Source organism: Megasphaera massiliensis, assembly GCF_036305205.1.
Classification (GTDB): Bacteria; Bacillota; Negativicutes; order Veillonellales; family Megasphaeraceae; genus Megasphaera; species Megasphaera massiliensis.
Map to the genome: position 1 here is coordinate 1 of NZ_JAXIXE010000008.1, position 56968 is coordinate 56968.

The 56968-nt window shown below is 50.8% G+C and carries 60 protein-coding genes, 6 tRNA genes and 1 other annotated feature (1 of these 67 cut by a window edge); of the genes, 12 read left to right on the forward strand and 54 right to left on the reverse strand.

Features of this window, described 5'->3' with window-relative positions; translation table 11 throughout:
* Positions 1–404 precede the first annotated feature (404 nt).
* Genes UCI88_RS00965 through UCI88_RS00975 form a run of 3 tightly spaced genes read left to right on the forward strand, consistent with a single transcriptional unit; the run spans position 405 to position 2630 of the window.
* On the forward strand, positions 405–1187 hold the full coding sequence (locus tag UCI88_RS00965) for a basic amino acid ABC transporter substrate-binding protein (protein WP_256180127.1): 783 nt from the start codon (positions 405–407) through the stop codon (positions 1185–1187).
* Between the two features lie 3 nt (positions 1188–1190).
* The gene (locus UCI88_RS00970; protein ID WP_256180128.1) at positions 1191–1835 is read left to right on the forward strand and encodes an HAD family hydrolase; all 645 of its coding nucleotides are present in this window, start codon (positions 1191–1193) and stop codon (positions 1833–1835) included.
* 18 nt (positions 1836–1853) lie between these two features.
* On the forward strand, positions 1854–2630 hold the full coding sequence (locus tag UCI88_RS00975; RefSeq protein WP_412098128.1) for a basic amino acid ABC transporter substrate-binding protein: 777 nt from the start codon (positions 1854–1856) through the stop codon (positions 2628–2630).
* 87 nt (positions 2631–2717) lie between these two features.
* Here the strand turns inward: UCI88_RS00975 and UCI88_RS00980 are convergent, their stop codons facing one another.
* The 12 genes from UCI88_RS00980 to UCI88_RS01035 form a co-directional block, all read right to left on the reverse strand.
* Complete coding sequence (locus UCI88_RS00980) at positions 2718–4019, reverse strand: hypothetical protein (RefSeq protein WP_256180129.1); 1302 nt, start codon at positions 4017–4019, stop codon at positions 2718–2720.
* Positions 4006–4941 carry a DNA-binding protein WhiA gene (gene whiA / locus UCI88_RS00985; protein ID WP_225068882.1) on the reverse strand — a complete coding sequence of 312 codons (936 nt, stop codon included), beginning with the start codon at positions 4939–4941 and terminating at the stop codon, positions 4006–4008. The genes UCI88_RS00980 and whiA overlap by 14 nt, the downstream gene beginning before the upstream one ends.
* A gap of 13 nt (positions 4942–4954) precedes the next feature.
* Entirely contained in the window at positions 4955–6301 is a 1347-nt protein-coding gene (locus tag UCI88_RS00990; protein WP_044505456.1) for a gluconeogenesis factor YvcK family protein, read from the reverse strand.
* 11 nt (positions 6302–6312) lie between these two features.
* The gene (gene rapZ, locus UCI88_RS00995; protein ID WP_044505455.1) at positions 6313–7227 is read right to left on the reverse strand and encodes an RNase adapter RapZ; all 915 of its coding nucleotides are present in this window, start codon (positions 7225–7227) and stop codon (positions 6313–6315) included.
* A gap of 12 nt (positions 7228–7239) precedes the next feature.
* Positions 7240–8040, reverse strand: coding sequence for a Cof-type HAD-IIB family hydrolase (locus tag UCI88_RS01000; RefSeq protein WP_256180130.1), 801 nt, complete (start codon positions 8038–8040; stop codon positions 7240–7242).
* Positions 8040–8432 (reverse strand): hypothetical protein, encoded by a 393-nt coding sequence (locus tag UCI88_RS01005; RefSeq protein WP_256180131.1) that lies wholly within the window; start codon positions 8430–8432, stop codon positions 8040–8042. The genes UCI88_RS01000 and UCI88_RS01005 overlap by 1 nt, the downstream gene beginning before the upstream one ends.
* Before the next feature lie 85 nt (positions 8433–8517).
* The gene (locus UCI88_RS01010) at positions 8518–9087 is read right to left on the reverse strand and encodes a DivIVA domain-containing protein (protein WP_225068879.1); all 570 of its coding nucleotides are present in this window, start codon (positions 9085–9087) and stop codon (positions 8518–8520) included.
* Positions 9088–9114: 27 nt separating this feature from the next.
* The gene (locus UCI88_RS01015; protein WP_330023893.1) at positions 9115–9900 is read right to left on the reverse strand and encodes a YlmH family RNA-binding protein; all 786 of its coding nucleotides are present in this window, start codon (positions 9898–9900) and stop codon (positions 9115–9117) included.
* Between the two features lie 16 nt (positions 9901–9916).
* A complete protein-coding gene (locus UCI88_RS01020) occupies positions 9917–10444 on the reverse strand; it encodes a cell division protein SepF (RefSeq protein WP_044505450.1) in 528 nt (175 codons plus the stop codon).
* 15 nt (positions 10445–10459) lie between these two features.
* Positions 10460–11143, reverse strand: coding sequence for a YggS family pyridoxal phosphate-dependent enzyme (locus UCI88_RS01025; RefSeq protein ID WP_065359933.1), 684 nt, complete (start codon positions 11141–11143; stop codon positions 10460–10462).
* Positions 11144–11259: 116 nt separating this feature from the next.
* A complete protein-coding gene (pgeF, locus tag UCI88_RS01030; protein WP_044505448.1) occupies positions 11260–12066 on the reverse strand; it encodes a peptidoglycan editing factor PgeF in 807 nt (268 codons plus the stop codon).
* A 1-nt stretch (position 12067) separates the two neighbouring features.
* The gene (locus UCI88_RS01035) at positions 12068–13795 is read right to left on the reverse strand and encodes a radical SAM protein (protein ID WP_256180133.1); all 1728 of its coding nucleotides are present in this window, start codon (positions 13793–13795) and stop codon (positions 12068–12070) included.
* A 253-nt stretch (positions 13796–14048) separates the two neighbouring features.
* Here UCI88_RS01035 and crcB point away from each other — a divergent pair, with 253 nt between their 5' ends.
* Positions 14049–14429, forward strand: a complete 381-nt coding sequence (crcB, locus tag UCI88_RS01040; protein WP_044505446.1) for a fluoride efflux transporter CrcB — start codon at positions 14049–14051, stop codon at positions 14427–14429.
* A 4-nt stretch (positions 14430–14433) separates the two neighbouring features.
* Here the strand turns inward: crcB and UCI88_RS01045 are convergent, their stop codons facing one another.
* The 14 genes from UCI88_RS01045 to UCI88_RS01110 all read right to left on the reverse strand — a co-directional run bounded on the left by UCI88_RS01045 (position 14434) and on the right by UCI88_RS01110 (position 27758).
* On the reverse strand, positions 14434–15870 hold the full coding sequence (locus UCI88_RS01045; protein ID WP_255304100.1) for a sodium:solute symporter family protein: 1437 nt from the start codon (positions 15868–15870) through the stop codon (positions 14434–14436).
* Between the two features lie 106 nt (positions 15871–15976).
* Positions 15977–16186 (reverse strand) — a binding site (T-box leader).
* 97 nt (positions 16187–16283) lie between these two features.
* Positions 16284–17384, reverse strand: a complete 1101-nt coding sequence (locus UCI88_RS01050; RefSeq protein ID WP_256180134.1) for a type II secretion system protein GspD — start codon at positions 17382–17384, stop codon at positions 16284–16286.
* A gap of 19 nt (positions 17385–17403) precedes the next feature.
* Positions 17404–17826: a hypothetical protein gene (locus tag UCI88_RS01055; protein ID WP_256180135.1), complete on the reverse strand. Its 423-nt coding sequence runs from the start codon at positions 17824–17826 to the stop codon at positions 17404–17406.
* A gap of 133 nt (positions 17827–17959) precedes the next feature.
* A complete protein-coding gene (gene galE / locus UCI88_RS01060) occupies positions 17960–18955 on the reverse strand; it encodes a UDP-glucose 4-epimerase GalE (protein WP_044505444.1) in 996 nt (331 codons plus the stop codon).
* Positions 18956–18958: 3 nt separating this feature from the next.
* A complete protein-coding gene (locus tag UCI88_RS01065) occupies positions 18959–20401 on the reverse strand; it encodes a hypothetical protein (protein ID WP_044505443.1) in 1443 nt (480 codons plus the stop codon).
* 155 nt (positions 20402–20556) lie between these two features.
* The gene (locus UCI88_RS01070; RefSeq protein ID WP_256180136.1) at positions 20557–21324 is read right to left on the reverse strand and encodes an amino acid ABC transporter ATP-binding protein; all 768 of its coding nucleotides are present in this window, start codon (positions 21322–21324) and stop codon (positions 20557–20559) included.
* A gap of 15 nt (positions 21325–21339) precedes the next feature.
* A complete protein-coding gene (locus tag UCI88_RS01075) occupies positions 21340–21990 on the reverse strand; it encodes an amino acid ABC transporter permease (protein WP_044505441.1) in 651 nt (216 codons plus the stop codon).
* Between the two features lie 147 nt (positions 21991–22137).
* A complete protein-coding gene (locus tag UCI88_RS01080; protein WP_044505440.1) occupies positions 22138–22941 on the reverse strand; it encodes an amino acid ABC transporter substrate-binding protein in 804 nt (267 codons plus the stop codon).
* Positions 22942–23189: 248 nt separating this feature from the next.
* Entirely contained in the window at positions 23190–23690 is a 501-nt protein-coding gene (locus tag UCI88_RS01085) for a hypothetical protein (RefSeq protein WP_065359940.1), read from the reverse strand.
* A 35-nt stretch (positions 23691–23725) separates the two neighbouring features.
* Positions 23726–24061, reverse strand: coding sequence for a hypothetical protein (locus UCI88_RS01090; RefSeq protein ID WP_256180137.1), 336 nt, complete (start codon positions 24059–24061; stop codon positions 23726–23728).
* A gap of 10 nt (positions 24062–24071) precedes the next feature.
* On the reverse strand, positions 24072–24974 hold the full coding sequence (locus UCI88_RS01095) for a hypothetical protein (protein ID WP_044505438.1): 903 nt from the start codon (positions 24972–24974) through the stop codon (positions 24072–24074).
* Positions 24975–24985: 11 nt separating this feature from the next.
* Positions 24986–25930 (reverse strand): phosphodiester glycosidase family protein, encoded by a 945-nt coding sequence (locus tag UCI88_RS01100; RefSeq protein WP_044505437.1) that lies wholly within the window; start codon positions 25928–25930, stop codon positions 24986–24988.
* 22 nt (positions 25931–25952) lie between these two features.
* Positions 25953–26762 carry a polysaccharide deacetylase family protein gene (locus tag UCI88_RS01105; protein ID WP_330023904.1) on the reverse strand — a complete coding sequence of 270 codons (810 nt, stop codon included), beginning with the start codon at positions 26760–26762 and terminating at the stop codon, positions 25953–25955.
* Positions 26763–26786: 24 nt separating this feature from the next.
* Positions 26787–27758 (reverse strand): C-terminal binding protein, encoded by a 972-nt coding sequence (locus UCI88_RS01110; protein ID WP_044505435.1) that lies wholly within the window; start codon positions 27756–27758, stop codon positions 26787–26789.
* Positions 27759–27897: 139 nt separating this feature from the next.
* Between UCI88_RS01110 and UCI88_RS01115 the strand changes: the two genes are divergently transcribed.
* A tRNA-Ser gene (locus UCI88_RS01115) sits at positions 27898–27986 on the forward strand.
* An 86-nt stretch (positions 27987–28072) separates the two neighbouring features.
* Here the strand turns inward: UCI88_RS01115 and hydE are convergent.
* The 16 genes from hydE to UCI88_RS01195 form a co-directional block, all read right to left on the reverse strand.
* Entirely contained in the window at positions 28073–29152 is a 1080-nt protein-coding gene (gene hydE / locus UCI88_RS01120; protein ID WP_256180158.1) for a [FeFe] hydrogenase H-cluster radical SAM maturase HydE, read from the reverse strand.
* 61 nt (positions 29153–29213) lie between these two features.
* Entirely contained in the window at positions 29214–30482 is a 1269-nt protein-coding gene (uraA, locus tag UCI88_RS01125) for a uracil permease (protein WP_044505433.1), read from the reverse strand.
* A 63-nt stretch (positions 30483–30545) separates the two neighbouring features.
* Positions 30546–31820, reverse strand: coding sequence for an FtsW/RodA/SpoVE family cell cycle protein (locus UCI88_RS01130; protein ID WP_049917377.1), 1275 nt, complete (start codon positions 31818–31820; stop codon positions 30546–30548).
* Positions 31774–32478 (reverse strand): tRNA (guanosine(46)-N7)-methyltransferase TrmB, encoded by a 705-nt coding sequence (gene trmB / locus UCI88_RS01135; RefSeq protein ID WP_256180139.1) that lies wholly within the window; start codon positions 32476–32478, stop codon positions 31774–31776. The genes UCI88_RS01130 and trmB overlap by 47 nt, the downstream gene beginning before the upstream one ends.
* A 154-nt stretch (positions 32479–32632) precedes the next feature.
* Complete coding sequence (locus UCI88_RS01140; RefSeq protein WP_256180140.1) at positions 32633–33721, reverse strand: dipeptide epimerase; 1089 nt, start codon at positions 33719–33721, stop codon at positions 32633–32635.
* Between the two features lie 9 nt (positions 33722–33730).
* Positions 33731–34849, reverse strand: a complete 1119-nt coding sequence (locus UCI88_RS01145) for an HAD family hydrolase (protein WP_256180141.1) — start codon at positions 34847–34849, stop codon at positions 33731–33733.
* A 14-nt stretch (positions 34850–34863) separates the two neighbouring features.
* Positions 34864–35562 (reverse strand): bifunctional phosphoribosyl-AMP cyclohydrolase/phosphoribosyl-ATP diphosphatase HisIE, encoded by a 699-nt coding sequence (gene hisIE / locus UCI88_RS01150; RefSeq protein ID WP_287770059.1) that lies wholly within the window; start codon positions 35560–35562, stop codon positions 34864–34866.
* Between the two features lie 15 nt (positions 35563–35577).
* The gene (gene hisF / locus UCI88_RS01155) at positions 35578–36342 is read right to left on the reverse strand and encodes an imidazole glycerol phosphate synthase subunit HisF (RefSeq protein ID WP_044505429.1); all 765 of its coding nucleotides are present in this window, start codon (positions 36340–36342) and stop codon (positions 35578–35580) included.
* A 1-nt stretch (position 36343) separates the two neighbouring features.
* Positions 36344–37060, reverse strand: coding sequence for a 1-(5-phosphoribosyl)-5-[(5-phosphoribosylamino)methylideneamino]imidazole-4-carboxamide isomerase (gene hisA / locus UCI88_RS01160; RefSeq protein WP_044505428.1), 717 nt, complete (start codon positions 37058–37060; stop codon positions 36344–36346).
* A gap of 4 nt (positions 37061–37064) precedes the next feature.
* A complete protein-coding gene (hisH, locus tag UCI88_RS01165) occupies positions 37065–37682 on the reverse strand; it encodes an imidazole glycerol phosphate synthase subunit HisH (RefSeq protein ID WP_044505427.1) in 618 nt (205 codons plus the stop codon).
* On the reverse strand, positions 37679–38266 hold the full coding sequence (hisB, locus tag UCI88_RS01170) for an imidazoleglycerol-phosphate dehydratase HisB (protein WP_044505426.1): 588 nt from the start codon (positions 38264–38266) through the stop codon (positions 37679–37681). Before hisB ends, hisH begins: the two co-directional genes overlap by 4 nt.
* Positions 38259–39335, reverse strand: coding sequence for a histidinol-phosphate transaminase (gene hisC / locus UCI88_RS01175; RefSeq protein WP_256180142.1), 1077 nt, complete (start codon positions 39333–39335; stop codon positions 38259–38261). The genes hisB and hisC overlap by 8 nt, the downstream gene beginning before the upstream one ends.
* Positions 39325–40617: a histidinol dehydrogenase gene (gene hisD, locus UCI88_RS01180; RefSeq protein WP_256180143.1), complete on the reverse strand. Its 1293-nt coding sequence runs from the start codon at positions 40615–40617 to the stop codon at positions 39325–39327. Before hisD ends, hisC begins: the two co-directional genes overlap by 11 nt.
* Positions 40618–40631: 14 nt before the next feature.
* Positions 40632–41267 (reverse strand): ATP phosphoribosyltransferase, encoded by a 636-nt coding sequence (hisG, locus tag UCI88_RS01185; protein ID WP_256180144.1) that lies wholly within the window; start codon positions 41265–41267, stop codon positions 40632–40634.
* Between the two features lies 1 nt (position 41268).
* Entirely contained in the window at positions 41269–42486 is a 1218-nt protein-coding gene (locus UCI88_RS01190) for an ATP phosphoribosyltransferase regulatory subunit (protein WP_256180145.1), read from the reverse strand.
* Positions 42487–42595: 109 nt separating this feature from the next.
* Positions 42596–42811 carry a DUF951 domain-containing protein gene (locus UCI88_RS01195; RefSeq protein WP_044505421.1) on the reverse strand — a complete coding sequence of 72 codons (216 nt, stop codon included), beginning with the start codon at positions 42809–42811 and terminating at the stop codon, positions 42596–42598.
* A gap of 163 nt (positions 42812–42974) precedes the next feature.
* Between UCI88_RS01195 and UCI88_RS01200 the strand changes: the two genes are divergently transcribed.
* The 4 genes from UCI88_RS01200 (at position 42975) to rbr (ending at position 45157) form a co-directional block, all read left to right on the forward strand.
* Positions 42975–43283: a hypothetical protein gene (locus UCI88_RS01200; protein WP_044505420.1), complete on the forward strand. Its 309-nt coding sequence runs from the start codon at positions 42975–42977 to the stop codon at positions 43281–43283.
* On the forward strand, positions 43270–43977 hold the full coding sequence (locus UCI88_RS01205; RefSeq protein ID WP_044505419.1) for a DUF1700 domain-containing protein: 708 nt from the start codon (positions 43270–43272) through the stop codon (positions 43975–43977). The genes UCI88_RS01200 and UCI88_RS01205 overlap by 14 nt, the downstream gene beginning before the upstream one ends.
* Positions 43978–43979: 2 nt before the next feature.
* On the forward strand, positions 43980–44474 hold the full coding sequence (locus UCI88_RS01210) for a hypothetical protein (RefSeq protein WP_044505418.1): 495 nt from the start codon (positions 43980–43982) through the stop codon (positions 44472–44474).
* Positions 44475–44617: 143 nt separating this feature from the next.
* Complete coding sequence (rbr, locus tag UCI88_RS01215; protein ID WP_044505417.1) at positions 44618–45157, forward strand: rubrerythrin; 540 nt, start codon at positions 44618–44620, stop codon at positions 45155–45157.
* Positions 45158–45222: 65 nt separating this feature from the next.
* Here rbr and UCI88_RS01220 read toward each other — a convergent pair whose 3' ends face one another.
* The 10 genes from UCI88_RS01220 to UCI88_RS01265 form a co-directional block, all read right to left on the reverse strand.
* A complete protein-coding gene (locus tag UCI88_RS01220; RefSeq protein ID WP_044505416.1) occupies positions 45223–45930 on the reverse strand; it encodes a response regulator transcription factor in 708 nt (235 codons plus the stop codon).
* A 32-nt stretch (positions 45931–45962) separates the two neighbouring features.
* Positions 45963–46805: a D-alanyl-D-alanine carboxypeptidase family protein gene (locus UCI88_RS01225; protein ID WP_256180146.1), complete on the reverse strand. Its 843-nt coding sequence runs from the start codon at positions 46803–46805 to the stop codon at positions 45963–45965.
* 180 nt (positions 46806–46985) lie between these two features.
* A complete protein-coding gene (locus UCI88_RS01230; protein WP_256180147.1) occupies positions 46986–47786 on the reverse strand; it encodes a CpXC domain-containing protein in 801 nt (266 codons plus the stop codon).
* Between the two features lie 3 nt (positions 47787–47789).
* A complete protein-coding gene (locus UCI88_RS01235) occupies positions 47790–48536 on the reverse strand; it encodes a macro domain-containing protein (protein WP_256180148.1) in 747 nt (248 codons plus the stop codon).
* Between the two features lie 41 nt (positions 48537–48577).
* Complete coding sequence (locus tag UCI88_RS01240; protein ID WP_044505412.1) at positions 48578–49495, reverse strand: metal-sensing transcriptional repressor; 918 nt, start codon at positions 49493–49495, stop codon at positions 48578–48580.
* 75 nt (positions 49496–49570) lie between these two features.
* Positions 49571–49656 (reverse strand) — tRNA-Leu (locus UCI88_RS01245).
* A 22-nt stretch (positions 49657–49678) separates the two neighbouring features.
* Positions 49679–49755 (reverse strand) — tRNA-Asp (locus tag UCI88_RS01250).
* Between the two features lie 32 nt (positions 49756–49787).
* Positions 49788–49873 (reverse strand) — tRNA-Leu (locus UCI88_RS01255).
* Between the two features lie 15 nt (positions 49874–49888).
* A tRNA-Phe gene (locus UCI88_RS01260) sits at positions 49889–49964 on the reverse strand.
* Positions 49965–49972: 8 nt separating this feature from the next.
* Positions 49973–50049: transfer RNA gene (locus UCI88_RS01265), tRNA-Asp, on the reverse strand.
* A 328-nt stretch (positions 50050–50377) separates the two neighbouring features.
* On the opposite strand from UCI88_RS01265, the gene UCI88_RS01270 reads away from it, so the two are divergent.
* A complete protein-coding gene (locus UCI88_RS01270; protein WP_256180149.1) occupies positions 50378–51376 on the forward strand; it encodes a LysR family transcriptional regulator in 999 nt (332 codons plus the stop codon).
* A gap of 61 nt (positions 51377–51437) precedes the next feature.
* Here the strand turns inward: UCI88_RS01270 and UCI88_RS01275 are convergent, their stop codons facing one another.
* Entirely contained in the window at positions 51438–52892 is a 1455-nt protein-coding gene (locus UCI88_RS01275; RefSeq protein ID WP_256180150.1) for a Na+/H+ antiporter NhaC family protein, read from the reverse strand.
* A 365-nt stretch (positions 52893–53257) separates the two neighbouring features.
* Complete coding sequence (gene megL, locus UCI88_RS01280; RefSeq protein WP_065359959.1) at positions 53258–54457, reverse strand: methionine gamma-lyase; 1200 nt, start codon at positions 54455–54457, stop codon at positions 53258–53260.
* A gap of 357 nt (positions 54458–54814) precedes the next feature.
* On the opposite strand from megL, the gene UCI88_RS01285 reads away from it, so the two are divergent.
* Positions 54815–56623 carry a sulfatase-like hydrolase/transferase gene (locus UCI88_RS01285; protein ID WP_288159973.1) on the forward strand — a complete coding sequence of 603 codons (1809 nt, stop codon included), beginning with the start codon at positions 54815–54817 and terminating at the stop codon, positions 56621–56623.
* Between the two features lie 129 nt (positions 56624–56752).
* Positions 56753–56968, forward strand: partial view of an AmmeMemoRadiSam system protein A gene (gene amrA, locus UCI88_RS01290; protein ID WP_256180151.1) — the 5' end (the start) only. 1146 nt of this gene lie beyond the right edge of the window; 216 of the gene's 1362 nt are visible here — the first part of the coding sequence; it begins with the start codon at positions 56753–56755; its stop codon lies off the right edge, out of view.

Here is a 56968-nt window from a genome sequence, read left to right on the forward strand (position 1 = left end):
ATACGTAACAACTCCTGTTCCTTTTTTGTAAACGGAAATAATAAAATACAACTTCCACATAATTATACTATTTACTGGCGTTCATTCAATCATTGTTCAGTTTTCAAAGGTCATCGTGTCGCCGTAGCGACGACTTGTTTATTTTACCAAACTCGAAGGAGCTTGTCAAGCACATTTTTGAAAGTTCTTTCAAGTTGTGCTCTCGCGGCTGTTGTCTCAGCCGGGCCGTCTGAGGCTCTCGCCCTGACAGCTTGTTAAGTATACTACGCCAAGAATTCCTTGTCAAGCAAAAAGTTGACGATTCCTAAAGTTTCCCTTCAAAGGCGTCCCCTTTTATAGTATAATTATGTGGAAGTTGTATTTTATTATTTCCGTTTACAAAAAAGGAACAGGAGTTGTTACGTATGAACAAAAAGTATTTAGTTATGGCGGCAACTGTAGCTGCAGCTGCTACCTTACTCGCCGGATGTGGTTCTTCAGCAGACAAACAGGGCGGTGCTGCCGATGAGCAGAAAACCCTCGTCGTCGGGATGGAACCGACTTTCCCGCCTTTTGAATTCACGGACAACGGCAAGTATGTAGGCTTTGATATTGATTTAGCCAATGCCATCGGTGAAAAGACGGGCATGCAGGTTGAAGTCAAAAGCCTCGGCTTCGACGCCCTCATTCCGGCACTGCGCAGCGGCCAGATCGACATGATTGCTTCCGGCATGGACGCTACTCCGGAACGACAGAAACAAGTTTCCTTTACAGAACCGTACTTCCAGGACGGCTATTCCGTCGTCGTCCGCAAGGATAACGACACCATTCACGGCTTTGATGACCTCAAAGGCCGGACGGTCGGCACTCAGGTCGGCACCAAGGGCGTAGACCTCGGAACGGAAGCCGGCGCAACGGTCAAGCAGTACGATGCCAACAGCCAGGGCTGGATGGAACTTCAGAGCAATACCTGCGATGCCGTCATCATCAACACGTCGGTAGCCCTCTACTATCTGAAAGAAGGCGGCGACAAGGACCTCAAAATCGTCGGTGATTCCAAGAAAACCGATGCCGGTATTGCCATGGCTGTCGGAAAAGATAAAACAGACCTCCTCGAAAAAGTCAATAAGGCCTTGGCTGACCTCAAAGCAGACGGAACGTATGCGAAACTCTACAAAAAATGGTTCGGCGTCGACCCGCAGATGTAATCCATGTATAAGACATATATCTTCGACTTCGACTACACTTTGGCCAACTCGGAAAAGGGTATCGTCATGTGCTTCCAGCTCCTCTTTGAAGCCGAAGGCTATGAAGGCATTCCCGAAGACGCCATTCGCCGTACGATCGGCATGACCATGTACGATGCCATGAAAAGCCTTACCGGCGAAACGGACCCGGACCGGATCTATGAACTGATTAAGGAATATAAAGTCCGCTTCTCCGACAAGTATATGACGGCCAATACCCATCTCTATCCAGAGACCCTGCCGGTTTTAAAGGCCCTGAAGGAAAGGGGAAGCCGCTGCTGTATCGTATCGACCAAGACCCGTTCGCGCATTAACGAAACGCTCCGTAAATACGCCATGGAGTCCCTCATCGACCTCGTCGTCGGCATGGAAGACGTGGACAATGCAAAACCTGCACCGGATGGAATCAATCGGGTCTGCGACCATTTCGGGCTGGATAAAAAAGACGTCCTTTACATCGGCGACAATACCATCGATGCCAAGGCTGCACAAAATGCAGGCGTCGCCTTTGCTGCCGTAACGACAGGAACGACATCGGAGCCGGATTTCCTTCCCCTGCCCCATGTGGCAATCATGAAAGACCTCAGCGATATCCTTGATATTCCCTAATTGGAGGAACCTACTATGATGAAGAAAAAAGTGATGACCTTGGCAGCGGCTTCGATAGCTGCCTTGACCTTACTCGCGGGCTGCGGCGGCAGCACAGAACAGTCCGCCGGTGCGAAGGGAGACAAGACACTCATCGTCGGGACGGAACCGACCTTCCCGCCTTTTGAATTTACGGAAAATGATAAGGACGTCGGCTTCGATATCGATTTAGCCCAGGCAATCTGCGATAAGTTAGGCTACAAGATGGAAGTCAAGAACCTCGGCTTCGACGCCTTGATTCCGGCCTTGAAGAGCGGCCAGATTGACATCATCGCCGCCGGCATGGATGCGACGGAAGAACGGAAGAAACAGATCAACTTCACGGACGTCTACTATCAGGGCGGCTACACCATCGTCGTTCCCGTAGGCAATACGGATATTACCGGTTATGATTCCATCGCCGGAAAGACCGTCGGCGCCCAGGTCGGCTCAAAAGCGGCCGACTATGCCCGTGAACACGGTGCCAATGTCAAGGAGTTCGACACCAATACACAAGGCTGGATGGAACTCGAAGCCGGCACATGTGACGCCGTCTCTATCGACCAGGCCGTCGCCCAGTACTATCTTCAGCAGGGCGGCAAAGACAAGCTCAAACTCGTCGGTGCTCCGATCACCTCTCGCGGTGTAGCCATGGGGATCAGTAAAGACAAACAGGAACTGACTGACCAGGTCAACCAGGCCTTAAAAGAACTCAAGGCAGACGGAACGTACGACAAAATCTATCAGAAATGGTTTGGCACAGCACCGAATAAATAAAGCGTAAAGTCTCTATTCATTCGAACGGTGTCGACCGTCAACAGCATAAGAAAACAGCCATCCATCGGGATGGCTGTTTTCTTATGCTTACTTTTTCTGTGGCTGCTGCAGCTTTGCCATGCGGTCCTTCAGAGACGTAAAGGGCGTCTGATTGTCAGACTGGAGTTCTTCAGGCTGAATCGTCGTATCACGACGAGCAGCTTTCCGTCTGGATTCGGCTTCGGCAACCCGCCGTTCTTCTGCTTCACGCGAGCTCTGTACGGCTTCGCGAATAGGCTGAAGCTTACTATCCGGTACGACCAGGAAGCGAACCGGCAAGTTGGCCGCGCCTGGCGGCATGATGTGAATGGTCATATCCGTCCCGGCCGGGAAGGTATCCACGTATTCCATGGCATAAGGGTCATTGAGTCCCATAGAATGACGATGACGAGGCAATTCCACGATTTTTTTATCTTCTCCGCGCTGAGGATCGCTGTAGATAAGCTCTGTAACACCGGCATATTCACCGCCTTGGGGATTAAAATAGAGGTGAATGTCTCCGGTCCCTTGGGTACGCAGATGAATGGTGTAATCGAGGCCATAGTTTCCCGTATCTTGCGACGAGCGATTATCCATGACGTCCCGTCCTTGCAGAAAGCGGTCCATGACACCGTCCGCCAAGAGGATATAGCCGATGCCGCTGTCCGTAGAGTAAGGCGTAAGGGTGCTCATGAAGCGGTCTTTGCCGTGAAAAGTTCCCCGCAGTTTGACGGAGTCACTGGGCAGGTACTGAAGCTTACGGACAAAGGCTGTCGGATCTTCTTTAACCGGCAAAATCATGGACGACAGAATCATCGGTTCCGGAAGGCTGACGTTGATGATGCCTGAAAAGAGCTGATCCGGATGGACGACGACTTCATTGAGCCGTTGTCCGACTAAGGCATAATCATGAGGCTGTACCGTAACCTTATTGACCGTCATATTCCCTTCATAATACAGGGTCGACAGTTCCTTGCCGACCTGATAATAATCGGTACTGGGACGCGTATATTGATAGCCTTGAAGGAAGGCGTCAATCGGATAGTCATGGGGATTATACAGCATGGCTACGATTTTGCGGTCTGTCGGCTGCTGATTGACATGATAAAAGTAAAGGCGTACATCACCGCTGACCATGTCCCCATAGAGAATGCCGTCGTTTTCGGCATATTCCGGACTGTCAGATAAGAGCAGCGTCCCCGTATCAATAGGCGGCGTCATCGAAATGGACTTCATCGGTTGAACGACAACCCGGCTCATGACCTCTGAATCGTCGATTCCCGGAAATCCGGCCGCCAATGGGGTCCCCATAGGGATAAAGGCCGTCAAAAGACCGGCAATATAGGTACATAGTTTCTTAATGTTCATCATGTTGTTGACCTTCTATCTGTTTTGCTATATCGGCAATTTTTTTGAATCGATGAGTTAATCCGGACTTTGTCAATCCTGACTGAGCCGCCAATTCGCTCATCGAAGCCTCCGGATTGGCCATGCGCAGTTCTGCCGCTTCGCGAAGCTTAGCCGACATACGCTGATAAAGTCCCGATTCCTGAATACGGGTAATAGCCTGGCGCTGGCGAACAGCGGCATCGACCGTTTTCTGAAGATTCGCCGTTTCGCAGTTGACGACACGATTGACGTTGTTTCGCATCTCCTTTACGACACGAACTTCTTCAAAGGTAAGATAGGCTTGGGCAGCCCCGATATACTGCAGGAAATGGGACACGCCGTTCCCTTCTTTTATATAGACCAAATAATCGCCCTTGCGGTCGGTAATCTTGGCCGGCAAACGGAAGCGGCGCATGATTTTGAGCAGCTTTTCTGCAAAGGCCGCATTGCCCGTTACCAATTCCAAATGGTAGTCCCGCTGTGGTTGATTGACAGATCCGCCACCCATAAAGGCGCCTCGCAAAAAGGCACGCTGACACTCAACCTTACGCAGGTCGATGGCAGAAAATTCCGTATCCGTCGGAAAGAGGGACAAGTCGCGCAAAATCCTCGTACTCTCCGGAGACGGTGAGACACGCAGGATATAATAATTTTTTTTTCGCAAGCGCAGCCCCTGGCGGACCCGCACTTCCGGACGGACGGGAAAAGCCTTCATCCACATCTTCAGTACCTTTCGGGCAACGGCATTGTTAGACGTACTGAATTCGATACCAATCATCCCGTGAGAGCCGAGAATCAGGGATCCGCCCATGCAAAGGAGGGCTGCCAGTTCGGCAAAGCGGCAAGCGGCGTTCTCCGGTTTATAATGGGCAATCTCATTTTTCACTTCTTCCGCAAAAGACAATGGCTGCCGCCTCCTAACGGTGGGTAAGGGTATAACGCTTGAGATAATAGTGAAGTAATTCCGGCGATAAATCGGTCCGCAGAGCATTGATCAAATCAAAGAGAACGTTCGCCAGCTTTTTCGTATCGTGAGTCGCACTGTTTTCTTTATTGATGAGATCCGACAGGATCAGCGTAGCGCCGGTTTCGCCAATTTCTTTTTTATCAATGATGACCGGATGAGAACCGTGGGCCACATAACGCTGCAGCACAGCCGGATCGACGTCACCATTATTGGCAATGACAAAATCGATGATCTTGTCGCCGGCCTGCTTATTGATGGCCTTGACATGATCGGAGACGGTATAGTCATCCGTTTCCCCCTTCTGGGTCATGACGTTGCAAATATAAATTTTAGGCGCTTTACTGTCTCGGATAGCTTCGATGATATCAGGGACGCACAGATTGGGCATGATGCTCGTATAGAGGCTCCCCGGCCCTAAGACGATGGCATCGGCACCTTTGATAGCGTCGACAGCCGACCGGATAGCCTTGGGATGTTCCGGCGTCGTAAAGACGCTCTTGATCCGGCCATGGGCATGAGGAATCTGCGACTCACCTTCGATGATGCGCCCATCGGTCATCTTGGCATTGAGCCTGATTTTTTCTGCCGATGACGGAATGACTTTGCCGCGGACACGCAGAATTTTACTGGTCGCATCCATCGCTTCTTCGACGTCGCCAAGGACCTCGATGAGTGCAGCAATAAAGAGGTTGCCAAAACTGTGACCGGTTAAGTCACCGGAGCCGCCAAAGCGATGGGCAAAAAGCTGTTCCATGAGACCTTCTTTATCGGCCATGGCAACCAGACAGTTTCGTAAATCACCGGGTGCAATAATATCCAGGTCTTCGCGGATCCGCCCGGTCGAACCGCCATCATCGGCAACGGTGACGACAGCCGTCAGATTATACGTCTTCGACTTGAGCCCGCGCAGCATGACGGACAGACCCGTACCACCGCCGATGACGACGACTTTCGGCCCTTTCGAAAGCTGAAATTTAGAAAAAATCAAATCGCTGAAATTTCCCGATTCACCGGGCATGACGACACCGATCATGGTCCGTATGAGCCGCCGCGTCGCCCAGCCCATAATGGCCATGCCGACGATAATGACAAAGATACCCAAACTAGCCAAAATCGTATAATTATAGTGCCCCGTCATTTCATAGAGCAACCGGAAAGCCCACTCTTCCACTTCCCCCAACCACTGATAGTTAAAAGTCAGGATAATGCCGAAGCTGGAAAACATCATGCCCAGCCCGAAAAGGAAGAGCCAGCGCTTAATATGCAGTCCCGGATGCAACCATTTCATAAAACGCATGACAGTACCTCCTAGGCTTCGCCTTCGTACCCCGGCGCATCTTCTTCAACGTCGTTTTTCTGAATATCGCGGTGTTCGATGGATACATCGACGCCGTTGTCCCGCAAGTGTTTGTACATGGCTTCTGCCATGCAGACACTGCGGTGCATCCCGCCGGTACAGCCGACGGCAATGACTAATTGACTCTTGCCTTCTCGTTCGTAATTAGGCAGGAGAAAATCAATCATATCGAACCATTTTTCCTTATATACTTGGGTAATAGGAAAACTTTCAACGTACTCCCGCACGCAGGGAACGCGGCCCGACTTATGGCGGAAATCGTCAATATAATAAGGGTTCGGCAGGAAGCGAACGTCTTCAACGATATCGGCATCAATGGGCATCCCATGCTTGAAGCCGAAAGAGACGACGGTGACAGTCATACTCTTTTTGCTGTCTGTAATAGCATAGCGCTTCACCAGGATTTCCTTCAGCTGTTTCGGCTGCAAATTAGACGTATCGATAATAAAATCGGCCTTTCTCCGCAAAGAAGCCAGGCGTTTTCGTTCTTCGGCAATCCCCTGACTGATGCGGCCGTGAGGGGCCAACGGGTGAACGCGGCGAGTTTCTTTATAGCGGCGGACCAAAGCCTGATCAGAAGCTTCAATAAAGACGATTTCATAAGAAATTCCTTCTTCTTTCAAATCCTTCAGATCCTTCAGGCACTGACTCATGGCATCAAAAAATTCACCGCCGCGAATATCGGCAATGAGGGCAACATGGCGCACCCTTTCACCGCCTTTGATGCATAACTCGGCAAACTTAGGGATCAATACCGGCGGAATGTTGTCGATGCAAAAATAGCCGATATCCTCTAAGACTTGAACGGCATGGGTTTTGCCGGCGCCGGACATGCCGGTGACGATAATTAAGTGAAAATGGTCCATAAGAACCTCCTATTACAATACAAATTTCTCGACGACAGCGGCTACGCCGTCTTCATCATTCGACAAGGTGACGTAGTCAGCTGCATCCTTGACTTCCTGTCCCGCATTAGCCATGGCCACGGAAAAACCGGCCGCTTTCAGCATGTCCAAATCGTTTTGCGAATCGCCGATGGCCATGATGTTTTTCGGCTCAATCTGATAGATCTCACCAAGGCGGCGGATACCACGGCCCTTATCGACGCCAAGGGGCATGATTTCCAAAAAAGTCAAATCGGAAAACAGGATATTAAATCGGCCGGGAAAAGTCTTTTCAATAAGAGCCTTGCGGCCTAAGAGCTCTTCATGTACACCGCGGCTGAGGAGTTTATTGCAGTCACCCTGGACCCGATAAAATTCATCCCCGCAGATGACGGCCTTGACTTTGGTAATTCGTTCATAGTCACGAACCCACGGTTCATCGAGTTCAACCCGCAGTACGTCGTCAATATAGGTCTGCATCTGCCAGGACTGTTCCCGTGCCAAGTTGACCAGCGCCTGGGCATCTTGCTGAGAAATAGTCTGCTGAAAGAGGATTTTCTTTGATTCCAAGGTTTCAATCAGACCGCCGGCAAAGAGCAGCATCGGGCTGTCGCCTAAAGCCAGCCGTTCGCCATAAGCCTTTGCCGTCTGGTACATACGGCCCGTAGCAATGGCGACGATGACGCCCTTCTGACGGGCTTTTTGCAGCGTTTTTACGGTGTAGTCCGAAACGGAACCGTCACTGCGAAGGAGTGTCCCGTCGAGGTCGATTGTAATCATCTTAATGGGTTCCATTATTTATTAGCTCCCTTCCAGTCAAAAGCGACACCTTTCGGCGCATCGTCCGCTTTTTGGGGTGTATCCGTAAGATACTGCAAATCATCGGCATAGCTTTTAGCCAGTCTGTCTATAGATTTCTGTTGAGCTTCTGTAGCCCTACTGCGGTTCTTCATAGCCACGGCGATCATAGACGTCACTTCATAACGCGTCAAGTTATAAGAACGGTCGAACCGTTCCATCGGCGCCCCGGTCAACCCGGCTTCAGACAAAGCGTAGACGGCCTTGTATTCCCAAGAACTCCGGTCGACGCTGTCAAATTGATTCGGCGCATAAGGGTTATAGGCACCGGCCGGACTTACAACGCCCAAAAGAAGGCAGGCTGCCAGTAACAAAAAAAGCTTCTTCATCGTCGTTCCTCCTATAAATAAATATACTCCCCGCCGGGTCTAACATATGTCATACCTGAAAGAGAGCATATTCATGAAACACGTATTATTTGGATTTAGGGGCATCTTTTTTGCCGCTATCCTGACGTCCCTGGTCGGGGCGGACCGGCTGAGCCGATTTTTCGCTGACAGAAACAGACGAAGCCATATTATCGTTTTCTTTGCCTTCACCGTCAGCCGCCATATCATCGAGCAGCCGCAGCTGGCTGGTCAATATAGCCCGACATTTTGCGCGGTATGCTCCCGTTTGAGCCTTGAGCTTTTCCCATTCCTGCTGGGAATTCTGCAGGCTCATCATCGTTTCATCCAGCATCTTCTGCTTTTTACTTTCGGCTTCCTGTAAAATCAAATCCGCTTCCTTACGGGCCGAAACCTTAACATTTTCAGCCGTCTGCTGAGCCAACATAAGCGTACTGTTCATGGTTGCTTCCATTTTTTCATACTGTGTCAGCTTATCCTGCAGGCTGTCACACCGTTCTTTCAGTTCACAATACTCCCGGTACACTTTTTCATAGTCGCTGGCAATATTATTCATGAAAGCATCGACATCTTCCTCGCTGTAGCCACGAAAGCCGCGTTTAAACTCTTTATTATGAATATCCATAGGTGTAAGCATGGTGGTATCTCCTCCGTACAAAGGGAACTACATATAGCGCTTTAACAGCACGCCGGTTCGACCTTTTCGCGACGTTCCGGTAATTTCGGCCAGCTCCATCCGCCCTTTGCCGCGGAGAGAAATGACATCGCCTTGACGAACTTCCTGACTGGGCCCTTTGGCGGGCTGCCAATTGACCTGTACCCGTTCGCCCTTAATCGCATCGGCCGCTTTCGTGCGGGAAATGCCAAACCCCGATGAAACGATGGCATCCAGGCGAAGCGAGGCCACCGTCGTTTTGATTTCTTTCACTTTTTCCTGACGCGGCGCAATATCGCTCAGGGATATTTCTTCAATCGCAACGGATACCATCGCGATTTTCGTAAAGTTCTGCTGTAAATAAGGGACCAACGGAGTTTCCGCCAACAGTACCGCTCCGGCATCCTGCATGATGATGTCGCCGAAACGTCCCCGGTCGATGCCGAGGCTCATGAGCGAGCCCAGGACATCGCGATGCCCTAAGAGGCGATAGCGGTCATCCCAACTCAGCTTGCAGGCCGTAATTCCAAAATCGACGGGACCGTCATAGTCGACACTGACAAAAGCCAATCTGACTCGTTCAGCCCCTTCGTAACCACCGGAAGTGCGAAGTACCAAAGACGGCACATGAGCCTGAATGGTCTCTCCGATTTGGACGGTACCGGGTGATACAAACTCACTGACGGCATAAGGACGTCCCTTGGCTGTACTGTCTGCCAGGTCAATAAGACGGGCAGCCAATTCACCGTTATCCGTCCCTTGATAATAACGGATAATTCTATCTCTATTCTTCAAAACAATCCCTCAATCATTAACGAAGCGGTGTATTTCCGCCGTTGTTGTCATTATTCGTGCCGCCGGCATTCCACGTAAGAGGCGGGGCATTAAAATCGCTGTAGTCATCGCGTTTCCCATGATCTACAGTAACATTGCTGGGTACGCAGAGGAAGATTTCCTTGCCGACCTTCTGAATATTGCCGTCGATGGCATAGGTAGCGCCGCTGACGAAGTCGACGACGCGCTTAGCTACGTCTTCCGGCGTCGCTTCAAAGTTGATGACAACCGGTTTACGGTCGCGGATGTAATCAGCAATGCTCTGAGAATCATCGAAGGTTTCCGGTTCGACGATGACCATGCGCAGCGGTTTGGCCGGAGTCGGCGTATAGTTGACGCTGGTACGAGTCGGTGCTACGGCAGGAGTACGGCGCGGTACGCGTTCTTCTTCATATTCCAATTCGTCTTCATATTCGTCCGTTTCAAATTCGTCGTCTTCATTGACACCACCGACGCCGCTCACGACATTTACGAATCTATTCCACATATTCTTTGACTTCTTCATAGTAAATACTCCTCCTTAGTAATTACGTGCCCCAAAGATTGCCGTGCCGACGCGGACGACATTGGCGCCTTCTTCAATTGCTATTTCAAAGTCATGGGTCATCCCCATGGACAGATACTGGATCTGGCCTTCCGGAAATTTCGGCTTCATATCTTCATATAAAGCGCGGGCAATGCGGAATATGGGCCGTACGTCCTCAACGTTTTCATAATTGGGCGCCATACACATCAGCCCCCGAACACAGACGTGATCCAACCCCTTTGCCAGTTCACAAATCGCCGGAAAATCTTCGACTTCCATTCCAAATTTACTTTCTTCGCGGGCTACATTGACCTGTAAAAGGATATCCTGCACCTTCCCGATCTTGCCGGCTTCCTTATTTACCGCTTTCAGCAAGTGCTCCGAATCAATGGAATGAATCAGATGGAAGTGTTCTACGGCATGTTTCGCCTTATTGGTCTGTAAATGTCCGATTAAATGCCAGGTCAATCCATTATCCGGAAAAGCCTCTAATTTTTGCATCGCTTCCTGGACACGGTTTTCACCGACATCGGTCACACCGCACCGGGCGGCCTCTTCCATCATCTCTACGGGATGATTCTTCGTCACTGCAACAAGCGTAATTTTGTCAGTTCTGCCGACACGGGCAGCTGCATCAGCAATTTTCTTGTGTACTGCCTCAAGATTTTCCTTAATCAAGCCTATCCCTCCGTCGTGCATGCAATTACATGTATTTATAAAACATTACACTTCTTTTATTATATATAGTTAGTCCTATAAAAGCTAGTCATATTTAAAAATTTATTCATCTGCTTTTACAAAATCGCAAAGGCGCCCATGCGGCCTGTATGACCGCCGTCACGGCGATACGAAAAGAACCGGTCGTCGCGGTCAAAGACACAGCTTTCCGTCGTCTCGATATGCTCCGGAATTAAGCCGGCATCGGTCAAGAGAAGATGATTGGCCTTCCATAAATCGACTCGCCAGGTTCCTTCATGCTGAACTGCACACTCGCCATAAGCCGGCCCCAGATGCCGAAAAGTCATAGCGGTATCTTCACTGACTTCAAAATGCGCTTTTGAAATAGACGGTCCGATATAGGCCAATATATCTTTCGGTTTGGAACCATAGGCCAGCTGCATGGCCAGCACGGTTTTAGCCGCCAGCCTCTGCGCCGTCCCTCGCCAACCATCATGAACGACGGCACAGACTCTTTTTACCGGATCAAACAATATAACCGGCACGCAGTCGGCAATACACATCATGAGCGGCACGCCGGGAATATTCGTCATGAGGGAGTCCGTATGGGGAAAGGCATCGCCATAGCTTCCGGCACCGCGGCCGATTTCAGTCGGGCCGACAGCGACGATATGATCCTCATGGGTCTGCCGGGCCGTCGTCAGCTGCTGCAGGTCACAGCCCAAAAGGGCACAGAGACGCCGCCTGTTTTCGAGGACATCCTGCGTCCGGTCCTCGACGTGAAGGCCTAAATTGAGGGATAGAAAGGGGCCTTCACTGACGCCGCCGCTGCGGCCGGTCACACCGTGACGCAGCCCGGCATCAGCCAATAACGTGCTTTCTTCCCAACCAATTCCGTTTTCATGTTCTACCCACTTAGTCATCTTAGCCTCCACAAATATGACAGCGGCGGCAGCCGTCAAAACACGGCAAGGTATAGTCGCCGGCTTCAGCCTTCTTTAATTCATCGGTCAGATACGTCGGTACCAACCCGGGATCAAGGGTATCCCAAGGAAGGACCGCATCGAGGGGCCGCTGGTCATATAAAAATCCGTCAATATTAAAATGAAGCTCTTTCGCTGCTCTTTTCCAGCCCTTGACGCCGCCGTATTCACAAGCTTTAGCCAGAACCTGACCGACGCGCCGATCGCCGCGGGACAGGACGCCTTGGATATAAGCGGACCGCAGGGGCTCGATGAGCAGCTCAATCTGTTTATCTTTTAAGGACTTCTTTAAAAAGGCCAGCCTTTTTTCGACGACTTTCTTGTCGGCCATGGCCATCCACTGAAACGGCGTCAGCGGTTTGGGGATAAAGGGATTGATGCTTAAGGTAATACGGCTCGTATTGCCGATGGCCTTCATATGCTCTTGGACCCGGCGGGTCATGTCGACGATGCCTTCAATATCGGCATCGGTTTCCATCGGCAGGCCGACCATGATGTACATGCGCACGTGACGGATTCCGGCTTCCGTTGCAAGGTCGATGGATTTCAGCAGATGTTCTTCCGTGATGCCCTTATTGATGATATCCCGCATCCGTTTACTGCCCGCTTCCGGTGCCAGGGTAATCGTCTTTTGGCCGCTCTCGGCCAGTCCTTTTACAATGGTCGGTGTAATCGAATCGGCCCGCAAAGAGGCACAGGAAAAGCCCATACCTTGGTTACGGATAAAGGTGACTAATTCGTCAATATAAGGATAATCTGAAATAGCGGCCCCCATGAGGCCGATTTTCTTTCCCAATTCTTTGCCGCGGAGAACGGCTGATTTGACGTATTCCAAGGGACGAACACGAGGTCTGCGGTAGCAGTACCCGGCCATACAGAAGCGGCAGTGACGGCCGCAGCCCCTGGCGATTTCAATGAGATACATGGCACCGAATTCCGTATTCGGCGTGGCAATGACCGTTTCTGCCGGCTGGGTCAGTTCCCGCCATTGCCGTTCCACCTTCGCCGGAATCCCTTCTTCCGGGACGATTCGCAGGAGATGGCCGTCTTCGTCGTATTCGTGTCGGTATAAGGACGGTACATAGACGCCCGGCACGTGCTGAGCCAAGTAGCGCAAGAGGTCATGACGCCCTAAATGCTGCTCCTTTGCTTTTCCATAGGCATCGAGGAAGGCATGAATAAAGCCTTCCCCTTCACCGACCAGGACGACATCGATAAAGGGTGATAAGGGTTCGGGATTAAAAAAGGCCACCGGGCCGCCCATGACGACCAGCGTATCGTCATCTCCGCGATCAGATGCTAAAACAGGGATACGCCCCATCTCCAAAATAGAAGGCACGTTGAAATAGTCCATTTCAAAACTGACGGAAAAACCCAGAATTTCAAAATCGGAGAGGGGCCGTCTGTTTTCTAAAGACACCAGGGGTTCCCCCGTTTTTTCAAAGACTTTCATCAAGTCTTTATCGGGCAGGAAGGCTCTCTCACAGAGCCAGTCTTCGCGGCCGTTTACTTCGCGGTAAATAATCTGCATCCCCAAATTACTCATGGCTACGTCATACGTATTGGGATAGCAAATGGCCATAGCCCGCCGCGTCCCAAAGGGATAGACGACGGCACCGGTTTCCTGACTCACCAGTTCATCCAGTGCCTTCTCTATTTGCCAGCTCATCGACATTCCCCCTTTATACGGCAAAAGCTCCCCGGCTAAGGGAGCTTTCCGTGCAACTCCTTCGAGATTCACCAAGTCGCCTGCAGGAGACGGCTCTCATCTTAGGTATCCTATATTGTATCACAGATTGTGTCAATGAGCCAACAGCCAATCGAATCGTCAATCCCAAACATTGCTCTAAAGGGAACATCGTGCTATCTTATAAAAGACATAGATTAGTGTATTTTATAAAATGGATAATAAGGAGAATCTCATGGAAAAAATTATCTTCATCGCCCTCGGCGGCGGCATCGGTTCCGCCCTGCGCTACGGCATCACCCAACTGGCAACTCGTTACGGAGCCGTCAGCCTTCCCTACGGAACGATTCTGGCCAACACCATCGGGTCTTTTTGCATCGGCCTCCTCTTCGTATTCTTTACGCAGACGTCCGATCTCCCGCCGACGGTCAAGCTCTTTTTCGTAACCGGCATCCTCGGTGGTTTTACGACCTTTTCGACGTACAACATGGAACTATTGATCCTCGTCCGCACCGGCGACCTAATGTCGGCAGCGGCCTATTTTTCACTCAACGTCATCGGCGGCTTCCTCTGCTGCTGGCTCGGATTTGCCGTCGGCAACGCCTTCTGGCAGTAGCCCTTTAATGCTGGGCCGGAGCGCTGACCTTTTCAGCCAGCCCTTCCGTTGAAATGGCTTTCTTCGAGACCAGGCTGATACCGCAGAAGGTCACACTGCAAACGATCCATTCAGCATAAATGACATGGGGCAGAATCCGAACCGCGGGAATGACCATCCATGCGATGAGGACGATGATTGAAGCCATGATCGTATAGAAGGCCGCCTGGCGCGAGCAGTAAGCCGGCGCATACATCGTCATGAGGACGATGACGGCAAAAGCGGTCATGAGTGACAAGCCTGCCATGAGCGTCGAAATGATGCCGCTGATGGTAAGGGCAAAGCCCAGCGTAAGGATTCCTAACAGGAGTACCGAAATACGGGTGACGGCCATGTACTTCTTATCCGACATCTGCGGATCAATGAACTGCTTATGAATATCGTGAGAATACAGCGTCGCTGCCGATAAGAGCAAATTGCAGGCCGTGCTGACGTCAGCGGCCCACAAAGAAGCCAAGGTAATCCCGGCAATCCAAGGATTAAGCGACATGATGAGCTGCGGCAAGGCCGTTGTCGGTGAAATAGAAGGATACATTTCTGATGCAATGACGCCGAGCAAGGCCGCTACGAAACCGACGGGCAGCATGACCAGGCCGCCGATGACAAAGCCTTTGCGGGCCGTCTGCACATCTTTGGCACCCAGCGAAATCTGGATGATGGCCTGAAGGGAAATATTGACCGTAATCAAGACGACGATCCAGGTGACAATCGTCATCGGTCCCACGCCGCTGAAGAAATCCATGGACGTCATGGACGGTGCTTGGATGGCTACGACATCGATGCCGCCGGCCATCGCCACGATGAGGAAGGCCGCAACAGTAATGCCGACGTACTGCAAAGTTACATTGAGGATATTAGACTGACTGGCCGACCACATGCCGCCGATAAGGGTAATCCCGATGAATACGACGGCACTGGTGAACATCCCCGTAACCGGCGTGAAAATATCCGGCATGAGGGCTGCCAGGACGGCGCCGCCGGCTACGTACTGAAGACTCATGACGACGAGCTGTACCAAAACCTGGCAGGCAATGCCGGCCACCATGCTGCGGCGGTCATAATACCGTTCAAGGAGTTCCGGAACGGTCGTAATATTGAGACGGCGATACTTCTTGGCGACCGTCAATCCCATGACAATGGCACCGATCCCCCAGGCTGCCGTATACCATCCGGCGGACAAGCCGACTTTATAAGCCTGTTCGGCAACGCCGATCGTCGAGGCACCGCCGACGGCAAGGCCGACGATGGATACCATAATAAGAGGCGTCGTAAGTTTGCGGCCGGCCAATACATAGGCTTCGGCAGAATCCGCAGCCCGCCGCTTCACATACCAGCTGATACCGAAAAGTACGCCGATATAAGCTAAAATAATAACGATTTGAATTCCTGTTGTTCCCATCATAAAAACTCCTCTCTTCCTAATTTCCCGAAAAAAAAATCGCCCCTAAAAAGGGACGACGACGTCGCGGTACCACCCAATTTATCGATAGAACAAAAAAAGGGTGGCACCCAGGGACGGAAAAATCCGCGGTACCACCCTATTTATCTTGAATCGATCAACTCATGGCCGTATAACGGCAGCCGCCCCGGTACAGCCTACTACAGTTCAGCCGTACAGTTCAGGAATGAACTTCAGACTTCATCGCCTGTACCCTCACACCACCCGGATACTCTCTGAAAAGTTTAAAGGCCTTACTTTTTTCCGTCACAACTGTTATCAGGAAATTAATTGTTGATAATGATTATACCGGAAAATAAATGAAAGTCAAGAGAATATTTTCATAAAAACCGACGAAAACCACGTAAAACGTCGTACTAATCCGGTAATACCTGCGATTTCAAGATTAAAACGATTTCTGTATTCTTATGCGACTTATAATGATAGCGGAATAATTTCCCGATTAAAGGCAGGTCTGCCAAAATCGGGACTTTTCGAAAATGCTCAAGGTCTTCACGGCGAATGAGGCCGCCGATAACGAGAGGCTGGCCTTCCTGCAGGCGCACCGTCGTCCGAGCCTGACGGGTCGCAATACGGTAAGCCTTCAGTTCGGGGACAAAAACCGGCGTGCTGACTTCGGCAAATAAATCCGCCGTCACCGAATTATCCGGATGAACTTGAGGGGTATAAGTCAATTTAATGCCTGCATCTTCATAGGTCGTACTAATAGCCGTCTCCTGTCCGGACCGATGCTCGGTCTGAACGGGAATCTTATCGCCAATGAGGATATGAGCTTCTCTGCCATTGCTGGCTACAATATGGGGCCGGGCTAAGATTTTCGCCTTACCGCGTTCTTCTAAGGCATGAATCGTCCCAGACAGAGAAAAAATACTGTGAGCGGCGCCGCCTTCCACGGTCGACCAATTGTACTCGATACCGGTCTGCTTCAACAGGCTGTCATCGATGGAAGCGATTTCAACAGACACATCGACTTGCCGCGGCGGCACATCGAGTCGCTTGACCAAGGCCTGTACAGCCGCCTGAGTCTGTGCGGTTCCGCCGACGACCACCGTATTCGTATCGCCGTGCCAGCGTACGTCGGCTTCAGGGACGGCTGCCTCAACAGCTTCCTTTACCGCTTCCGGATCGGCATAGCGGAGCCGCCATGTATGAAACGTTTTTACACGCTTTCCGGTATGAGGACCGGTAATCGTCCGTATCGGCCCGGAGGCATCGTAATAGAGACCTTTACTGTCCGCAATCGCCTGCAGGGCCTCTTCGACGGTAATATCCCGCAGGGTCATCGTGAGTGTGCCTTCTACACTGTCATCGACGATAAGATTCATCTGTCCCGACCGTGCCAGTCCTTCGAGAACGGTCCGAACAGGGACATCCCTCACCTGAATATCGATGGCAGCCGCCTGGATGGGCAGGAAACAACAGACAGCTGCCGCCCAGGCTTTGGTATAAAACTTCATGACACTTCCTTTCTCCCCCTCACAAGCGAATCTCCCAAAGTTTTCCGTCACGCATAAGCCCTACAGCTTGGCGGTTGATATAAGCAATATACCAGCCCTGCCAGGATTCTCCGGCAGCGCAGGCAGCCGACTGGCCCTGCCACTGCAACAGGACCAGGTGATCCTTCCCTTGATGAATCGACCCGCCAACGGTGGGCAAGGTCCATTGCGGCTGAACGGATTCCGTTGTCTTTACCGATTTCGCAGTCGGTGACATATCGGGTCCCCCACTTTGTTCCGCGGCGACAGCTTTCTTCGGCAAACTGCCGCCAAATAAATCAGGCAGGGGCTTATACTGTATCGCCGGCCTTACGTCGTAGACGAGGCTTCCTTCAGCCTCCTTCTCCGGCGTATCAAAAACGGGATGCTTCTCAGCTTGCTGCTGAGAGGCATCCCGTTTCATGTTTACTTGTCCCTGGGGCTCTTCCCACAAAAACCAAACAGCGCCAAGGCAGACAAGTATCCCCACATAGGGAAGCCAAGTCTTGCGACGTTGAACGATACCGTTCCCCACCTTTTGCAGGACCGATAAACCCCTATTTTTTATCGCCATACCCCTGCGGATGGTGTTGATGCCAATGCCAGGCATCGGCTATAATTTGTTCTACTTTACTGTGTGTCGGCTGCCAGCCTGTGATGCGGCGGATTTTTTCCGATCCGGCAATGAGCACAGCCGGATCGCCGGCACGACGCGGTGCTTCTTCCACGTTAAAATCACGACCTGTAACCTTTTTGGCGGCTTCAATCATTTCCCGGACGCTGAAGCCGTTCTGAGAGCCCAAATTAAAGTACTGCGACTCGCCGCCTTCCGACAAGTAGCGAAGGACGCGTACGTGGGCATCCGCCAGATCCGTGACGTGGATATAATCACGAACACAAGTCCCGTCCGGCGTCGGATAGTCTGTGCCGAAAATTTTAATGCTGTCACGCTGTCCCAAAGCGGTCTGCAAAATCAAAGGAATGAGGTGCGTTTCCGGTGTATGATCTTCCCCGATGGCACCACTGCCATCAGCTCCTGCAGCATTAAAGTAGCGAAGAGCTACATAGTGCAGACCGTAAGCACGGCTGAACTGAGCCAACATCATTTCAATCATGAGCTTGGTCTGGCCATAGACATTGGTCGGCTGGTAGGGCATATCTTCCGTAATCGGCGTCTTTTCCGGTTCGCCATAAACAGCAGCCGTCGACGAAAAGACGAAGTATTTGACCTTGGCCTGACGGACAGCTTCAAGGAGGCAATATGAGCCTACGACATTATTATCGTAATAAATGGTCGGATTTTCCATCGATTCGCCAACCTGGCTATGGGCCGCAAAATGCATGACGGCATCGATGTTCATGTCTTCAAGAATCCGGCGTACGCCATCAATATCGTGGATGTCGACGACGTAAAAGGGAATCTCTTCCGGGACGGCTGCCCGATGGCCGCGGGACAGGTTGTCAATGACGACGACCTTATGGCCTTCTTGAAGCAGGGCCTTCACCGTATGGCTGCCGATATAGCCGGCACCGCCGGTAACTAATACATTCATAGCTTAACCTTCCTGCAGTTTTTTCAGGCGGCCGCCGAGGAATTTCTTGTATACTTCGACGCCGGGCTGATTGAAGGCATCGACGTTGGCAAATTCGCCTTCATAAGCAATGGACAGGCAGAGCATGAACATCAATTCGCCCAAATGATACGGAGTGATGGCCGGCATGATGTAGTTGGCACTGGGACGGCCGTCACCGGCAAGGGCTTCAGCATTAGAGCTGCGAGCAGCTTCTAAGATCTGACTGAGAGGCAAACCGCTGAAAGCGGCCAATTTCGGATATTCATCGTACAGATGAGGTACCGTAACGTCATCGGGCCAGTTTTCGACAGAGACGAACTGGACGACTTTATCCTGCGGGCCTTCCTGATGTTCCTGGGTCTGCGCATGCATGTCCGTCGTACCGACAGCCACGATCGGCGTACGGCCATAGTTGACGACATTGCCCTGTTTGTCAAGGCGCTTGCCGAGGGATTCAGCCAAGAGCTGAATATACCATTCTGACAAGGATTTCAAGCTGTCGGCATAGGGCATGAGAACTTCCAGGCTGCGGCCATGATTTTTACCGGCCAGGAATTTAAGGACACTGTTGAGAAGGGCCGGATTTTTCCAAATATCCGGATTCTGGCAAGCGTGATCCATATCACGGGCACCGTCAAGGAACTGACGGATGCTGAAACCGGTCAAGGCGCCTACGATGAGACCGACTTCAGAAAAGACACTGAATCGTCCGCCAATGCCATCGGGAACGTAGAAAATAGGCCAGCCCGATTTTTTAGCCAGACCGTGAAGCAGCGTTTCTTTATCGCCGCCGTCGTGAGGGTCCGTAACGGCTACGGTTTCCAGGGCAATGCCGGCGTCGCTCATAGCTTCTTTCAAGACCATGTAGTTCGACATCGGTTCGATTGTCGAGCCCGATTTAGAAATGACAACGGCCATTACCGTATAGTTCGGCTTCGTCTGGCTGTCATTTTTCAAGAATTGAATAAGGCCTGCCATTTTATGAGAGTCAACATTATTGCCGGCAAAGAAGGCTTTCGGGAAGCCATTGCGTTCTTCCGTGCTCTTTAAATTCCAAAATTCACCGCACTGAACGTCAAACAAAACTTTCCCGCCCAAATAGGAACCGCCAATCCCTAAGAATACGACGGCATCGACGCGGTTGCGCGTCGTCCGAGCCAATTCTTCAAGGGCAAAAATACGTTCCGGGCTGTTGATGTTGCCATCTTCAATATACGGCAGCTGCGTAAAAAGAACGGCTTCCGGTTCTCCGTCTTTGGAGAGATGTCCCGGCATGGTGCCGTTCTTGCGCATGTTCATCACCGCTTCATGAGCCTTGGTATAGACCGGTGAAAAGTCCTTTACCTCTGCTTCCGTGACGGCCTGAGGGCCATAAAGATTGGTTACGTCAAAAGTAAAGCCTGAACGTAATTTTAACTGTGTCATGTTCACTTCACTACCTTTCGATAGAATAATGTCTTATTCACGTATGAAATCATTATAGCACAGAACGGGTATACTATGCCACCTGCGGGGCACTGAATGCCCCATGTAAACCAAAAGCCCCTGTACGGGGCTTTAAAGACAGCACGATGTTCTGCTTAGAACCGCAGCATCGATTGAAGGAAGCTTTGTGTCCGTTCATTTTGCGGATGTTCAAAGACGTCTTCCGGTTTACCTTGTTCTTGAATAATGCCGTCAGCCATAAAAATAACCCGGTCGGCCACTTCTTTGGCAAAAGCCATTTCATGGGTTACGATGATCATGGTCATGTTTTCATCGGCCAACTGCTGTATCGTGCGCAGAACTTCACCGGTCAATTCCGGATCAAGGGCACTGGTCGGTTCGTCAAAGAGCATGATATCCGGGTCCATCGCCAAAGAGCGGGCAATGGCCACACGCTGCTGCTGACCGCCGGAAAGGCGTGACGGATAGGTATCTCTTTTTTCCCACAAGCCGACCTTTTTAAGCAGTTCCTCGGCCTGAGGCATGATTTCTTCGGTCTTCATCTTCTTTACGACGCGAGGCGCTTCCAAGATGTTATCCAACACCGTCATATGCGGAAACAAGTTGAAGTGCTGAAAGCACATGCCCATGCGGCGACAGATAGACCGAACGTCGGCAGCCGGCGCATAGACGGCACGCTGGCTCCCGGCAGGCGTACTGGCCATGGTCTTACCGTCGACGACGATAGAGCCGCTGTTGATGGTTTCCAACTGGCAAAGGCATCTCAGAAAGGTACTCTTACCGCTTCCTGACGGGCCGATGATAGAAACGACTTCCCCCGCTTCTACATGGAGGGAGACGTCTTTTAATACTTCCAAATTCCCGAAACTCTTTCGGATATGGTCCATTTCAATAAAACTCATGACAAGACGTCCTCCTTATTCATCATAGACGGCGTAGCGTTTTTCCAGATAACCGAAAATTTTGGTCAGGATAAACGTAAAGAATAAATAGAATACAGCAGCAACTAAAAAGGCCGTCGTATCGAAATCGCGCTGAACGATGGACCGCGTAATGCGCAGGATGTCGTTCATGGCCAGGATGTAGACGAGGGACGTATCTTTGAGCAGGTTAATCGTTTCATTGGACACTGGCGGCAAAACCCGTTTTACGACCTGAGGCAGGATAATGCGGCGCATGGTCTGAATATAGGTCATCCCCAGGACTTTGGCTCCTTCATACTGGCCGCGGTCGATGGACTGGATGCCGCCGCGGAAGATTTCGGCAAAGTAAGCGGCATAGTTAAAGACGAAGGCGATGATGGCCGCCGGAAAGGCCGGCAGGGTAAAGCCGTCGATGATAAAGGGCAGTCCGTAATAGATGAACAAGATCTGCAGCATCAGCGGCGTACCACGCATGACATAAATATAGGCATACATGGTCTTTCGCAAGATGGCTATCTTAGAAATGCGGCCAACGGCCATGAGGATACCCAAGGGCAGACTCAAGACGATGGTAATAACAAAAATTTGCAGTGTAATTTTCAGGCCTGCTGCGACGGCAGGCACAATCTGAATTAAATAATCCATGCTGGCTCCTTTTTCAGGCACGGCGATTCACACAGGCAGTGTGCAACACGGAAAAACAACCTCTCCGTCCATGCCGGGGACCTCTCCACGACGGGGAGCTGTCAGCGTCATCTGACCGAAAGGTTGTTTTTCGTACATCTTTCCCGATTACCGTACTTTTATGGTAATATCTTCGTTAAACCACTTCTGGGACAACTTAGTCATTGTACCATCTTCACTCATCTGTTTCAAGACATCATTGAGTTTATCCCGCAGCAGATTGTCATCTTTACGCAGGCCGACGCCGAATTGTTCGTCACCCATTTTGTCATCAATGACTTTAAACTGACCCGGCTTCTTGGTCATATAATACCGGCCTACAACACTGTCGACGAGGACACCGTCAATGCGGCCGATTTCAAGGTCCATAAATGCATTGACGAAATCGCCGTATTTCTTAACTTCGGACAAGGATTTCTGGAAGTCCATGTTCTTTTCCAAGGCATTGATGGAGCTGCTGCCTTCCTGAGTCCCTAAGATTTTGCCGGCCAGGCCTTCACGATTGGTAATCGGCGAATCGGTCCGAACGACGAGAAGCTGCTGATTGTGCATATAAGGCTTAGAAAAGGCAATTTGCTGAGCCCGTTCGTCGGTAATGGTCAGGCCGTTCCACAAGAGGTCGACTTGCTTACTCTTAAGAGCTGCTTCCTTGCTATCCCAGTCGATCGGTTTAAATTCAACGGGGACGCCGAGGCGTTTAGACGCTTCCTGAGCCAAGTCAATATCGAAACCGACGAGGTTGCCGCTTTCATCACGGAAACCCATAGGCGGGAAGTTATCATCGAGGCCGATGACGATTTTATCCGGCAGTTTCTGCTCTGCCTGGCTGCTGTTATCCGTACCGCAGCCAACGAGTAATGCAGCCGCTGCTGCCGTTAACGCACCGGCAGCCAATATTTTTTTCCAATTCATGTAAATTCCTCCTTACAGAGTAACATAACGATTAAAGGCTGTCAGAAACTCCCTTCCCGGCCCTCCATCCGAAAGCCTGTGAGTTTCCCTTACTAATCCATCATGGGCGGTGTAATTACAAAGGACAGACCGTCTCCTGATGTATATGACATATTTTACTTTATTTCGTTAAAAAGATAAAGGGTTTTAATCATGAAAAATCAGCATGTTTCCACGCTGATCAATGCATATTCCGAATAAATTGCCCTTTACACCTCATCATCGTCCTTATCCTGCATATCCTTGATGGTGTCGATGATCTGCTGTTTGCTCTTTTTCGACAGAAACTGGAGACGGACGGGAAGTACGACGAGTCCCCCTTCTTCGGCTTGCCCCAACTGGATTTCCTGCCACGTATCGCCGATAACAAAGATATCCTTATACGGAAGGAATACCAGACTGCGATCGGTATGAAACTGGTCATCATAAAATTCGTGAAGCGACCGGAACTGCCGGCGGACAATAATGCCCTTTTCCGCCACGTAGCACATGACGTCGCTTTGCCGGTGGATGCGCCACAGACAAAAGGCAAGAACGGCCCAGTTATCGAGATGTTCGACGAGGCGTGTTTCCCCCATCATAAGCCAGAAAAAGTAAATGGCCACTAAGAGAAACAAGATTTTCATAAATCCGGAAAACCATTTTGAATTTTCATAAGCCGCCGTAATAGGGCCGCAGCGAAACTGTTTTTCCAGGTCTTTTTTTTCCATGGCCACGCCTCCTTCAACGACAAGCGGCGGCAAAGCTATTTACGCAGCTTTTTACTGGTCTTGGGAGCCGTTTTAATGACGACGTTGCGGCCATCCTTCACGACTTCCAGGGAGATATCACCGACACCGTCTTTAAAATAGGCCATCTTGATATCGAGGAGGATGGAACCTACTTTTTCCTGAAGGTCATCGGTAAAGAACTGACGGCGAAAATCGCTGGCCGTCTGTTTCTTATCTGATTTTCGGACAGGTTGACGGCGAGGGCTGGCGTCATCATCTTCCCAACCCGTCGTTTCAAAGGTATCTTCTTCCTGAACCCCTTTGAACATATCTTCAATTGAACGATTCTTAGGAATCTTATGTTTTGCCAAGGTCAATCACCTATTCCTTTTCCATTTTATCCGACTTTTCCGACGCTTCATGCATACTGTTCAGCGTGATGCTGTTGAAGTCTTCCGGTGTCCGATAGGTAGCAATTTTCTTAAAGCCTACGCCCAAACGGCCCCGATAAGCGGCAATGACTTTGTCGTCACGGTTCATTTCAGCGATGTAAATTTCCTGACCGTCGAGACCGATGAGTCTGAAATTACCGCTCGGCGAAATTTCGCGCCAGCTGCTGGTAGCCCCGTCGAGCATGTACACGACACCGGTCCGGAGGTTATCGTAGAAGAAGGTATCCGAATCGTAGAAGACGGCGATGCGGCCGATATTTTCAGCCTGGACGTGAATACGCCGCGTATCGTAGTTGGCATCGGTTCGATAAATGCGATAACGATCTTCCCCAACTTCGAGTTTCATGTAAACGACATTGGTCGCCGTCGAATAAGCGACGTCGACGATTTTGCTGTCTGCCGGTGCATCTTCAATGGGCGTATCTAACTCCCGGTCCGGATAGATTGGATTGTACTGGGCAATGTAAACACCGTATTCCCCGGTCTTATTGTCGCGGCCATAGGTCGCAAAAATAGCCAGGTTACGGTCCGGAAGCCATTCAAAGAAAGAGACGTTGCGGCCGTGCAGATTGATGCGTTGGGGATCGTTCTTTTTCCCGGCTTCATAGATGGTAACCTGATCATCGAGAATAGTCGCCATGAAGCGCTTATCATAAGAATAGAAGCTGCGGCCGTTCGTTTCTGTACCGTCTCCCATGGCCTCCTGCTGAGTCGTCCCGCCGATTTGGAAGTCCGACGTCGGCGCAAACAAGACCTGGTCTAAATAAATATAAATGCCGGCCTGGACGGCAATACCAAGCACAAAGACGCCAATAAACTTTCGAAATTTCATAGCCTGTCCTCCTACTTGACGACGAACGCCGTCGGAATCATGCGTTCACCCAAGAGGTCCGCCGGTTTGTTGATGACTTTTCCATTGTAATACAACGTCGAACTGGATCCGCCATCGAGGTTGGCTGCAATGACGGCCCCTTCTTCATACATGATATTCTGAAGGTCACGCAGGGTCGCTCCGACAGAATATCCGGGCTGACGACCGTCAATGACCAGAAGCAGTACGGTGCCGTCCTTACGCTGGCCAATCGCCGTGCGCGGCCCGACGCCCCAACCGCCATCGCCATTAGTAATCATCTTTTCCCCGTTGACGATAAGCGCCGGTCCGAAGGAGATACCTTCGACGACGTCCTTTTCTCGCAGTTCGGCTTTAGAATAGTTCCCGACGATGAGGTTGCCGCCGGAAGTAAAGCCGACAAATTCATTCGTTTCATCGTCAGAAGAGTTCTGGCCGAGGAGATATTTTCCATCGTGAATAATGAAGCCGTAAGGCTGACGGCCTGTTCCGGTCCCATTGGCATCATAGAATCCGCCGGCATTGATAGCCGCTACGGCACCGACGCGTTCGGCAATGCCGCTCGTCGTATCGCCTTTTTCATCCATATTCTCCGCCGTTGCAACCTGCAGGCGATGGGGATCGGGGACTTCCAGCAGGAAGCCCTTAAATCGGCTGGAATCGATATTTTTCAGGGTAAGTGTCGTATCCGTGCGAGCTTTGAAATTAAACAGCTCCTGCTTCGGCGTCGAGCTGATACCGCCTAAGATCTCATCAATTTCCTGCTGCGTAAAAAGCCACGTAATGTACTGCGGATGGCGGCTCTTCAAAATAGCGCCCACAACCGTCCGCTTCAAATTGTCGAAGGGTCCGAAGAGGACGACAAAAGGCGATGTCAGAGAGAAAAAAATGGCGATAAAGATAAAAAACTTACCGATTTCTTTTACGTGTTTCCTCATATGTAACCTCGAAAAAATAAAGTTAACGTTCTTCGTATTGCGGTGTTGTAACGCGCTGCTTGAAGTTTTCAATGTCGACAGCGTTGCCGATCCAAATCCGTTTGACGGCATACAGGTTATCCCCATATTTTGCCCAGCCCGGGTCCATGGTCACGGCCATTTTAACGCCGGCTGCCTTTAAGACCTCACCGGCTTCCCGGGTATAGCCGCCATAAGGGTAACAGAAGTATTCATTGGTAATACCGAGCTGTTCTTTTAACTCAGCCTGACTCTTTTTAATCTCGTCGGCAAAGGTGTTCCCCGTCATCTCCGTTGCCCGTTCATGACGATAGCTGTGCGACGCAATGGTAAGGCCTGAAGCCTGCATTTCTTTGACCTGCTGCCAATTGATGCGTGTCCCCTGGTCCGTGTCATAAGTCGGCACGAAAACCGTCCCGGCAAAACCGTATTCCTTTAAAATAGGCATGACGATACGGTACGTATCGGGATAGCCGTCATCAAAGGTAAGGACAACAGGCCGTACCGGCACCGGTTTGCCATGGGCCAAGTAGTCGTAAAGCTGATCCATGGTCAGGGGATGAAAATCGTTATCTTTCAAAAATTTCATCTGCTCCCGAAAGTGGGACTCCAACAGAACGGCGTCATTATCCGGAACGTCGCCGATCATATGGTACATCAGAACGGGAATCCCCTCTTTTGGTACAGCCATAGCAACTTCCTGCGACGGTTTCTTTTCCGCCGCAGGTGCATCGACCTTTTTATTGTCCAGTGCGCAGCCTGCCAGTATAAGGCAGCTCAACAGAGCCATACAGGCTAATTTCAAGATGCGCAAATCGTACAGCCCCTCTCATCAAGATCATTCATTGTCCCGCAAGGTTACTACGGGCAATTCATCATAGTGGCCGGCCAGGAACAGCCGGATATAACGTTCAGCATCGTCGCGGATATCACGCATCGCTTCAACGGAATGGAAGCTGACGCTCGGCGTCAATAAAAATTCCGGCCGGGCAATCATTTTGAGCAGCATCGGGCTCGGATGCTCTGTCGACAGGGCATCGAGGGCGGCACTGCGGATATGGCCGTCATCGACGGCATGGTACAGGGCCGCTTCATCAACTAAGCCGCCGCGGCAGCAGTTGACGAACATGGCACCTTTTTTCATAGCTTCGAATTGTTCATCTTGAAAAATGTAGCGTGTCGATTCGTTCAGCGGCATGTGCAGTGATACGACGTCGCTAGTCTGAAGAAGTTTATCAAAATCGACAGGGCGGACGCTGCTTTCCATCATGAATTTTTCACTGACGAAGGGATCGTAAGCCTGGATTTTGCATCCAAAGGCCTGCAATCTTGAAGCAACGGCACGGCCGACATGGCCAAACCCGACGAGACCAATAAGATTTTTACTGACCCGGTGCAGGGGCCAGGGAATAGAGCCGAATTCCCAACGGCTGTTGGTCCGGATATCACTCTGATATTCCGGCAGTTGTCGAATCAAAGCCAAGATCATAGCGCAGGCATGATCGGCAATGTCGTCGACACAATAGGAAGTATTATTGATGACCATGACGCCCTTTTCGTGCGCCGCTTTTATATCGACATTATCAGACCGAGTCGATAAGACGACAATGAGTTTCAAGTCATCCAGTTCCTCAAGAAGTGAAGCCGTAATCGGTTCGGCATGGCAGATAATAATCTCGGCATCATGCAGCCTGTCGGCTAATTCATCTTCATCTCCCGGAGGACAATATTCAACGCGCGCTACATCGCGCAGTCTCTCTCCAAAATCATCTTCATCCTGACGTCCTGTCAAAACACTTATGTGATACATTATCACAGCCCCTTTTCTATAACCAAAATCATTTAGACATAAAGATACATCTAATTATATACCATGTAATCGTCAATTATCAAGTATTCCCGCCGACCTTGACGGAGTTGTCAAAACTTTGATATAATATTTTCGTTATGGAAAGGTGTCCGAGTGGTTTAAGGAGCTAGTCTTGAAAACTAGTGATGCGGCAACGCACCGTGGGTTCGAATCCCACCCTTTCCGCCAATCACAAAAAGCAGGTTCCCAAAGGGACCTGCTTTTTTTATATACCTATATACTGTATCTGCATACTCGGCAAGGGTATTCCTGCCTTACTTGCGATGGAAAAAGTGCGGCGAGTCACCCCACTGACCGAACCCGATCGTATCGCCGACAGAAGCGACGCGGGCACTGATGCAGTTTTTGCACTGTTCCGGCACTTCATCGACACAAGGTTTATTATCATACAACAGGTACTGCGGGCGGAACTTGGGAACGGTGACAATCGGCATGAGCACGTTGGCTCCGGCCTTTAAGCCCAGTTCACGTCCCAAGGGATGGAGAGCCTGCAGAGCCGTCGTCGCCGCAATGTTGACATCGGGCAAAAAGAGCCGGGTCACGGCAATCATCTTGAGTCCCATTTCCAGCCGCCGTTTCTGTTCTTCCTTGCTGTCCATTCCACTGGCAAGGACGGCTTTCCCGATGGGCGTATTATGGTGAACGACGTAAGGCCCCATTCCGATCATATCGATATCCATATCGCGATAGAGCAGAATATCGTCTGCCAAGTCACCGATTGTTTGACCGGGAAGACCGATCATATCCCCCGTCCCGACCTGATAGCCGATGCGTCGCAGACTTTCAAGGCAAGCTTTGCGAACCTGCCATTTATGATGGCCGTCATCGGGATGAAGGGTCGCATAGAGAGCGGGATTACTGGTCTCGATGCGCAGCAAGTAGCGGTGAGCACCGGCTTCAAACCAGCTCCGATAGGTATCTTCCGTCTGTTCACCGACGCAGAGGGTCAGTCCCAACTTGCCGTCGCTCAGCTTTTTGATATCGCGAATCAAGCCTTCGACGTAATCGATAAAAGCCTCATCTTGCCGTTCACCGGACTGAATCGTCAGCGATCCGTACTTATTTTCATAAGCCCAGCGAGCCATGGCCAAAATATCTTCCCGCGGGGTGTCGAAGCGTTCGACTTCGTCATTGCTCTTGCGGATGCCGCAGTACTTACAATCTTTAATGCAGTAGTTGGAAAACTCGATGAGTCCCCGATAGTAGACGACGCGGCCGACATTGGCAGCCTTGACGGCATAAGCCGCATCATACAAGGCCTGCAATTCGTCAGGTTCAGTCAGACTCAGCAGGGCGATTAAATCATCGCGGGTTTTCGGTGGTTTAATCTTCATCATAATATCTCCTTTCAGCGCCGCCAAAGGCAGCCCTTACGGACCAACGGAAGAAAGCCTTTTATCCTTCATTGGCCCAGTGGATTTTTTCAAAGAATAAGAATACACAGCTCATGATCATAGCCACGACCGTTGCCAAGCCCATGCCTTTAAGCTGGACCGGACCCAAGACAATCGTTGCGCCGCTGAGACCGGAAATCATGGTAACCGCCGTTAAAATAAGATTCTTCGAGCGCGTATAGTCGACCTTCTTTTCAACCAGCATGCGCAGCCCCGAAGCGGCGATGAAGCCGAATAAGAGGATGCAGACCCCGCCCATGACCGGAGTCGGAATGGCATGGATGAGAGCCGCAATCTTTCCGATGAAAGAAAAGAGGATGGCAAAAATAGCCGCGCCGCCGATGACCCAGGTACTGTATACGCCGGTAATCGCCATGACGCCCATATTTTCACCGTACGTCGTATTCGGTGTCGAACCGACCAGGCCCGAGAGGACATTCGATACGCCGTCCGCAAAGAGTGAGCGGTGAAGGCCGGGGTCGGTAATGAGGTCGCGGCCGACGATATCACTGGTGACAAAGAGATGGCCCAAATGTTCAGCCAGGACGACGAACAAGGCCGGCATGATCATCATGATGGCACTGATATTAAATTCCGGCTTATAGAACGTCGGCAAGGCAAACCAAGGTACTTCCTGAACGTGGGCCAAGTCGACGACCCCCATGAAGAAGGACAGGATATAACCGGCAATGACCCCGATAAGGATAGGGATGATGCCGATGAAGCCGCGGCCGAGGACGGTCGTCAAAATGGTGACGATGAGGGTAAAGGTCGAAATGATCATAGCCGTTTCATTGGACATGCCCTGGACTTCCCCCATATAGCCCGACATGTTCATGGCCAGCGGCGCCAATTCCAAACCGATGATGGCTACGATCGATCCCATGGCAGCCGGCGGGAACAAGATATCGATCCACTTCGTCCCCACCTTGTCGACGACAGCCGCCAAGATGATAAAGGACAGGCCGAAGACGATGAACCCCCCTTGGGCGTCGCCATAGGTCATGCCCGGCGTAGCCGTAACCGCCAGAACCGGTGAAATAAAGGCAAAGCTCGAGCCGAGGTAAGCCGGCAGCCGCCATTTACAAATGGTCAAATACAGTAAGGTACCGACGCCATTCATAAACAAAGCCGTTGCCGGATCGACATGAAGCAGAAACGGAACCAGTACGGTCGAACCAAACATGGCAAATAAATGCTGTAAACTCAAGGGAATGGTCGGCAGTAAGGGCAGCCGTTCTTCTACGTGTATAACCCGATGTTGTTGCATGCAATCTCCTCCCAAAAAAAGACAGGTTTCTTATGAAAAGCAATTTTTATAAGGAGCCACCCCTTAGAACGGCTCCTGTTCAACGTCAGCCAGACCGGCTTCGGCTTCACAGAAATTATCATAACTGATACGAAGCAAAAACGTAACCGAAATGATATTTAAGATAAGCGAAGATCCGCCGTAACTGATAAACGGTAAGGGAACGCCGACGACAGGAACGATGCCCGTAACCATGGCCATGTTGATGAGGCCCTGTCCGCATAGGGAAAAGGTAATACCCAAGGCCAGGAAGGTTCCGAAACGGTCGCGGCAGCGGACAGCCGTTTTGACGCCGACCGACAGCAGGCTGCAAAACAAAAACAAGACGACGACAGCCCCGATAAGTCCCCATTCCTGGGCAATAACGGCAAAGGCAAAGTCCGTATGGGCTTCCGGCAGGTAATTGAACTTACTGATCCCGGTTCCCATCCCCTGTCCGAAGACACCGCCCGAACCGACGGCGATATAGCTTTGAACCGTCTGATAGCCGCTGCTCTGACTATAAGGCCAGGGATCCCACCAGGTGATAATACGCATCATCTGATAAGAGTGGGCAAACAGATAGACGACCAAGGCCAAAACGGCGACGATACCGAGGGCAAAGGCAACACGCTGTTTCAAAGAAAACTTGGTGTGAATAACCGTAAGTTCGCAGCAAAAAAACATCATCAGTACGGGAAAAAATATGACGATAGCCGTCCCGGCATCAGGCTGCAGCAAGACTAAAAAGGAAAAAAAGAGGGTCGGGAAAAAGGCAAAAAGGCCGTATCGATTGAGGAATAAGGCAAAGAGCCGCTTCCCGAAGGGAACCTTTCTTTCCCATTTGTCAATAGGAAAGATATTCCGGAGGTGGAGGGACATCAATTCCTTATTTCCATGTCGTTCCAAATAAAAGGCAATGGCCGCGGCCATCGTGATGATCGCCGCTAACTTGGCAAACTCCGACGGCTGAAACGAAAAGGCACCGAATCCCAGCCAGCGACGGGCACCGTTTACCGTAATACCGACGAATTTAACGGCAATGAGACAGATGATATTGATCAGGACAATCTTGCTGCACCAGCGGCGAATGAATTGATACCCCAATCGCCAAATGACCCAGGCAGCTGCAATGCCGCCGCCTAAAAAGCCCAGCTGCTTGATCAAATAACCGGACAAGGAGGCTCCTTCATCGAGGACAAAAGTCGAGCTGAGGATATTTTCCAGGCCAATGACTATCAAGAGGGATATGGACGCCAGCATCCAAAGGAGGTTACTCCTCCGGGCCTTCATTTCGGCATTCATCTTTTTCGACAACATGAGCTATCACTTCCTGTGGGCGTGTGGCAACACAATGAAAAATAGGCTGTCCCTTGGCACTGAATTTAGCCTCGTATTCGGTCATGGCTTCATTCAGTACTGAGCTGTTATGCAAATCATAGGTCACTTCCGACAAAGGCCATCCGCAGGCTTTAAATTCGTCGAGGGTAAAATCGAAGAGGCCGGCATTGTCGGACTTAAAGTAAATCTTACCGCCTTCTTTTAAGAGGCGGGCATAGCGGTCGAGAAAGCTGCGGTAGGTCAAGCGCCGTTTAGCATGGCGCTTCTTAGGCCAGGGATCGCAGAAATTGATGAAGAAGCGGTCGACTTCACCAGGTTCAAAAATATCTTCCAATCGGGCGACATCGAAGCGCAGGAGATGGACATTATCGACTTCAGCATCGGCACACTTCTTGCCGGCATAATAAAGGACTCCGGCCTGGATTTCAATGCCGATAAAGTTGACATCGCGGTGAATCTGAGCTAATTGGGAAATGAAGTTCCCCTTGCCGGTCCCAAGTTCTACCCACAGCGGCGCTTCCGGGGAGGCAAAGAGCGTATGCCACTTCCCCTTATACATTTGACAATCGTCGAGGTGGAGAAACTCACTGTACTCCTTAATGGCCTCGTCAATCCACGGTTTTCTTCGTAAACGCATGTATCCTCCTCGATTTCATAAATGGATTCATCGTACAAGAACCCTTCAGACCTGCTGCACAAGCCGGAAGGGTTCCTTAACAAACTGTATGATACTTTTTTTATTATAAAAAATGTCAGCCATCGTGTCAACAGAAAAAGCCGGACCCTTTTCGTTAAAAAGGGGTCCAGCCTTCAATGTCTTGAATCCCGAGGCCCGGAAGTTCCGAGAGGACGAGATGGTCTTTATCATAGGTAATACCGCCGTGAATGGGGTCTGCTGCCATGAGGTCGGCGGCGTCCAAATCATTCTTGGTAATAACGGCTGTCCCTGCCGATAAGGCTGCCGCTGCGGTGATACCGATTTTGCATTCCAACATGCAGCCCATCATGCACTCGACGCCGGCCGCTTCTGCCATGGCCGCGATTTTTGAAGCCGGGCCGAGGCCGCCGGCCTTCATGAGCTTGATATTGATGAGGTCGCAGGCCCGCATGGAAAGCAGGCGAAAAACATCGGTCGGACTGAAAGCCGATTCATCGGCCATGATGGGCGTATCGACATGATCCGTCACTTGTTTGAGGCCTTCAAAATCGGCTGCCCTTACAGGCTGTTCGATAAGTTCAATAGCAAGATTGGCATCTTCCATGGCGCGGATGAGGCGGATGGCTTCCTTAGGTTTCCAGCCCTGGTTGGCATCGAGGCGGATGGCAATGTCGTTACCGACAGCCTTGCGGATGGCTGCGACGCGCTCAAAGTCGACAGTACTGTCAATCCCTACTTTCAGCTTTAAATGATGGTACCCGGCCTGAACGGCTTTTACCGCATCGACAGCCATGACGTCCGGCGGATTGACGCTGATCGTAAGGTCTGAGGCAATACGTTGGCGGCGGCCGCCAAAGAAGCGATAGAGGGGCATGCCGTAGCGCTGTCCAAAGAGATCGTGGACAGCAATGTCAAGGGCTGCCTTGGCTGATGTATTGTGGACCATCGCCCTTTGAATCGTTTCTAAAATAAGGTCACGGTCATCGATATCCATGCCAGTCAGTTTAGGACCGATGACATTCTTTATGGCTCCGGCCACCGACTGATGACTATCGCCGGTGATGACGACCGTTGCCGGCGCATTGCCGTACCCGACATGGCCGTCATCGGTGTACACTTTTACGACTAAGTCTTCAGCGACATCGACGCGGCGCAAAGCCGTAATAAACGGTGTTTTTAAAGGAATGGCAATTTTCCCGATTTCGATTGCAGTAATTTTCATAAATAAGTCCTATACTAAAAAATCTAAAATAGCTTCGACGGTCGGCACGATATGCGGAACACCTTCTCGATCAAACATCGCCCTGGCGTCATCTCCATCGATGCCGGTCAAGGTCCCGATCATGACCGCCCCTAAGGCCTTGGCACACCAAACGTCGGCCAGGGAATCGCCGACGACATAATACGTTCCCTGTTTGAAATCATCCATGCGGCGTACATAGTCGCCGTAACGGGCCTTATCTTTGCCAAAGGCCCCCAGACAATAGACGAAAGGATTCGGTTTATCAAGCGATAAGTTCAACAGGCCTTCAGCTTCTTCGACGTCACTGTAGGTCGCCAGGTAATGCTCGTCGAATTCTTTCAGCCAGCCGTAGGTGCGGAAGGGAATTTCCATTTCCGCCCGCGACCGTCCGGTGGCGATGGCAATGGCGTAGCCTCGACGCTTGAGTTCTTGGAACATATGGCGGATGCCTTGGACCGTGCCCAGCGGTTCTTCTCGAGTCAAAAATCCCGATTTTCCCGGTGCATAGGCCTTTTTCCCATAGGTTTTTTCATAGAGTTCATCGCCAAAGTACCAATCCTGGAAGGTTTCAAAGGCCAGATTCCAAAGCGGCGAATGAAGAGGCGTCCACCGGCGCGTCCCCTCTCCTAAGGAAGCCGCAACGGCATCGCTCAGGTAAGTGAAGACGTCGTCCTTTCCGGCCTCATCGGGCACCGTTTCAACCAGCCGCTGATAAACGGCTTCAGCCGAAGGAACCGCACAGCCCCAGAGACGTCTGCCTAGGGATTGAATATCAGCCGGTGTCTCAAAGGCCATATTCAAGGCGTCGTGATGTGCGGTATACGATTCTAAAAGGAGCCACAGTGTGACGACGAGATGGGCGTGGACCATATCCCAGTTGCTGTTGACGCCGTGTTTTTTGAGCCACAGCAAGATGGCATCGTCCTTCCAAAAACGCCGGCGCAGACCGTCAATGGCTTCATCACTGAGGTCGGCTGTAATCGTCTCCTGACCCAAATGCAAGTATTTTTCACTGTAATACCATTCCCAAAGGACCAGAGCTGATACGTCAAAATACCGTTTTTCGCTGAGTAAGACGCCGTCGACGTCAAAAATTACCTTCTTCATGGGACTCCCTTTTCTTAAAATGTCTTATCTAAATGGCCGACAGTCTTCTTATTGCCCTTGACGTGGGACCGTTCTTCCAATACCTTCATGACGTCATTGACAGTAACGCCCGTATCTTCCCACAAGACGGCCAGATGATACAATAAGTCAGCTGACTCCTTGCAGACTTCAAGCCGCAGGTTTTCGGCCGCCTCTGACGAATCATCGGCAACAGGGTCGGCATTCTTAGCCGCGATGATTACTTCTGCCGACTCTTCGCCGATTTTCTTGCAGATTTTATCGATGCCGGTTTGAAGCAGATACGACGTATACGATTTTTCCGTCGGATGAACCCGCTTATCGCTGATTTCCCGACTGAGGTCAGACAAGATGGACAGGCTTCCGGTGTAGCTTTTTTCCCATTCTGTCATGGACCGGAAGAAGCACGATTTATGGCCCGTATGGCAGGCTGCGCCGACTTGGTCGACAGTCAGCAAAATCGTATCGGCATCGCAGTCGACGGCGATGGAGCGGACATGCTGAAAATGGCCCGACGTTTCCCCCTTATGCCACAATTCATTTCGGCTGCGGCTGTAATACCAGGCGTCGCCGCTTTCAACAGTACGCCGGAGCGCTTCTTCATTCATATAAGCTACCATCAGGATTTTTCCGCTGCATCCTTCTTGAACGACGGCTGGAACCAATCCGGCGCCGTCAAATTTTATATCTTTCATCGATACACTATCCATTTATACTTCTGCCCCTCTCATGGGAATCCCCTGTTCCTGTAAATAAACTTTCAAATCGGGAATATCGATTTGTCCAAAGTGAAACACCGAAGCTGCCAAGGCTGCATCGACACCGGTATCGAAGACGTCTTTAAAATCCTGCATCGTGCCGGCTCCGCCGGAGGCAATGATCGGCACGGGAAGTTCAGAAGCCAAACGGCGGTTCAATTCCAAATCGAACCCGGCCTTTTCTCCGTCGGCATCCATGGAATTCATGCAGATTTCACCGGCCCCTAAAGCAACGCCCTGTTTGGCCCAAGCCATGGCGTCGATGCCGGTATTCTTACGTCCCCCTTCGACGTATACCTGCCAGCTGCCATGGTTGTCGCGCTTGGCATCGATAGACAAGACGACACACTGGCTGCCAAAACGCTGGGCAGCCTCGCGAATCAGTTCCGGCCGCCGAACAGCCGCCGAGTTGACCGATACCTTATCGGCACCGGCCCGCAAGACTTGGTGAAAGTCGTCGATACTGGCAATACCGCCGCCGATCGTAAAGGGGATAGTTATCGTTTCGGCCACGGCGCGAACGACGTCCAGGAAGATATGGCGTTTTTCATGGGTCGCCGTAATATCGTAAAAGACGAGTTCGTCTGCCAGCTGGTCTGAATAGAATTTCCCTAAGCTGACCGGATCGTCAACATCCTGCAGGTGCTTAAATTGCTTGCCCTTCACGACGCGGCCGTTCCGGACGTCAAGGCAGGGCACGATTCGTTTCGCCAACATCTTACATTCCCCCTAAACTTCGGATTTCCGCCATGGTAATTTTCCCCTCGTACAAGGCTTTCCCGGTAATGGCACCGTAGATGCCCATGGCCTTCAGTTTTTTTAAATCGTCGATGCTGCTCATGCCGCCGGAAGCGATAAGGCGAATATAAGGCAGCTGCTGGAGCTGACCAAGGACGGTAAAATTCGGTCCGGTCAGCATCCCATCACGACTGATATCGGTATAAATCAAGGTATTGATGCCCAGGTCCAGCATCGATTGGGCAAAAGGCAAAACGCGTTTATCGCTGCCGTCGACCCAACCGCGGGTGGCTACGACGTCTTCCTTGGCATCGATGGATACGGCCAGCATGGAGCCGTATTTTTTAGCCATGGCAGCCATAAAGTCCGGATCTTCGACGGCCTTAGAGCCGATGATGACCCGATTGACGCCGGCCTCTAGATAGGTTTCAATCGCTTCTTCACTGCGGATACCGCCGCCGACTTCGACGGGGATATCAACGGCTTCACAAATATCGCTGATAATAGAAGCGTTAGCGAGGCTCCCGGAAAAAGCGCCGTCAAGGTCGACGACGTGGAGAAAGAGAGCCCCTTCGTCAGCCCATTTAACAGCCGCTTCGACAGGATTGTCAAAATAGGTCGTACTGTCATCTTTTACGCCTTGGCGCAAGCGGACGGCGCGGCCGTTTTGGATATCAATAGCGGGAAATACAATCATGGTCTCATCCTTCCTGTTTCACATAATCGACGACATTTTGCAGGAGCTGCTGTCCTACGCGGCCGCTCTTTTCCGGATGGAATTGGAAGCCAAGGACGTTGTTGAGGCCGCAGATAGCCGGTACCGGTTCTCCGTAGTCGGCCGTGGCAATGACGTCAGGCGTCGCAGCCGGTGCTTTATGATACGAATGAACGAAATACACGTAAGGCTCTTTGGGAAGATTCTTTTTGAGCCAGTGGTCCTGACGAAATTCCAAGGCATTCCAGCCCATGTGCGGTACTTTCAATTTCGTGTGAAAGGGTACGATATCGCCGGGCAGAAAACCTAAGCCCTTATACGTTCCGCCTTCAAAACTCTGTTCAAATAAAAGCTGCATTCCCAAGCAGACACCCATGAAGAATTTTCCGGCTTTTACTTGTTCCTGTAGGAGAGGAATGAGGTCAAATTTTTCTAAGTTCCCGATGGCATCCCGAACGGCGCCGACACCGGGGAGTTCGATTAAATCAGCGTCACGGATGACGGAGGCATCGCGGGTAATGGCCGCTTCGATGCCGAGGCGCTTCCAAGCATGATAGACATTAGCCAGGTTTCCGACTTCATAGTCAATGACAGCAATCTTCATTCCAACACCCCTTTTGTCGATAAGACACTCGTTTCATCACCGTCCATGCGGACCGCTTCCTTTAAGGCGTGGCCTAAGGCTTTAAAGATCGATTCGACGATGTGATGGGCATTTACGCCGTATAAGTTAGTCACGTGAAGGTTCATGCGTCCGTGAACGGAAAGGGCGTAAAGAAATTCCCGGAGCATTTCCGTTTCAAAGGCACCGATTCGTTCGACCTTAAGGTTCACATCGTAAACGAGGTACGGTCGGCCGCTGAGATCGATGACGACCCTCGTCAGAGCCTCATCCATGGGGCAGTAGAACATACCGTAGCGGTGGATGCCTTTCTTATCACCGAGAGCCTTGGTCAAGGCGTCGCCAAAGACGATGGCCAAATCTTCCAAGACATGGTGGGTATCGACATCCAGGTCCCCATGGACGTGAAGGGTAATATCCATACCGCTGTGGCAGGCCAAGAGATTCATCATGTGGTCAAAAAATCCGATGCCCGTCGAACCGCCAAAGGTCCCGGAACCATCGATATTGAGGGATACGGCAATCTGCGTTTCTGCCGTCTCCCGTTCGATTTGAGCGCTACGCATGTTTTTTCACCTCTTTCGTAAGGACAGCGACGACTTTTTGGACGACGTCTTCTGTCGTAATCGTAATCCGCAGGCAGTCTTTGAGATTGTCCGCCTTATACGAGCGGACGGAAATATCGGCATCGCGCAAGGCCTTGTCCATGGCCGGTCCGTCGGGAACGCGAATGAGGACGAAGTTGGTCGCACTGGGATAGGCTGTGATTTCAGGCACAGCCTCTAAAGCTTTATAGAAGACGTCGCGGGCCGCCAGCGTCGGCGGGATATTATGAGCCAAAATGTCATCGGCGTATTCTAAAGCCGCCAAGGCCGCATTCTGAGAGAGGACATTCAGGTTATAGACAAGTTTCGTCAGCCCCAAGGCCTCGATGACGGATTTTTGAGCCACGCCGTAACCGACACGGCAGCCGGCCAACCCGAAAGCTTTGGACAAGGTCCGGATAACGATGAGGTTGTCGTATTGGGAAAGCTTGGTAATGATGCTGGGCACACCGGCAAATTCCAAGTAGGCTTCATCGATGACGACGGGGTTTTCCGAAGCCTGTAGCACGGCTTCTACATACGCCATTGGCAGCAGCTCCCCCGTCGGATTGTTGGGATTGCAGAGAACGGTCACCTTGGGCTGCAGTTCCTTTACCATTTCAAGGAATCCGTCACAATCTCTACGATAGCCGTCGAGGTCGGGAACAGTGACTACCTTAGCTCCGAGAACTTCGGCATCGAGACCGTATATATCGAAGGTCGGCGTGTGCGTAAGCAGGACATCTCCGGGATTTAAGAAGGTGTTCATGACCAGGCTGATGATTTCATCCCCGCCATTTCCGACCAGGACTTCTTCCGGACCACAGCCGACGTATTGAGCCAAGGCTTCTCGCAGTTCCCCGGCAAAGGGGTCCGGGTAATGGTAGGACGGCGTCTGTTTCATGCGTGCCAGGAAGGCTTCTGCGACCTGGGGAAAATCGAAGATATTATAAGGACTTTCATTGGCGTCAATGACGATTGATTCGTTTATTTTCGGTGCCGCATAGGGCTTAAAAGATTGTATGGTCTGACGAAGCCATTTATTGTTCATCGATTCTCCTCCTTACAGCCCGGCCGTGAGCCTGTAATCCTTCGACATTGGCAAAGCGGATGACCTTATCGGCTACGGCTTCAAAAGCTTCCTTATTATAGGACAAGAGACTGCTGCGCTTAACAAAATCATAGACGCCAAGGGGAGATGAAAAAGCAGCCGTTCCCATAGTCGGCAAGGTGTGATTAGGCCCTGCAAAGTAATCGCCTAAAGGTTCTGTCGTATAGGACCCGATAAAGATGGCCCCGGCGTTGACGATTTTTTTCGCATAGTCTTCGGCATCAGGGAAGGCGATTTCCAAATGTTCCGGAGCAATGAGGTTCATGATGTCGACGGCCTGATCTTTATCCTTAACGATAAAAAACTTGGCGTATTTTTCAATCGCTTCCGAAGCAATAGCCTTACGCGGCAGGTCTTCCAACTGACGTTTGATTTCGCGTTCTACTTCACTGGCAAGGGCTGCACTCGGCGTGACCAGGAATACAGCAGCCCGCCGATCGTGTTCAGCTTGGGCCAATAGGTCGGCCGCAATCCATACGGGATTGGCTTCGTGGTCTGCCAAGACGCCGACTTCACTGGGTCCGGCAATCATGTCGATACCGACCGTACCGAAGACCAACCGTTTCGCCATGGCTACATAGGCATTGCCCGGGCCGACGATTTTAAAGACCGGTGCAATGCTTTCCGTACCGTACGCAGCAGCGGCAATCCCCTGAGCCCCGCCGACCTTGTAAATTTCCGTAGCACCGGCGACGTGAGCTGCCGCCAAAATATACGGATTGACCGATCCGTCTTTAGCCGGCGGGGTAAAGACGGCAATGGACGGGACACCGGCGACATGAGCCGGAATCGTATCCATGAGAACCGTTGACGGATAAGCAGCTGTCCCGCCGGGCACATAGACGCCGACGCGCTGAATAGGTGTGAATTTCGCACCCAGGCGGACGCCGGGACGGAAGGTATCGAACCAGGTCTTTTCCACCTGCCGTTCATGATAGGCTCGGATGTTAGCCGCCCCTTCTTCAAGGATACTCATAAAATCGGGACCGACGGCAGCAACGGCCCGGTCTATTTCTTCCGGCGTGACCAGGAAATCCTCGATGGCGACACCGTCAAATTTTTTTGTATACATACGAACAGCTTCGTCTCCGTCCTGTTCGACATTGGCTAAAATTTCTTCTACAGCCTTGCGGATATCTTCACTTTCGGCCTGATCGCGCCGAGTAATACGGCGAATATCGCGCAAGGTCAACCCCTTGGCGGGTACATCTATCCATTCCATCCTGATTCCCCCTACTATGCCTTTATGCTGTGCTGACGGATGACGTCCATGAGCAGCTGAATATCGCGGTACTTCATTTTAAACGAAACGGGGTTGCAGATCATGCGGGCACTGAAATCCATGAAATAATTCAAGACTTCCAATCCATTCGCTTTCAGCGTATTGCCCGTTTCAACAATATCGACGATGACATCAGACAAACCGACAATAGGTGCCAATTCGACAGAGCCATTGAGTTTGATAATATCTACACTGTGATGATTGGCTTCAAAATAACTGCGCGCAATCCGCGGGTACTTAGTACCAATCGTAATTCGCTTGGTCATGTCAACTTTTTTCCCGGCAATGCCGGCGACGGCCATGCGGCAGCAGCCGATGCCGAGGTCCATGACTTCATAGACATCCGCTCCCGGAGCTTCTTCAAGGAGAACGTCTTTGCCGACGATGCCGACATCGGCCGCCCCTCGTTCGACATAGACCGCCACATCGGGCGATTTGACTAAAGTCACCTTGAGCTGTCCTTTGGCATCTTCAAAAATCAGCCGGCGACTTGCTTCGGAATACGTCGGAAATTCATAGCCGCTGTCGGCCAGATATTTCATGACGGCTTTATGAATGCGGCCCTTAGCCAGGGCAATGTGAATGGCCATCTTACAACCTCCCCATCAATGTTTCCAGGTCTTCTGCCGTCAGGCACTGACCGTCTTTATAATACGAGCCGTTGCGGTATATGGCATGAATGCTGTAATCAGAACTATCGATAAATGACGAATCAGGATAGGCCGCAACGCGGAACCCTCTACTGCGCCAATTCATAAGATCCCGAATCAACGGCTGATCACTCGTCGTATAGGAAACGGCTAACTGAAAAGACGGCTCCGTATCTTCAAGAATACCGGCATCGTTCATGTATTCATACAAGAGGTTGATATTCATGCCGAAGCCGCAGGCCGGACGATCGACGCCAAAACGAGACGACAGGCGGTCATAGCGGCCGCCGTCGATGATATCGTACAAGGCTCCGTCAACATACACCTTAAAGACGGTATCCGTATAATAGCCCAAAGGACTGGCAAAGCCGAAATCGAGTTGGACTTTATCGGCATAACCGGCATAGAGGATGTAATCATAAACGGCTTCCAATCGAGACAAGGCATTCAGCATGCCGCTGTTAATCGAATAGTCTCGAGCCTTGCTGAGAGTCTGGGCATAGGAACCGAACAGAACCGGCAGGGAAATGAGGGCTTCCCGGGCTTCCGCCGAAAGGGAGAGGGACTCAATATAGGACTTACAGGCAACGAGGTTTCGTTCTGCCATGTATCGTTTCAGGGTTTCCTTCTGTTCTGCCGAAATGGGAAGACCTTCGAACAGGGCCTTCGTATAGGCAGCCGTACCGATATCGATGCGAATGTTTTCGACGCCGACAGCCTTTAATATCTCTGCTGCCGTAACGATGACTTCGCCGTCGCATTCCGGACTGGAGTCGCCCAAAATTTCAATGCCGCCTTGTAAAAAGTCCTTGCCATATGTCGACCGGCCGTAGTATTCACGAAAGACAGTGCTGACATAACCGAATTTAATGAGCTGGTTGGCACGAGGAAATTCTCGGGCCGCCGTTTCAACGACGGGCAGCGTCACATCGGGGCGCAGGACGAGGACCCGACCGTCGGTATCGATGGTCTTAACCATTTGCTGGCGAAGATGAGGAAAGAAGTGCCGGTACACATCGTAATCTTCAAAACTGGGCGTCTCAATAATCTTACAGCCGTGGTTCATGATGACGGAAATGATTTTTCCCTGGATTCGGTCATAATTGCGCATTTCATCATGGTGGAGCATCTTCACTCCATCCAAGGTATTATTGTTCATCCTATGACCACCCTTTCTTTATCGCTTTATCTTGGTAAAGTATTAAAATATTAACTGTTGATTATTGTACCACAAAGTTCCAAAAATAAAAATACCTTTTTCTAAATTTTTACGCTTTTTCCGAATCTTCGCCATGAGAATGGAGCCGTTTCTTGACAGCCTTTTCAAACTTCGGTCTGGGGATCATAACCCTGTGCCCGCAGCCGGTGCAGCGGATGACAAAATCGACGCCGATACGAAGTACTTCCCACTCATTGCAGCCGCAGGGGTGGGCCTTCTTCATTTGGACCACGTCGCCTACATAGTAACGGACAAAATCAGCCATAAAAAATTCCTCCTCTATCAGAAGCTAATGATTGCATATATATCATTATATAGTCTGAACCATGGCCCTGCAAGTCACTGCTGTCCGAAAAGGGGGTGCAATTGACCGACCTCATAGGCTGTGTTAAGATAAGGGATAATCACAGAAACGAGGAGGGATTTTTTTGACGTCATCGACGAACCAGCAAAGCCTGCGCCGATTATATCGACTCTGTTATGCTGTCGGCTCTGTCCTGACCTTGTGCATGGTCGCCCTTTTGGGCTGGATAGCTGTCTGTATCGCCTTAGAAAAAGAACCGCTGGCATCGATTGCCTTTTTACCCGATATGCCAACCTACGGTGTCTTCATCCTCATCGCCGTCACGGCGGCGGTCACCATTGCCGTCTGGCAATACGGCGCATCATTTCACCAACGTTATGAAGAATCGGTAAGAAAGGAAGGGCCTCTAAACCAAAAACATGAAAAAGAATGAATTCATGGACCTCTTGCAGTATTATTTCCGCAAGAGCGATAAAAATGACTTAAAAGGCATCATCGAAGACTGTGAAGAACAGTTCCGCCTCGGCGCCAGTCAGGGCAAAACAGAAGAAGAAATCTGCTGTAAACTCGGCCACCCGAAGAACATCTACCGTTACTATATCGGCGAACCCATCATCCCCGAAGACAATCCTCGCATGCCCGGAGATGACTATGACGACTCGTACCAAGAATACGACGATTTCGGCCCGGGGACTGCCTCTTCCCGCTATGATCTGCCGGAACAGCCGGACGACTATGGCCGGCCCCGGAAGACTCGCCGGTCCTACCAGTCCCGTCCGCCCCAACGCCGATCGTACCAAGAACCGGACCGGGAAACGGGGCGTGATTTCAATTGGAATGACGGGGCAAACAATACAGCCAAGGCCGTTGCCAGTCCTTTTTTAGACATTCTCGGCACCTTGTTCGGCATTCTAAGCGGCTTCTTATATGCCGGGCTCACCCTGGTCATTTTGGCGTCCATCGCCATCTCCTTCATTCCAACCTATGCCTATAGTGATCTTTTGCCCTTGCCTACGATTTCTATCATGACGCGTGTCCTGGTCGTACTCACCGTTCTCTTTGCCAGCTTAACGGCCAGTTATGCCGGCCAGGCCTGCCATGCGGCAGCCCGCGGAAGGAGGTCTTAAAAATGGCTCGCGTTATTATCTGTCTCTTTTTGACCCTGGCCTTTGCCTTCGGCAGCTATACGTCCTTTATGAGCAGCGACTACCCGGCCCTGAAGCGTTGGATGACTTATTATAAGGAATATAAAGAACTCCAAGGTGCTTTAGATAAGGGCAATGCCAGCAAAGAGGAAATGCTCGATAAACTGCGGACCATGTATCCTGAAAAGGCCGCCGAAATCGAACGCCAATTTGAATCGAAGTACGGCAACCTGAAAGATTCAGCCGAAGAAGCCGGCAGCGACCTCCAAAATGAATGGGATGCCCGCATTCATGACGGCAGCGACAGCGACCGCAGCCACGATGAGTCTTCCGATTCCGAAAAGTCATCTGATTCGTCGGTTCGCCGTAAAGAACCGGCAAAAGATACCCGCCGCGACGATACAAGATCCCGGTCCGAATCATCCGATCGTTCCGTCATTCACGATAATAATCGCGCGGCAGACGAAAAAGATCAGTAATTCATCCCTATTCCTTTTTATCAACAAGGAATGAATCTTCGTTGACAGTAAAATCGAAAGGTGTTACAATAATATCAACCCGGAGGGGTGCTAAAAATAACAACGTCCCGATGAATGAATTACTATTAAGGAGGAATTGAGTTATGGAATTAAAAGGTTCAAAAACAGAAAAAAACTTACAGGAAGCGTTTTCCGGCGAATCCCAGGCACGCAATAAGTACACCTATTATGCCAGCGTAGCAAAAAAAGCAGGCTACGAACAGATCAAAGCCTTCTTTGAAGAAACGGCCAACAACGAAAAAGAACATGCTAAAATCTGGTTCAAACTTCTCCATGGCGGCGAAATGCCGAACGACGTCGATGCATTGAAAGATGCGGCTGCCGGCGAACATTACGAATGGACGGAAATGTATCCGACCTTCGCAAAAGAAGCTCGTGAAGAAGGCTTCGACAAGATTGCATTCTTGTTCGAAAAAGTCGCTCAAATCGAAAAACATCACGAAGAACGTTACTTAGCGCTCCTCAACAACATCGAATCAAAACAGGTATTCAAACGTTCTGAAAAGAAAACGTGGATATGCCGCAACTGTGGTTTCATCGTAGAAGCTGATGAAGCTCCGAAGATCTGTCCGGTATGTGCTCATCCTCAGGCCTTCTTTGAAATCCAAGCTACGAACTACTAAGCAACACGAAGGGAGCCCTCTTACGAGGGCTCCCTTTTTTTATTGCCTACATAGACAACAGCGTGTTATTCTTCTACGCGAAAACGATAACCGTTTCCCCAGACTGTTTCAATCGCCGTAAACGGCGGTTCTACTTCATTCAACTTATCCCGCAGGCGATTGACATGGACCGTGACCGTCGCCAATTCGCCCAAGGCGTCGAGATGCCAAATCATTTCAAAGAGGTATTTTTTAGAAAACACCTGATTGGGGTGACGGGCCAAAAACAAAAGCAAGTTGAATTCCTTGCCCGTCAAGGAAATTTCCCGACTGCCGCGAAAGACTTGATGCCGTTTGACAAAGATACGCAGATCTCCGATTTGGATATCGGGCTTGCTGTTATCTGCCTCTGTACGCTGGCTGCCTAAGAGTCGTTCATGGATATCGAGATGGGCTTTTAAGCGGGCAATCATTTCCGACGGATTAAAAGGTTTTACAATATAATCATCAGCACCCAAGCTGAATCCTTTTACCTTATCTTCCAAGGCATCTCGTGCCGTGATGAAAAGAATGGGGACGTTGCTGACGGCCCGCAGTTTGCGGCACAGTAAAAAACCATCCGTATCGGAAAGGTCGACATCGAGGATGACCGCCTCAATATCGCCCCCGTCAAAAAGTTTCATTCCCTCTTTACCTGTCATGGCGACGGCCACATCAAAGCCGTTCGTCTCCAGAAAATCGCGTTCGATAGCCGCAATCATCCGGTCTTGATCAATAATTAACACACGCGCCATAACAATCCCCCCTCAGAAATGATTCAATCAGCTTAGTTCCCGGTCTGAAGCCGGCGGAACCCGTAGTCTAAAATGGCCGGAGCATCGGTCCATCGATTGTCATCATTATACAGGACCAATACTAAGGTATGGCCGTCTCGCGTTGCCGATGCGACCAGGCAGTCGCCGGCAGCGTTGGTAAAGCCTGTCTTAATACCATTGGCTCCTTGATAGCCGCTGGTCAGGAAATGATTCGTCGTCGTGACCCGTTTCGGTGTCCGATTATCTAAATAATGGACGTCATAGGCCTTGAGGCCGACGATATATCGAAATTCAGGGAAGTTTTTCATCCCATATGCAGCCATCTTAGCCATATCCAAGGCCGTCGTATAATGGTGGGCTGCCGTCAGTCCGTTGGGATTGACGAAATTCGTATGGGCTGCTCCCATTTTAACTGCTTCTGCATTCATCTTTTCCGCATAGCCTTCAACGGAACCGCCCAGAGTCTGTGCCACAGCGACGGCAGCATCATTGCCGGAAACGACCATCATGCCCCGCAGAGCTTCGCGAATGGTAATCGGATCTCCCGGCGCAATTCCCAAGCTGGAAGGCTCGGTATTGGCCGCTTCCCAAGAAATCTGTAAAGGCTGATCCAGTTTATCTTTATACTGATCTAATGCCGTAATCAAGGTAACGATTTTTGTTGTACTGGCCGGATGGACCCACTTCGTCGGATTGACCTGATATAATACTTTTCCCGTATCGATATCGATCATACACGCCGATTCGGCAATTGTCGGCGGCATATCGGCCTGGGCCGTCACCGTCATGGAACCAATCATAAAGCCAATTGCAATAACCGTAGTCAACATAATTCGTTTTAAAATTGAAAACATCAAATGCGCCCTTTCTTTTCTAAAAATCAATAGATAAACAGGTATCTTACAAACCTAAACTATTAATAATATTATATTTTTTATCAAATAATCTGTCAATAAATCGGGACTCCGCAAAGGGGATGTACTTGCCCCGGCCGATTCCCGATTTATTGGACAGTTATGCCGTTTTCATCCATGCTAGGCCTGCGGTTTTACCACCGTTTGGAAGATTTCCTCGCCGATTGTTTTTATCCAGAATCCAATGAGGTTACCGTAGGTATCCCGATTGGCATCGGCTTCCGCAGCCTTGATGAGATACGTCATGAACTGGCTGGCCCAGGCATACCCGAAACGTTCAAAGGTCGCCTGTTTCTCACGGGAAAGCTGATCGATGATCGGCATGAAAATGTCTCGGGTCACTTCTTTCAGCTTCTCTGTAATGGGATAAACATAGGCCATTCCCTTTTCATCTTTCTTCATGAAAACAAGGGCTAAGCGTTCCGGATCATGGCCGTCGTCAGCATAATCGAGATGATATGCCTCTAAGGGAAGCCGCTCTTTATCCTCTTTGCTGAGCAGCTGATAAGCCCCATATTTAATGATTTCATACAACCGATCGTCGTAGGCGCTTTCGCATTCGATGATTTTCTCCCGCCATTCGCCCCAGGTCAGGGCAGCCCGGCAGGTGTATGCTGCCAAGGACGTCGTCCCCAAAGCACCTTGAACTTCGTCGAGGGTAACTGTTTCCTTAGGGTCAGGAATGTGCCATATCAGCAGTTTCTTGTCCCTGTCGATATAGAGGCACTTGCTTTCAATATGGATCTTACTTTGGCAGTGAGGACAGGTATAAAAAAATAAATTCTCATCAAAAAGAACGCGGTCCTTCAGGGACACATCACCGGCGTCAATGATATCCCAAGTATGGAATACCCCGGACGCCCGGCATGCCGGACACTGGATGGAAGCGTCCATTTCATGGGTTCCTATGGTCGAGGCCATGGGCTACTCCCCTTTCTCTTGTTTGTCTGAGTATAAGGCTCGAATCTGTAAGGCCGTCTGCTCGACATCGGCCAGGCTGGGCCTCGTCAATTGTAAAAAAGGCTGGATGATGGCTTCTACAGCCTTCACCTTCCCGGCCAGAACGATCGGATCCGGTGTTCCTTCACGACAGGGCAGCAAGGCCAAGGCCGTACCGATCTTCGCCGCCAGCCCTCTGCGTGCACTTTCCGAGGCCTCCCGCAATTGATGGAGCCAAAAGAACACCGCCGATTTCGTATAGGCTGCCTGTTCCGCATCATCGGCGCAGACGATATCCAATCGGTCAAAATCGCCGCCTTCCGTGAGCAGCAAGGGAACGACGGCCGCCGCCGCCCGCTGGAGAGGATAGCCTTTATCGGCTGAGCTGAGCGGTGCCAAGGCCAGCTCTTTCAGCTTCTTTTCCCGGGCTAACTGCAAGGCCTCTCGGCAGGCCGATAAGAGGGTCTCTTCCTCTCCCCGTTTGCCGCCGGCCCAATAAGGCCCTACGGCATGGATGACAAAAGCGGCTTTTAATTGGCAGCCCTTGGTCATGACGGCATGGCCAACGTGACACATGCCGATATGACGGCAATAGGCCGAAAAAGAAATGCCCCCTCTTTGATGAATCTTACGGCTGACGGGACTTGTCGGCAACAGGGTTGAACTGGCAGAATATACGATTCCGTCGGTATTCCATTCCGATATATCACCGTTTAATACCCGAAACTGCATGGCAGTCACACCCTTTCACAATGGATAAGTTCATTATACCATTACTTTACAAAGGTATTAATAGCCTTCTTCAGTTTTTCTACAGCAGCTTCATCATCGTCACGGATGGCATCGACGATACAGTGATCGATATGGTCCTTCAAGATGACCCGACTTACACCGGCAATGGCCGAATGGACAGCTGCCAGCTGAACTAAGACGTCGCTGCAGTCCCGTTCCTCTTCGACCATGCGCTTAATGGCTTCGATATGGCCGCTGATGCGCGACAAGCGGTTCATGACGCGCTTCGTTTCGGCATGGTGATGATGGTGCCCCCTCCCATGATCGGCAATGGGCACAGGAGAGACGTCCTCGTCGTAAACAAAATCGTCGGCATCGGCGTCCTTGACGGCTTTGATGAAATAAAACGACTCCGTATCCATGGCGACGGTAACTGAAAATCCGGCACTGATCAGTTTTTCCCCCAGGATATCGACGGGCGGCAGGATCGGTGCCCCGCCGTGAATGGCATTGACGGCCTTGCGGGACATATCATGCATGATGACCAGCATCCCGCCCGGAGCGACGGCATCGTACAGGCGGCGGATGACGTCGCGGCTGTGGTCGGCGATGTGTGGGTAGAAATTAAGGCAGCAGACGGCATCGTAGCGACGGGCCTCAAAGTGGTATTTAAGGACGTCCCCCGTCGTAAAAGTAACGTTCGCCCAGGAGGCAAATTTATCCTTAGCGACATCGATCATCTGCTGGGAGTAATCGAAGCCCTCTACCGCCCCGTCAGCACCGACGGCCTCGGCCAAATAGGGCAGGAGGACGCCGGTTCCGCAGCCGGCATCGAGGACGGCCGCCCCTGTTTCAAGCGCCATCAGCCTTAAAAATTCCGACAAAATGGTCCGATTCTCTTTCCGGTCACGGTCCCAGTGTTTAGCATAGTTCTCAAAAAAAACGTGTTCCTTATCCATGCGTATTTCCTCCGTTCGGAGTGGATTCATGCCTATAAAAAACGGTCCTGCCGCATAGCGGTAGGACCGTTCAGGTGGTGCGGTTGGGGGGACTTGAACCCCCATGAACTTTCGTTCACTACCCCCTCAAAGTAGCGCGTCTGCCATTCCGCCACAACCGCATATAAAATTAAAAAAAGAATATGGCGACCCCGATCAGATTTGAACTGACGATCTTCGCCGTGACAGGGCGACATGTTAAACCGCTACACCACGGGGCCGTTTCTATTCGCTGCTTCTCAACGAGAAGCTATGGTGCGGTTGGGGGGACTTGAACCCCCATGAGCTTACGCTCACTACCCCCTCAAAGTAGCGCGTCTGCCATTCCGCCACAACCGCATGACATGATATTGTTGGTGCTCAGGGACGGAATTGAACCGCCGACACGGGGATTTTCAGTCCCCTGCTCTACCGACTGAGCTACCTGAGCAAAAAAAATGGCGACCCCGATCAGATTTGAACTGACGATCTTCGCCGTGACAGGGCGACATGTTAAACCGCTACACCACGGGGCCGTTTGCCATTGTATCGGCACGTAGTGCCTCAACGATAATTATTCTATCATGGTCGTCTATATTTTGCAAGCTATTTTTTTATAATTTTTTACAAAGGGACGATTTTCCTTTTCAGAAAAACCGCCCTGCCGCCCTCTTCGTTCCCCAATATCAGCCCGCTGCCTCCCCTGAACAGCAGTTTTCACCCCATCGGGCACCCATCATTGGGCCGCCGCGTTCCATACACAAGGCCGTTCCTTTAAAAGTATCGTCGACTCTGTTAAAATAAGACTATCCATCATCACCGAGAGCATCATACTGCATCAACTATACGAAGGAAGTGCCTTTCATGACCCTGCAACAGCTTTATTACATCGTTGAGTTATCAAAACACAATTCCATCTCAGCTGCGGCTGAAGCTCTTTTTATTGCCCAGCCCAGTCTGAGTACGACCATCAAGGAACTCGAAAAAGAATTCCATATCACCATCCTCGAACGGAACCGCCACGGCATCACCTTTACCCCGGAAGGCCTGGAATTTCTTAATTACGCCAATCACATCATCGAGCAGACGACCAATCTGCGGGAACATTTCAATCCCCACCAGCCAAGTAAGAACAAGCTGCGCCTTTCCATCTCGTCCCAGCACTATATGTTTGCCGTCGATGCCTTTACGGACTACCTGCAAACGTTATCCAAAAAGCCGCAGTATGCCATCACCTTCCGGGAAGGCCGTACGTCCCAGGTCATTCAGGACGTCGTCACCCAGCGCAGCCAAATCGGCATCATCTTCATCTCCAAGATGACGCAAAAATTCATGACCCGGACGCTGCGCAAAAACAGGCTGAAATTCACCGAGCTCTTTGCGTACCCTCCGTCCGTCTTTCTCCAAGCCAACCATCCCTTGGCAAAATACCCGTCGCTTTCGATTGATCAGCTCCGGCCTTATCCTTATATTCAATATACGCAGGAAGAAGATTCGTACCAGTTTTCCGAAGAAGTCATCATTCCTGATATCAAACCGGAACGGGAAATCAGCACGACGGATCGTTCGACCTTATTCAGTGTCATTGCCGCCACCGATGCCTATACCATCGGGACGGGCATCTTATTCCGCAACGATCGAAAATGGCCCATCGTATCGATTCCGATGAAAAATCCTTTGGATATTATGCGCGTCGGCTGGATTAAACTACAGGAGACGCCCTTACCCTTAGCCGCCAGGGCCTATATCGAACAGCTCGAAAAAACCTTGGTTCACAATCATGTCATCGCCGAAAATCAGCCGGCCAAACAGGCACCGGAACGAATCGCCCAAAACATACTCACGAAACACTGGTCAGAATAAAGGCAAAAAAAACTCTTCCCCATGCACCGGGGAAGAGTTTTTTATGTTCACGGCTCAGCCGCTACAAGAGCGCAGCCTTTTCATGCGAGCCGTCAACCTGACTCTGGGGCTTTTGAGCTTCAAAATTCCAAGGATCCTTGCGAATAAAACCGTCTGAGAAGGGAATAAAGATCGAAATGATGGCCGAAATGCCGAGAAGGTAAATAAACCAGCAGTACGGCAGGACTTCCAGCGGCGATACCTTGCCGTTGGCAAAGCCGACCATGATCAGCATCTGGGCCCCATAGGGAACGAGGCCCTGGAAAATCGTCGAGAAGGTACTCAAGAGGGCCGCACTGCGGCGGGGATCGACGTGGAACTTATAGCAAATGCGCTTGGCTACTTCGCCGTTGATGATGATAGAAACCGTATTATTGGCCGTAGCAATATCGGTAATGGAAACCAGCGCCGAAATACCCAATTCGGCAGAATTCTTGTCTTTGATAAAGCGCTGGACCGTGGTCAAGAGATAAGCGATGCCGCCGGCCTTGTTGACCATGGCCGCCAAGCCGCCGGTCAGCATGGACAGGAAGAAGATATCCGTCATGCCTAAAAAACCTTTGTAAATCGCTTGGGCAAAAGACAGGGGCGACAAATCTCCGTAAAAGAGACCGATAGCCCCTGCCAGGAGCGTGCCGCCGACGAGGACAGCAAACACATTGGCCCCGGCAACAGCCGTCACCAAAACGACGAGATACGGCAGCACTTTGATCAGGCTGAAGGGATGATCACCGGCGCTGACGGCCGTCTCTGAACCGCCAAAGAGCACGAGCAAGATAACGGTCAAGATGGCCGGCACCAGGGTCAGCCAAAAATTAAGGCGGAACTTATCTTTCATGGCGCAGCCTTGCGTCCGCGTTGAAGCGATGGTCGTATCGGAAATGATAGAGAGATTGTCACCGAGCATGATGCCGCCCATGACGCAGCCGATCATCAGCGGCAGGGGGATGCCGGCCTTTTCGGCGACAGCTACGGCAATCGGACCGATGGCAGCGGCACTGCCGACGGAGGTCCCCGTCGCCGTGGCGATGAAGCTGGCGATGACAAAGACACCGGCCGCCAGGTATTCCGGCGGAATATAGGTCAAGCCCAAATTGACCGTCGAGTCGATGCCGCCCATGGCCTTGCAGGTAGCCGCGAAGCCTCCGGCCATGAGGTAAATGATGCACATGATAATGATGTTGGAATCGCCGCATCCTTTGACAAAGGTTTCAAATTTTTCGTCAAAGTTACTGTCCCGGATAAGGATAAATGCCGTAATCGCACCGATAGCCGCCGCCAGCGGGGCCGGGAATTGGTAGAATGCCATTTCCATGCCGCTCATATCGAGAATAATACCGCTGCCCAAGTAGACTGCAATGAATACGACAAAGGGAATCAAAGCCAATGCGTTTGGCTTTATAGGGTGGTCTTCATAACGCCGTTCCTTGGTAATGGCCTTTTCCACCTTCTTTTCGAGGCCTTCATTATCTTTCATAAGTCGTCTCCTTTCGCATCTTAGAGAGTATCGTTTCACACCGTCCCATCGTCCCCTGTAGTGGCGCCGTATCACAAGGGTAACGGACGGGCAGCCGTCCACGCACGAACCGTTTTGTTTTAACCCGCGCTTCTTGAAAGCTATGGCCCGGCAGGAGGAGCTCTCTCACGATCTTTTCTTTATTGTACATCATATTATTTTCTTTGTATAATATATATTCACTTAACAATTATATAGTTAAAGGCTATTTAAGCCATAAAAATAACCTATAATCCAGTCTCCCGCATAATACATACACAAAGGGCGTCCCGAAAAGTTCCGGGACGCCTCGTGTACTCATACATCATTGATACAAGAAAATCCGTCTATTTTACTAAATCAAGAGCCTGTTTAAGATCGGCAATGATGTCTTCCGGATCTTCAAGGCCTACGGAAAGGCGAACCAATCCTTCACTGATGCCGGCAGCTTTTAATTCGTCCGGAGTATACGTCGAGTGGGTCATAGAGGCTGCGTGTTCAATGAGCGTTTCCGCATCACCGAGGGATACGGCCAAGCTGCACAGTTTGACGTTATTCATGACAACGGCCCCTTCTTCCTTGCCGCCTTTCAATTCAAAGGAAATCATACCGCCGGGAAGACTCATCTGTTTTTTAGCCAGTTCGTACTGGGGGAAGCTCTTAAGCCCCGGATAGGCAACACTCTTTACGGCCGGATGGGTTTCCAGGAATTCAGCGACCTTCATGGCATTGGACGAGTGTTTTTCCATGCGCAGGGCCAAGGTCTTCATGCCGCGGGAAATGAGGAAGGCGTCAAAAGGACTGAGGACGGCACCGGTCATATCTTTGAGACCGAAGAGTCGGACGTTGGTGATGTAGTCCAGTTTCCCTACGACGAAGCCGGCAATGACGTCACCGTGGCCGTTCAAATACTTCGTTGCCGAGTGAACGACGACGTCGGCACCGAGGGACAGCGGCTTTTGGATATACGGCGAGCAGAAGGTATTATCGACGACGACCGTAATGTCTCCCATTTCATGGGCGATCTTGCTGATGCTTTCAATATCGGAAATCTTTAACGTCGGGTTGGCCGGCGTTTCCAAGTAGACGACGCGGGTATTCGGTTTAATGGCTTTTTTAACGGCGTCGAGATCAGTAATGTCGACGAAGGATACGTCTACGCCGTAACGGGTCATGCCGTGATTCAGCAGGGCGAAGGTGCAGCCGTAGAGGGTATCGCCGGCAACGACGTGATCGCCGGCACGGAGGAGCGTCCAAAGAGCCGACGAGATGGCGCCCATACCCGATCCCATGGAGCAGCAGGCCTCGCCGCCTTCAAGCATGGCCACTTTTTCTTCGACCTGTGTATTCGACGGATTGCCCAGGCGGGAATAGATATAGCCCGGTTCCTGGAGGGCAAAGCGATTGCCGCCTTGTTCGGCCGAATCAAAAATAAAGGTGGATGTTTGATAAATCGGATTGGTGAGCGCTCCGAATTCATTTTTCATAGCACCGGCATGAATGGCCTGTGTCGCAAAACCCATTTTTTTCAGCAGTTCTTTTTCCATGATGATGGCCTCCTTTAAGGTATGTCAAATAATAATGATATATGACTGTTTCCATTGGCAAACCGTGTTTTATCAAATCTTTGCAGTTCCGATGTTTATGCCATTATATCTCTTTATTTTTAGTGTACCATAAGCCTCTTAGCCTGTATAATACGTATCTTCCGAAGGATTTTCATAGTTTCCGGCTATGCATGGAAAGAGAATTTTAAGTCCCTTTTTTATCGAGAAATCTTTGCATTTTTCTCTATGTTATTCCGCGTATTTGATGTATAATATAGAAGATACACGTTGTTTACATTGTTTACATCGTTTTTACACTAGAGATAGAGAGGGTAGATCGAATCCATGTACTTCGCAATGAACGCACTAAAAAAATGGCGACACAGACTGCTTCGTCTTTTCCTTGTCTTTGCCATCATCTACATCGCCTGCTTTCAATGGCAGTTCATCGTGTCCCTGGGAATGGGGCCTGACAACATCGCCGACATGACTTTTGGTCTGCTTCCGGGCGTCACTGCCGTCGTCTTGTCACTGGCATTTTACTGGAAGCATCTGTCCGTGCAGAACGTGCTGCCGCCGGCCCTCATCGGCCTCGGGTGGATCGTGACCGGTCCCTATCTCAGCTACGTGTCACTGATAAATACCAACACGATTTATTTAAATAACATTTACGACATCTATGTCGGGCTCTACTTCTTTGCCATCTTCTTCTGCCTGAACATGCTCATCAAGCAGTACGTACCGCGAAAATTAGGGTCCCTCATCATGACCGTCGTCCAGCTCGTCGGTGTCTTTCTCATCCTGCTCCAATGGGCTTACTATGCCTTGTACCACTCATCGATTACGACGTCGGGCGCCCTGCTCATCTTTCAGACCGGGCCGGCAGAAACCCTGGAATACTTCCAGTCCCTGGGGGTTACCAAAATCATCACCATTGCCGTCAGCCTGATTGCCCTTCTCAGCGCCTTGTTCCTGTTGAATTATCGCCAAGACGTCCTGCCCCGAACGGAAACGTACCGCAAATTGATACCGGTTTTATCGGTACTGTTCATCATCGCCCCGTCGATCGTCGCCTTAGGGGAAGAAATCCTGCCGGAATCCTTCCCGGTCCGAACCTTTTTAGACACTCACGATTATATGGAACGCTCGGCTTTATACGCCGAAAATCATGATGATAAATACGCCAATTTACAGGCCGTCCAACTGAACCCGGCAGACTACCCCAATACGGTCGTCGTCGTCATCGGCGAATCGGAAACGCGAACCTTGATGAACGCGTACAACCCCGATCACGTCCCCAATACACCGTGGTTGACCGCCATGAAGGCCAATCCCGACTTCACCTTGTTCACTAACGCCTACAGCAGTGTTTGGTATACCGTCCCGGTTCTTGAGCACGCCTTGACCGAGTCGAACTTCTACAACAACAAACCCTTCAACGAATCGATTTCCATCATTGACATGGCCAAAAAGGCCGGCTATAAGACGTATTGGTTCAGCAATCAAGGTTCGGTCGGCGTCGCCGATACCCCCATTACCTTAGTCGCCAATACGGCCGACGTCTCAGAATGGGTCGACCGCGATTTAAAGGAATCGACACAGGACGGCGCCCTCTTACAATTCCTCAAGCGGGTCAATCCGAAGGAAAAGAATTTCGTCGTCCTCCATCTCATGGGCAGCCACATCGAATACCGCAACCGCTACCCTAAAGAATTCCAGAAATTTGACGACGGCCATCTGAACCGTGCCGCCGACTTCGACAATACCGTGCTTTATACGGACTGGGTTCTCTCGCAGATTTTTGACTACGCCCGGGAAAACCTCAACCTCGACGCCATGGTCTACTTCTCAGATCACGGCAGCGATCCCGACGTCGCCCGCCAACCGGACAGCGCCAGCTTCAAAGTGCTGCGCATCCCCATGTTCGTCTATCTGTCCGACGGTTACAAGGAGCGCAATCCTGAAGTCGTCTCGGCCGTCAAGGCCAATAAGGATAAGTTCTTTACCAATGACCTGGAATACGAATTCATCTGCGGCATCCTCAACATGCAGTCCCCTAATTACGATCCGACCATGTCCATTGCATCTTCCAAATGGAAGATGGAACGAAAGGATCTTCGGACCCGCTTTGGACAGACGAGCCTTTTAGAAGATACTGAATATTGACCAAAAGGACTATCATCAGATAGTCCTTTTTTTCATGCCTGGAATCGGTCCCGGGCTATGAGGCCCCGGCCGATTGGGGTATAATAAAGTTGACTCTAATTATCCATCCCAGCAAAGGAGGTAATCACGATGGAACACGTCTGTGCAGCAGCCGGATTCTTTCCCCATCCGCCTATCATGCTGCCCGAAATAGGCGGCCCTGAATTGTCAAAAATGACCGCCACCGTCGAGGCTGTCGAAGCGGCTTCGGCACTGATTGTCAGTCAAAAACCGGAAACATTGGTCATCTTATCGCCCCACAATTACGTATTTCCCGACGGAGCCGCTATCATCGCCGCGCCTCGC

Excerpts from the sequence above, each read along its gene's own strand:
- hisD (WP_256180143.1), bottom strand. The coding sequence starts at position 40,617 with ATGGAATGGATAGATGTACCCGCCAAGGGGTTGACCTTGCGCGATATT.
- UCI88_RS01070 (WP_256180136.1), bottom strand. The coding sequence starts at position 21,324 with ATGAGTTTTATTGAAATGGACCATATCCGAAAGAGTTTCGGGAATTTG.
- UCI88_RS01080 (WP_044505440.1), bottom strand. The coding sequence starts at position 22,941 with ATGAATTGGAAAAAAATATTGGCTGCCGGTGCGTTAACGGCAGCAGCG.
- UCI88_RS01085 (WP_065359940.1), bottom strand. The coding sequence starts at position 23,690 with ATGGAAAAAAAAGACCTGGAAAAACAGTTTCGCTGCGGCCCTATTACG.
- uraA (WP_044505433.1), bottom strand. The coding sequence starts at position 30,482 with ATGCAACAACATCGGGTTATACACGTAGAAGAACGGCTGCCCTTACTG.
- galE (WP_044505444.1), bottom strand. The coding sequence starts at position 18,955 with ATGAATGTATTAGTTACCGGCGGTGCCGGCTATATCGGCAGCCATACG.
- UCI88_RS01195 (WP_044505421.1), bottom strand. The coding sequence starts at position 42,811 with ATGGCTGATTTTGTCCGTTACTATGTAGGCGACGTGGTCCAAATGAAG.
- UCI88_RS01110 (WP_044505435.1), bottom strand. The coding sequence starts at position 27,758 with ATGTATCACATAAGTGTTTTGACAGGACGTCAGGATGAAGATGATTTT.
- hisG (WP_256180144.1), bottom strand. The coding sequence starts at position 41,267 with ATGGCCATTCACATTGCCCTGGCTAAGGGCCGCATTCATAAAGCCGTC.
- crcB (WP_044505446.1), top strand. The coding sequence starts at position 14,049 with ATGGAAAAAATTATCTTCATCGCCCTCGGCGGCGGCATCGGTTCCGCC.
- UCI88_RS00975 (WP_412098128.1), top strand. The coding sequence starts at position 1,854 with ATGAAGAAAAAAGTGATGACCTTGGCAGCGGCTTCGATAGCTGCCTTG.
- UCI88_RS01140 (WP_256180140.1), bottom strand. The coding sequence starts at position 33,721 with ATGAAAATTACTGCAATCGAAATCGGGAAAATTGCCATTCCTTTAAAA.
- UCI88_RS01055 (WP_256180135.1), bottom strand. The coding sequence starts at position 17,826 with ATGAAACGGGATGCCTCTCAGCAGCAAGCTGAGAAGCATCCCGTTTTT.
- UCI88_RS01270 (WP_256180149.1), top strand. The coding sequence starts at position 50,378 with ATGACCCTGCAACAGCTTTATTACATCGTTGAGTTATCAAAACACAAT.
- hisB (WP_044505426.1), bottom strand. The coding sequence starts at position 38,266 with ATGCGTAGCGCTCAAATCGAACGGGAGACGGCAGAAACGCAGATTGCC.
- UCI88_RS01205 (WP_044505419.1), top strand. The coding sequence starts at position 43,270 with ATGAAAAAGAATGAATTCATGGACCTCTTGCAGTATTATTTCCGCAAG.
- hisC (WP_256180142.1), bottom strand. The coding sequence starts at position 39,335 with ATGAACAATAAATGGCTTCGTCAGACCATACAATCTTTTAAGCCCTAT.
- hisA (WP_044505428.1), bottom strand. The coding sequence starts at position 37,060 with ATGATTGTATTTCCCGCTATTGATATCCAAAACGGCCGCGCCGTCCGC.
- UCI88_RS01065 (WP_044505443.1), bottom strand. The coding sequence starts at position 20,401 with ATGACACAGTTAAAATTACGTTCAGGCTTTACTTTTGACGTAACCAAT.
- rbr (WP_044505417.1), top strand. The coding sequence starts at position 44,618 with ATGGAATTAAAAGGTTCAAAAACAGAAAAAAACTTACAGGAAGCGTTT.
- UCI88_RS01000 (WP_256180130.1), bottom strand. The coding sequence starts at position 8,040 with ATGGAACCCATTAAGATGATTACAATCGACCTCGACGGGACACTCCTT.
- UCI88_RS01240 (WP_044505412.1), bottom strand. The coding sequence starts at position 49,495 with ATGGATAAGGAACACGTTTTTTTTGAGAACTATGCTAAACACTGGGAC.
- megL (WP_065359959.1), bottom strand. The coding sequence starts at position 54,457 with ATGGAAAAAGAACTGCTGAAAAAAATGGGTTTTGCGACACAGGCCATT.
- UCI88_RS01285 (WP_288159973.1), top strand. The coding sequence starts at position 54,815 with ATGAACGCACTAAAAAAATGGCGACACAGACTGCTTCGTCTTTTCCTT.
- UCI88_RS01275 (WP_256180150.1), bottom strand. The coding sequence starts at position 52,892 with ATGAAAGATAATGAAGGCCTCGAAAAGAAGGTGGAAAAGGCCATTACC.
- UCI88_RS00970 (WP_256180128.1), top strand. The coding sequence starts at position 1,191 with ATGTATAAGACATATATCTTCGACTTCGACTACACTTTGGCCAACTCG.
- UCI88_RS01075 (WP_044505441.1), bottom strand. The coding sequence starts at position 21,990 with ATGGATTATTTAATTCAGATTGTGCCTGCCGTCGCAGCAGGCCTGAAA.
- UCI88_RS01095 (WP_044505438.1), bottom strand. The coding sequence starts at position 24,974 with ATGAAATTTCGAAAGTTTATTGGCGTCTTTGTGCTTGGTATTGCCGTC.
- UCI88_RS01130 (WP_049917377.1), bottom strand. The coding sequence starts at position 31,820 with ATGTTGTCGAAAAAGATGAATGCCGAAATGAAGGCCCGGAGGAGTAAC.
- UCI88_RS01145 (WP_256180141.1), bottom strand. The coding sequence starts at position 34,849 with ATGAAGAAGGTAATTTTTGACGTCGACGGCGTCTTACTCAGCGAAAAA.
- rapZ (WP_044505455.1), bottom strand. The coding sequence starts at position 7,227 with ATGGACCATTTTCACTTAATTATCGTCACCGGCATGTCCGGCGCCGGC.
- UCI88_RS00990 (WP_044505456.1), bottom strand. The coding sequence starts at position 6,301 with ATGCGTTTTATGAAATGGTTGCATCCGGGACTGCATATTAAGCGCTGG.
- UCI88_RS01010 (WP_225068879.1), bottom strand. The coding sequence starts at position 9,087 with ATGCTTACACCTATGGATATTCATAATAAAGAGTTTAAACGCGGCTTT.
- UCI88_RS01005 (WP_256180131.1), bottom strand. The coding sequence starts at position 8,432 with ATGAAGAAGCTTTTTTTGTTACTGGCAGCCTGCCTTCTTTTGGGCGTT.
- UCI88_RS00980 (WP_256180129.1), bottom strand. The coding sequence starts at position 4,019 with ATGATGAACATTAAGAAACTATGTACCTATATTGCCGGTCTTTTGACG.
- UCI88_RS01100 (WP_044505437.1), bottom strand. The coding sequence starts at position 25,930 with ATGAGGAAACACGTAAAAGAAATCGGTAAGTTTTTTATCTTTATCGCC.
- UCI88_RS01035 (WP_256180133.1), bottom strand. The coding sequence starts at position 13,795 with ATGAGCTGGCAAATAGAGAAGGCACTGGATGAACTGGTGAGTCAGGAA.
- hisH (WP_044505427.1), bottom strand. The coding sequence starts at position 37,682 with ATGAAGATTGCTGTCATTGACTATGAAGTCGGAAACCTGGCTAATGTC.
- hydE (WP_256180158.1), bottom strand. The coding sequence starts at position 29,152 with ATGAAGATTAAACCACCGAAAACCCGCGATGATTTAATCGCCCTGCTG.
- UCI88_RS01235 (WP_256180148.1), bottom strand. The coding sequence starts at position 48,536 with ATGCAGTTTCGGGTATTAAACGGTGATATATCGGAATGGAATACCGAC.
- UCI88_RS01190 (WP_256180145.1), bottom strand. The coding sequence starts at position 42,486 with ATGAACAATAATACCTTGGATGGAGTGAAGATGCTCCACCATGATGAA.
- UCI88_RS01225 (WP_256180146.1), bottom strand. The coding sequence starts at position 46,805 with ATGTTTTCAATTTTAAAACGAATTATGTTGACTACGGTTATTGCAATT.
- hisF (WP_044505429.1), bottom strand. The coding sequence starts at position 36,342 with ATGTTGGCGAAACGAATCGTGCCCTGCCTTGACGTCCGGAACGGCCGC.
- UCI88_RS01210 (WP_044505418.1), top strand. The coding sequence starts at position 43,980 with ATGGCTCGCGTTATTATCTGTCTCTTTTTGACCCTGGCCTTTGCCTTC.
- trmB (WP_256180139.1), bottom strand. The coding sequence starts at position 32,478 with ATGCGTTTACGAAGAAAACCGTGGATTGACGAGGCCATTAAGGAGTAC.
- UCI88_RS01230 (WP_256180147.1), bottom strand. The coding sequence starts at position 47,786 with ATGGCCTCGACCATAGGAACCCATGAAATGGACGCTTCCATCCAGTGT.
- UCI88_RS01045 (WP_255304100.1), bottom strand. The coding sequence starts at position 15,870 with ATGATGGGAACAACAGGAATTCAAATCGTTATTATTTTAGCTTATATC.
- UCI88_RS00965 (WP_256180127.1), top strand. The coding sequence starts at position 405 with ATGAACAAAAAGTATTTAGTTATGGCGGCAACTGTAGCTGCAGCTGCT.
- UCI88_RS01220 (WP_044505416.1), bottom strand. The coding sequence starts at position 45,930 with ATGGCGCGTGTGTTAATTATTGATCAAGACCGGATGATTGCGGCTATC.
- UCI88_RS01020 (WP_044505450.1), bottom strand. The coding sequence starts at position 10,444 with ATGAAGAAGTCAAAGAATATGTGGAATAGATTCGTAAATGTCGTGAGC.
- UCI88_RS01050 (WP_256180134.1), bottom strand. The coding sequence starts at position 17,384 with ATGAAGTTTTATACCAAAGCCTGGGCGGCAGCTGTCTGTTGTTTCCTG.
- pgeF (WP_044505448.1), bottom strand. The coding sequence starts at position 12,066 with ATGACTAAGTGGGTAGAACATGAAAACGGAATTGGTTGGGAAGAAAGC.
- hisIE (WP_287770059.1), bottom strand. The coding sequence starts at position 35,562 with ATGAAAGATATAAAATTTGACGGCGCCGGATTGGTTCCAGCCGTCGTT.